Source organism: Citrobacter sp. Cb080, assembly GCF_030334745.1.
Classification (GTDB): Bacteria; Pseudomonadota; Gammaproteobacteria; order Enterobacterales; family Enterobacteriaceae; genus Citrobacter; species Citrobacter braakii.
Genome location: NZ_JAOWDG010000054.1, coordinates 1 through 57,671 on the forward strand (window position 1 = coordinate 1; position 57,671 = coordinate 57,671).

The 57,671-nt window shown below is 52.3% G+C and carries 52 protein-coding genes, 3 tRNA genes, 1 pseudogene and 1 other annotated feature; of the genes and pseudogenes, 17 read left to right on the top strand and 39 right to left on the bottom strand.

The window, feature by feature from the left end; translation table 11 throughout:
* Window positions 1–29: 29 nt before the first annotated feature.
* The 6 genes and pseudogenes from OGV38_RS09260 to dnaK form a co-directional block, all read right to left on the bottom strand.
* A protein-coding gene (locus OGV38_RS09260; protein WP_096147877.1) for an IS3-like element ISSen4 family transposase occupies window positions 30–1,150 on the bottom strand; the annotation gives its coding sequence in 2 pieces (ribosomal slippage) (window positions 30–892 and window positions 892–1,150; 1,122 coding nt in all).
* 67 nt (window positions 1,151–1,217) lie between these two features.
* Window positions 1,218–2,186 (bottom strand): annotated as a pseudogene (locus OGV38_RS09265) (aryl-sulfate sulfotransferase); the annotation flags it as partial.
* A gap of 902 nt (window positions 2,187–3,088) precedes the next feature.
* Window positions 3,089–3,412, bottom strand: coding sequence for a phage holin family protein (locus OGV38_RS09270; protein ID WP_046275510.1), 324 nt, complete (start codon window positions 3,410–3,412; stop codon window positions 3,089–3,091).
* Entirely contained in the window at window positions 3,403–4,257 is an 855-nt protein-coding gene (locus OGV38_RS09275; RefSeq protein WP_286473241.1) for a LysR family transcriptional regulator, read from the bottom strand. The genes OGV38_RS09270 and OGV38_RS09275 overlap by 10 nt, the downstream gene beginning before the upstream one ends.
* 289 nt (window positions 4,258–4,546) lie before the next feature.
* A complete protein-coding gene (gene dnaJ / locus OGV38_RS09280) occupies window positions 4,547–5,680 on the bottom strand; it encodes a molecular chaperone DnaJ (RefSeq protein ID WP_008786151.1) in 1,134 nt (377 codons plus the stop codon).
* 85 nt (window positions 5,681–5,765) lie between these two features.
* The gene (gene dnaK, locus OGV38_RS09285; RefSeq protein WP_016151634.1) at window positions 5,766–7,688 is read right to left on the bottom strand and encodes a molecular chaperone DnaK; all 1,923 of its coding nucleotides are present in this window, start codon (window positions 7,686–7,688) and stop codon (window positions 5,766–5,768) included.
* A gap of 611 nt (window positions 7,689–8,299) precedes the next feature.
* On the opposite strand from dnaK, the gene satP reads away from it, so the two are divergent.
* On the top strand, window positions 8,300–8,866 hold the full coding sequence (gene satP / locus OGV38_RS09290; protein WP_003018969.1) for an acetate uptake transporter: 567 nt from the start codon (window positions 8,300–8,302) through the stop codon (window positions 8,864–8,866).
* 34 nt (window positions 8,867–8,900) lie between these two features.
* Here satP and OGV38_RS09295 read toward each other — a convergent pair whose 3' ends face one another.
* The 3 genes from OGV38_RS09295 to tal form a co-directional block, all read right to left on the bottom strand.
* Window positions 8,901–10,208 carry an MFS transporter gene (locus OGV38_RS09295; protein WP_137366657.1) on the bottom strand — a complete coding sequence of 436 codons (1,308 nt, stop codon included), beginning with the start codon at window positions 10,206–10,208 and terminating at the stop codon, window positions 8,901–8,903.
* 124 nt (window positions 10,209–10,332) lie between these two features.
* Entirely contained in the window at window positions 10,333–10,920 is a 588-nt protein-coding gene (gene mog, locus OGV38_RS09300) for a molybdopterin adenylyltransferase (protein WP_016155649.1), read from the bottom strand.
* Window positions 10,921–11,030: 110 nt separating this feature from the next.
* Entirely contained in the window at window positions 11,031–11,984 is a 954-nt protein-coding gene (gene tal, locus OGV38_RS09305) for a transaldolase (RefSeq protein ID WP_016151631.1), read from the bottom strand.
* A 274-nt stretch (window positions 11,985–12,258) separates the two neighbouring features.
* On the opposite strand from tal, the gene OGV38_RS09310 reads away from it, so the two are divergent.
* Both OGV38_RS09310 and yaaA read left to right on the top strand, forming a co-directional pair.
* Entirely contained in the window at window positions 12,259–13,689 is a 1,431-nt protein-coding gene (locus OGV38_RS09310) for an alanine/glycine:cation symporter family protein (protein ID WP_016155648.1), read from the top strand.
* A gap of 77 nt (window positions 13,690–13,766) precedes the next feature.
* Window positions 13,767–14,540 (top strand): peroxide stress protein YaaA, encoded by a 774-nt coding sequence (gene yaaA / locus OGV38_RS09315; protein WP_016155647.1) that lies wholly within the window; start codon window positions 13,767–13,769, stop codon window positions 14,538–14,540.
* Window positions 14,541–14,624: 84 nt separating this feature from the next.
* Here the strand turns inward: yaaA and thrC are convergent, their stop codons facing one another.
* From thrC to yjjY, 6 genes are all read right to left on the bottom strand, one after another.
* Window positions 14,625–15,911, bottom strand: a complete 1,287-nt coding sequence (thrC, locus tag OGV38_RS09320) for a threonine synthase (RefSeq protein WP_016155646.1) — start codon at window positions 15,909–15,911, stop codon at window positions 14,625–14,627.
* Window positions 15,912–15,914: 3 nt separating this feature from the next.
* The gene (gene thrB, locus OGV38_RS09325) at window positions 15,915–16,844 is read right to left on the bottom strand and encodes a homoserine kinase (RefSeq protein ID WP_016155645.1); all 930 of its coding nucleotides are present in this window, start codon (window positions 16,842–16,844) and stop codon (window positions 15,915–15,917) included.
* Between the two features lies 1 nt (window position 16,845).
* Window positions 16,846–19,308 (bottom strand): bifunctional aspartate kinase/homoserine dehydrogenase I, encoded by a 2,463-nt coding sequence (gene thrA / locus OGV38_RS09330; RefSeq protein ID WP_047414492.1) that lies wholly within the window; start codon window positions 19,306–19,308, stop codon window positions 16,846–16,848.
* 23 nt (window positions 19,309–19,331) lie between these two features.
* Window positions 19,332–19,458 (bottom strand) — a sequence feature (Thr leader region).
* On the bottom strand, window positions 19,388–19,453 hold the full coding sequence (gene thrL / locus OGV38_RS09335) for a thr operon leader peptide (protein ID WP_032337689.1): 66 nt from the start codon (window positions 19,451–19,453) through the stop codon (window positions 19,388–19,390). Its footprint overlaps the feature before it by 66 nt.
* Window positions 19,459–19,664: 206 nt before the next feature.
* A complete protein-coding gene (locus OGV38_RS09340) occupies window positions 19,665–20,351 on the bottom strand; it encodes a tRNA/rRNA methyltransferase (protein ID WP_286473213.1) in 687 nt (228 codons plus the stop codon).
* A 399-nt stretch (window positions 20,352–20,750) separates the two neighbouring features.
* The gene (gene yjjY / locus OGV38_RS09345) at window positions 20,751–20,891 is read right to left on the bottom strand and encodes a YjjY family protein (protein ID WP_042998021.1); all 141 of its coding nucleotides are present in this window, start codon (window positions 20,889–20,891) and stop codon (window positions 20,751–20,753) included.
* Between the two features lie 95 nt (window positions 20,892–20,986).
* Here yjjY and arcA point away from each other — a divergent pair, with 95 nt between their 5' ends.
* Window positions 20,987–21,703, top strand: coding sequence for a two-component system response regulator ArcA (gene arcA, locus OGV38_RS09350; protein ID WP_001194359.1), 717 nt, complete (start codon window positions 20,987–20,989; stop codon window positions 21,701–21,703).
* Window positions 21,704–21,763: 60 nt separating this feature from the next.
* Here the strand turns inward: arcA and creD are convergent, their stop codons facing one another.
* From creD to creA, 4 genes are read right to left on the bottom strand one after another with little or no spacing between them, the layout of a single operon-like run.
* Window positions 21,764–23,131, bottom strand: a complete 1,368-nt coding sequence (gene creD / locus OGV38_RS09355) for a cell envelope integrity protein CreD (protein WP_286473215.1) — start codon at window positions 23,129–23,131, stop codon at window positions 21,764–21,766.
* A 57-nt stretch (window positions 23,132–23,188) separates the two neighbouring features.
* A complete protein-coding gene (gene creC, locus OGV38_RS09360) occupies window positions 23,189–24,613 on the bottom strand; it encodes a two-component system sensor histidine kinase CreC (protein WP_286473216.1) in 1,425 nt (474 codons plus the stop codon).
* Entirely contained in the window at window positions 24,613–25,302 is a 690-nt protein-coding gene (gene creB, locus OGV38_RS09365; protein ID WP_286473217.1) for a two-component system response regulator CreB, read from the bottom strand. Before creB ends, creC begins: the two co-directional genes overlap by 1 nt.
* A 12-nt stretch (window positions 25,303–25,314) precedes the next feature.
* On the bottom strand, window positions 25,315–25,788 hold the full coding sequence (creA, locus tag OGV38_RS09370; protein WP_016151621.1) for a protein CreA: 474 nt from the start codon (window positions 25,786–25,788) through the stop codon (window positions 25,315–25,317).
* A 211-nt stretch (window positions 25,789–25,999) separates the two neighbouring features.
* Here creA and robA point away from each other — a divergent pair, with 211 nt between their 5' ends.
* Window positions 26,000–26,869, top strand: coding sequence for an MDR efflux pump AcrAB transcriptional activator RobA (gene robA / locus OGV38_RS09375; protein ID WP_286473218.1), 870 nt, complete (start codon window positions 26,000–26,002; stop codon window positions 26,867–26,869).
* On the opposite strand, the gene gpmB is transcribed toward robA, so the two are convergent.
* Window positions 26,866–27,513: a 2,3-diphosphoglycerate-dependent phosphoglycerate mutase GpmB gene (gpmB, locus tag OGV38_RS09380; protein ID WP_016151619.1), complete on the bottom strand. Its 648-nt coding sequence runs from the start codon at window positions 27,511–27,513 to the stop codon at window positions 26,866–26,868. The two genes, robA and gpmB, sit on opposite strands and share 4 nt — an antisense overlap.
* A 52-nt stretch (window positions 27,514–27,565) precedes the next feature.
* Here gpmB and yjjX point away from each other — a divergent pair, with 52 nt between their 5' ends.
* Window positions 27,566–28,081: an inosine/xanthosine triphosphatase gene (gene yjjX / locus OGV38_RS09385; protein ID WP_269518504.1), complete on the top strand. Its 516-nt coding sequence runs from the start codon at window positions 27,566–27,568 to the stop codon at window positions 28,079–28,081.
* 75 nt (window positions 28,082–28,156) lie between these two features.
* On the opposite strand, the gene trpR is transcribed toward yjjX, so the two are convergent.
* Entirely contained in the window at window positions 28,157–28,483 is a 327-nt protein-coding gene (trpR, locus tag OGV38_RS09390; RefSeq protein WP_019078321.1) for a trp operon repressor, read from the bottom strand.
* An 89-nt stretch (window positions 28,484–28,572) separates the two neighbouring features.
* Window positions 28,573–30,510: a murein transglycosylase gene (sltY, locus tag OGV38_RS09395; RefSeq protein WP_047358370.1), complete on the bottom strand. Its 1,938-nt coding sequence runs from the start codon at window positions 30,508–30,510 to the stop codon at window positions 28,573–28,575.
* A 408-nt stretch (window positions 30,511–30,918) separates the two neighbouring features.
* Between sltY and ettA the strand changes: the two genes are divergently transcribed.
* On the top strand, window positions 30,919–32,586 hold the full coding sequence (ettA, locus tag OGV38_RS09400; RefSeq protein WP_286473219.1) for an energy-dependent translational throttle protein EttA: 1,668 nt from the start codon (window positions 30,919–30,921) through the stop codon (window positions 32,584–32,586).
* Between the two features lie 99 nt (window positions 32,587–32,685).
* Here ettA and nadR read toward each other — a convergent pair whose 3' ends face one another.
* From nadR to serB, 3 genes are all read right to left on the bottom strand, one after another.
* Window positions 32,686–33,915: a multifunctional transcriptional regulator/nicotinamide-nucleotide adenylyltransferase/ribosylnicotinamide kinase NadR gene (gene nadR, locus OGV38_RS09405; protein ID WP_016151614.1), complete on the bottom strand. Its 1,230-nt coding sequence runs from the start codon at window positions 33,913–33,915 to the stop codon at window positions 32,686–32,688.
* Window positions 33,916–33,980: 65 nt separating this feature from the next.
* Window positions 33,981–35,363 carry a DNA repair protein RadA gene (gene radA / locus OGV38_RS09410; protein WP_016151613.1) on the bottom strand — a complete coding sequence of 461 codons (1,383 nt, stop codon included), beginning with the start codon at window positions 35,361–35,363 and terminating at the stop codon, window positions 33,981–33,983.
* 83 nt (window positions 35,364–35,446) lie between these two features.
* Entirely contained in the window at window positions 35,447–36,415 is a 969-nt protein-coding gene (gene serB / locus OGV38_RS09415; protein ID WP_003829946.1) for a phosphoserine phosphatase, read from the bottom strand.
* Between the two features lie 115 nt (window positions 36,416–36,530).
* Between serB and OGV38_RS09420 the strand changes: the two genes are divergently transcribed.
* Together OGV38_RS09420 and lplA are read left to right on the top strand one after the other, a co-directional pair.
* The gene (locus OGV38_RS09420; protein WP_016155636.1) at window positions 36,531–37,172 is read left to right on the top strand and encodes a YtjB family periplasmic protein; all 642 of its coding nucleotides are present in this window, start codon (window positions 36,531–36,533) and stop codon (window positions 37,170–37,172) included.
* A 20-nt stretch (window positions 37,173–37,192) separates the two neighbouring features.
* On the top strand, window positions 37,193–38,209 hold the full coding sequence (lplA, locus tag OGV38_RS09425; RefSeq protein ID WP_016151611.1) for a lipoate--protein ligase: 1,017 nt from the start codon (window positions 37,193–37,195) through the stop codon (window positions 38,207–38,209).
* Window positions 38,210–38,293: 84 nt separating this feature from the next.
* Here lplA and deoD read toward each other — a convergent pair whose 3' ends face one another.
* From deoD to deoC, 4 genes are all read right to left on the bottom strand, one after another.
* The gene (gene deoD / locus OGV38_RS09430) at window positions 38,294–39,013 is read right to left on the bottom strand and encodes a purine-nucleoside phosphorylase (protein ID WP_000224864.1); all 720 of its coding nucleotides are present in this window, start codon (window positions 39,011–39,013) and stop codon (window positions 38,294–38,296) included.
* A gap of 199 nt (window positions 39,014–39,212) precedes the next feature.
* The gene (gene deoB, locus OGV38_RS09435; protein ID WP_016151610.1) at window positions 39,213–40,436 is read right to left on the bottom strand and encodes a phosphopentomutase; all 1,224 of its coding nucleotides are present in this window, start codon (window positions 40,434–40,436) and stop codon (window positions 39,213–39,215) included.
* A 50-nt stretch (window positions 40,437–40,486) separates the two neighbouring features.
* Window positions 40,487–41,809, bottom strand: coding sequence for a thymidine phosphorylase (gene deoA / locus OGV38_RS09440; protein WP_286473220.1), 1,323 nt, complete (start codon window positions 41,807–41,809; stop codon window positions 40,487–40,489).
* Between the two features lie 179 nt (window positions 41,810–41,988).
* Window positions 41,989–42,768 (bottom strand): deoxyribose-phosphate aldolase, encoded by a 780-nt coding sequence (deoC, locus tag OGV38_RS09445; RefSeq protein ID WP_016155634.1) that lies wholly within the window; start codon window positions 42,766–42,768, stop codon window positions 41,989–41,991.
* A gap of 261 nt (window positions 42,769–43,029) precedes the next feature.
* Between deoC and OGV38_RS09450 the strand changes: the two genes are divergently transcribed.
* On the top strand, window positions 43,030–44,580 hold the full coding sequence (locus tag OGV38_RS09450; protein WP_269518493.1) for a YjjI family glycine radical enzyme: 1,551 nt from the start codon (window positions 43,030–43,032) through the stop codon (window positions 44,578–44,580).
* On the top strand, window positions 44,552–45,415 hold the full coding sequence (locus OGV38_RS09455; RefSeq protein WP_286473223.1) for a YjjW family glycine radical enzyme activase: 864 nt from the start codon (window positions 44,552–44,554) through the stop codon (window positions 45,413–45,415). The genes OGV38_RS09450 and OGV38_RS09455 overlap by 29 nt, the downstream gene beginning before the upstream one ends.
* Window positions 45,416–45,447: 32 nt before the next feature.
* Here the strand turns inward: OGV38_RS09455 and OGV38_RS09460 are convergent, their stop codons facing one another.
* The 8 genes from OGV38_RS09460 to holD form a co-directional block, all read right to left on the bottom strand.
* Complete coding sequence (locus OGV38_RS09460; RefSeq protein WP_016155630.1) at window positions 45,448–46,224, bottom strand: metal-dependent hydrolase; 777 nt, start codon at window positions 46,222–46,224, stop codon at window positions 45,448–45,450.
* Window positions 46,221–47,294, bottom strand: a complete 1,074-nt coding sequence (locus OGV38_RS09465) for a patatin-like phospholipase family protein (protein WP_286473224.1) — start codon at window positions 47,292–47,294, stop codon at window positions 46,221–46,223. Before OGV38_RS09465 ends, OGV38_RS09460 begins: the two co-directional genes overlap by 4 nt.
* A 245-nt stretch (window positions 47,295–47,539) precedes the next feature.
* Window positions 47,540–47,701 (bottom strand): DUF1328 domain-containing protein, encoded by a 162-nt coding sequence (locus OGV38_RS09470; RefSeq protein WP_003019081.1) that lies wholly within the window; start codon window positions 47,699–47,701, stop codon window positions 47,540–47,542.
* 127 nt (window positions 47,702–47,828) lie between these two features.
* A complete protein-coding gene (gene osmY, locus OGV38_RS09475; protein ID WP_286473225.1) occupies window positions 47,829–48,446 on the bottom strand; it encodes a molecular chaperone OsmY in 618 nt (205 codons plus the stop codon).
* A gap of 305 nt (window positions 48,447–48,751) precedes the next feature.
* Window positions 48,752–50,341 carry a peptide chain release factor 3 gene (gene prfC / locus OGV38_RS09480; RefSeq protein WP_016151601.1) on the bottom strand — a complete coding sequence of 530 codons (1,590 nt, stop codon included), beginning with the start codon at window positions 50,339–50,341 and terminating at the stop codon, window positions 48,752–48,754.
* A gap of 92 nt (window positions 50,342–50,433) precedes the next feature.
* A complete protein-coding gene (gene yjjG, locus OGV38_RS09485; protein ID WP_286473226.1) occupies window positions 50,434–51,117 on the bottom strand; it encodes a pyrimidine 5'-nucleotidase in 684 nt (227 codons plus the stop codon).
* An 11-nt stretch (window positions 51,118–51,128) separates the two neighbouring features.
* Complete coding sequence (rimI, locus tag OGV38_RS09490) at window positions 51,129–51,575, bottom strand: ribosomal protein S18-alanine N-acetyltransferase (RefSeq protein ID WP_005123887.1); 447 nt, start codon at window positions 51,573–51,575, stop codon at window positions 51,129–51,131.
* Complete coding sequence (gene holD, locus OGV38_RS09495) at window positions 51,544–51,957, bottom strand: DNA polymerase III subunit psi (protein ID WP_003837254.1); 414 nt, start codon at window positions 51,955–51,957, stop codon at window positions 51,544–51,546. Before holD ends, rimI begins: the two co-directional genes overlap by 32 nt.
* A 103-nt stretch (window positions 51,958–52,060) precedes the next feature.
* Here holD and rsmC point away from each other — a divergent pair, with 103 nt between their 5' ends.
* The 4 genes from rsmC to OGV38_RS09515 all read left to right on the top strand — a co-directional run bounded on the left by rsmC (window position 52,061) and on the right by OGV38_RS09515 (window position 53,616).
* Window positions 52,061–53,089: a 16S rRNA (guanine(1207)-N(2))-methyltransferase RsmC gene (gene rsmC, locus OGV38_RS09500; RefSeq protein WP_047358379.1), complete on the top strand. Its 1,029-nt coding sequence runs from the start codon at window positions 52,061–52,063 to the stop codon at window positions 53,087–53,089.
* Between the two features lie 209 nt (window positions 53,090–53,298).
* A tRNA-Leu gene (locus OGV38_RS09505) sits at window positions 53,299–53,385 on the top strand.
* Window positions 53,386–53,413: 28 nt separating this feature from the next.
* Window positions 53,414–53,499: transfer RNA gene (locus OGV38_RS09510), tRNA-Leu, on the top strand.
* A 31-nt stretch (window positions 53,500–53,530) separates the two neighbouring features.
* Window positions 53,531–53,616 (top strand) — tRNA-Leu (locus OGV38_RS09515).
* A 39-nt stretch (window positions 53,617–53,655) separates the two neighbouring features.
* On the opposite strand, the gene OGV38_RS09520 is transcribed toward OGV38_RS09515, so the two are convergent.
* Entirely contained in the window at window positions 53,656–53,931 is a 276-nt protein-coding gene (locus tag OGV38_RS09520; RefSeq protein ID WP_047502323.1) for a DUF1435 domain-containing protein, read from the bottom strand.
* Window positions 53,932–54,147: 216 nt separating this feature from the next.
* Between OGV38_RS09520 and OGV38_RS09525 the strand changes: the two genes are divergently transcribed.
* Window positions 54,148–55,224, top strand: a complete 1,077-nt coding sequence (locus OGV38_RS09525) for a GGDEF domain-containing protein (protein ID WP_269518484.1) — start codon at window positions 54,148–54,150, stop codon at window positions 55,222–55,224.
* Between the two features lie 108 nt (window positions 55,225–55,332).
* Entirely contained in the window at window positions 55,333–56,121 is a 789-nt protein-coding gene (gene fhuF / locus OGV38_RS09530; protein ID WP_286473228.1) for a siderophore-iron reductase FhuF, read from the top strand.
* Window positions 56,122–56,150: 29 nt separating this feature from the next.
* On the opposite strand, the gene OGV38_RS09535 is transcribed toward fhuF, so the two are convergent.
* A complete protein-coding gene (locus OGV38_RS09535) occupies window positions 56,151–57,494 on the bottom strand; it encodes a PTS sugar transporter subunit IIC (protein ID WP_286473229.1) in 1,344 nt (447 codons plus the stop codon).
* Between the last annotated feature and the right edge of the window lie 177 nt (window positions 57,495–57,671).

The window sequence follows — 57,671 nt, forward strand, 5'->3', positions numbered from 1 at the left end:
TGACCTGCCCCCACGATTAGATACAACACTCAGTTAGTAACGTCGGAATCTTCATTCTCAGAATGACCCTTTCTCCAGCCCGCTGCAAATTCAGACGGTGTCTGATAATTCAGCGTGGAGTGCGGGCGGCATTCGTTATAATCCTGCCGCCAGTCATTAATAATTTTCCTGGCATGAACGATATCGCTGAACCAGTGCTCATTCAAACATTCATCGCGAAATCGTCCGTTAAAGCTCTCAATAAATCCGTTCTGCGTTGGCTTGCCCGGCTGGATTAAGCGCAACTCAACACCATGCTCAAAGGCCCATTGATCCAGTGCACGGCAAGTGAACTCCGGCCCCTGGTCAGTTCTTATCGTCGCCGGATAGCCTCGAAACAGTGCAATGCTGTCCAGAATACGCGTGACCTGAACGCCTGAAATCCCAAAGGCAACAGTGACCGTCAGGCATTCCTTTGTGAAATCATCGACGCAGGTAAGACACTTGATCCTGCGACCGGTGGAAAGTGCGTCCATGACGAAATCCATCGACCAGGTCAGATTGGGCGCCGCCGGACGGAGCAGCGGCAGACGTTCTGTTGCCAGCCCTTTACGACGTCTTCTGCGTTTTACGCCCAGGCCACTGAGGTGATAAAGCCGGTACACGCGCTTATGATTAACATGAAGCCCTTCACGGCGCAGCAACTGCCAAATACGACGGTAGCCAAAACGCCTGCGCTCCAGTGCCAGCTCAGTGATGCGCCCTGATAAATGCGCATCAGCAGCCGGACGGTGAGCCTCATAGCGGCAGGTCGACAGGGATAAACCTGTAAGCCTGCAGGCACGACGTTGCGACAGACCGGTCGCATCACACATCAACATCACGGCTTCCCGCTTCTGGTCTGTCGTCAGTACTTTCGCCCAAGAGCCACCTGAAGCGCCTCTTTATCCAGCATGGCTTCGGCAAGCAGCTTCTTGAGTCTGGCGTTCTCTTCCTCAAGCGACTTCAGGCGCTTAACTTCAGGCACCTCCATACCGCCATACTTCTTACGCCAGATGTAAAACGTGGCATCGGAAATGGCATGCTTGCGGCAGAGTTCACGGGCGGGTACCCCAGCTTCGGCTTCGCGGAGAATACTGATGATCTGTTCGTCGGAAAAACGCTTCTTCATGGGGATGTCCTCATGTGGCTTATGAAGACATTACTAACATCGGGGTGTACTAATCAACGGGGAGCAGGTCAATATAGCTCTGGTTGATATGCAGCCAGTCATCCATCGTAGCCGATTGACCCGGTGCACTTCCTGATGGACGTGGCGAACGAGAATAGTCCATCACTTTTAACATGTCATAATAAGCAACCTCAAGCCCTGAAGTGAGATCGATAATGGAAACACCATCTTTACCTGTTGAGTAATCATCTGGACGTCCATTAGTATATTCCGAGGGGGCAATAGCCAGATTGTTCTCTAATGGCAGAATGGAGTGATGAAACTCATTATCAAGGAGATAGACTGCATATACTCTGCCCATTACGTCAAATTCGTACATATCCAGGCAGTGATTAATTCCTTGTGACGTAGCCAGGAAATGCCCGCTGTCTGTTCGGACAAAATTATAGGAAGGAATTGCCTGAGAGACATACCAACGAACGATGCCATTTTGATCAAAGGCAAGATTATAGCGATCAAAATATGTTGAAAAATAAAGGCCATCTGCAACTAATGAGGAATCGTCAACTGACTTTGTCACAGTGATGACAGGGAAGCCAAGACTGATATCAGCAGAATCCGATGGCGGCAATGCTGATGGGGTAACCGTGTATTGCCCAACAATCTGCGCACCTGAGATTAAGGTAACGACATTATCCTCCCCGGCAACCAGACCCGAAACTGGAATCAGGTTTGCACCGGTCTGCATGCTGTAGGTCCAGGATACAGCTACCGTTATCCCCTTGCTATCCTGCACATTAATTTTGATATCTTCATTCAATTTCCCCCAAATACCCAGATATAGGCTTAAAGGTGCCGTACTATAAGGATCTAACGTAACTATGGCATTATCATAATCATTAGTTTCCACCACTGCAGAGAGGAGTGTTTGATAGATTGCATTATGCGAAAGCACCGTTGCGTTATCAACATCAATTTTCTGGTTAACTGGCATACGAGGTTCTGGTTGACTAATTTGTAATTTATTAATTTGCATATCTCTATCCTTTCACAAAAAGTTTTCATTTCCAATCGGCTATATAATCCCGATAGCTGGTAAGATAAACAGAACCGTAGTATTCGTACAAATAACTAGTAATAAAATAATCTAAAAAAACATCTTTATGAAGAAACAAAAAATTTATGTGACTATAAAACCATCTATTAATATGCTATGCCATATATCCCCAAATAAAAGTCTATAAATTGCCATTCAGCCTATGTCAAAAAACTCAATAATGCCTCCCTACCCCCCTAATGGCCAATTAAATAAATAACTCCTATTTAATTTAAAATTAATACAAACTAAAAATATCATAACTTATGTGACACGTATCGTTTTTACATGCAACAGGTATGCATATGTATTGAATAACAGAAAATTTGTATTTAATATTTCTGAACACATTAAACTAACCATGGTATATAAATGACCATTTACATTATTAAAAATAGTTGTATGTATGATAACGCCAGCCATGAATTAAAAAGTAAAGATGGGAAGCGAACTATAAAACTTACTCATATGCGTTCTAAATGTTTAAATTTCATCCTAACTCATGCGCAAGAACTGGTGATAAGGAAAAATCATATTGCGGAAGCATTATGGGAGGACAGGAGTACATTTATAAGTGATGCTAATCTGACTCAACTACTCTATCTGGTCAGAAAAGACCTGAGAATTTTTGGCATTGACAATTTGTTCATTACAATTCCACGTCAAGGAGTACAGATTAATGAAAACATAGAAATAAAATGCTTAAATAGCAAACATCATTTCCTGCAGAAACCGTTTCTGTATTATTATGCAATGATTTTATTTATTACAATAATTCTATATATCACACTAAGATTTTACTTGCTTTAAGTATGGTAATGCCCATGGACGGGCAATACAGCTCACTTAGCAAAAACCTGTGCCAGTTTATCTTTCAACATTTTCAGTACGGGCCCAGCAAAAACCCCTCCCAGCCCTGACAATATGAGTATCATATTTATACCAGCACCTTTATCAAGAGCAATGCCAGAGAGTAAAAAACCTGTAAAACATGAAATAATGACTTGTTTTAAACATCCTGCTATATTTTTTTTCTTTCGTCCCCGGGCTTCTCTCATGAGATAGCTAACGACTCCCCCCCAAGCACTCACGATAATAATCGCAAGAATAGTCTCTAGCTCTATAATATATTTTAAGGCAGGTTCTGAACTTATTATCACTGACATAAATTATCCCGATCATTTATAGATGAATATTTAGATTGCAGTATCACTATCCACTCTCTAAGCACAACATAATATTTGCTTTTTTTATATAAAGATGCATAAACAGGGATTGTTTTAAAAAATATTTCATCAGGCAGTGATAATATTTTAATATTATACCCTCTGGTATATTTAAAAAATGAAGCCAACTCAAGAGGTACAATGCAGATCATATTTGTTGTTTCTACTATATTGACTACCCCTAACATAGAATCGCTGCGATAACCTATTTTACGTTCTGTTCTATGATCAACGCTATTGGTATAAACCATTACTTCCGGAGAGAACATATCAGATTGATATACCGCATGTGAAAAAGTATAAAAATGGTGTAGCGTGATTTGTTCTAAGATTGATAGTGGATTGTCGTTGCCACAAATACAAACATATTGCCTAAAAACGTCAATAAGATGAACTTCAATATCAAAGTTTTTTGGTGGTGAAAGATTAATTAAAATATCACCCACTCCAGAAAGTAACATTTCAGCCAAAGTATCTTCGCTATTTTTATTTACTGCATAATGATTTATTTCATACTTTTCAATTAACTCATCATTCCTAATAAAATGATGGAGATAATAATTCTCTACAATATCACTCCCTAATAAAGTTATTGCTGGAGGATCGTAGTTAATCTTTGAAAGTGAATATGTAGCGTTGATTACATTCACAACATGGCTATAGGCCTTATGGAGTTCCAATCCTTTTTTCGTAGGCGTCAACCCTTTTCGGGTTCGTTCAAAGAGTTTAAATGAATAAATATTCTGTAATCGACTTAACGCCTGAGAAACTGCAGCTGGTGTTATGGATCATCTCTCGGAAGCTCGAGAAGCGTTTCCGGATTCCACAACGGCATTAAATATCTTAATTAAATTGAAGTCAAAATCATTTTCGCGCACAAGCATTTCACTCACCTTTTCTTCTATTAACTGAGCAAAAAATAGAAGAAAATCTTTATTTTAAAAAATCATTTCTCATCATTTTTCCTGAAGATTTATTCTTGATATCTAACTAATTATTTTTGTATTCGATACAAAAATAAAAAGCCCAGGATTCTTCAATCCAAGGCCTTTTAATTAATAAGACAGCTGTAAATTAGCGCGTCAAATCGTCAAAAAATTTCTTCACACCGTCGAAGAAGCTTTTAGAGCGCGGGCTGTTTTGCTCGCCGGTCGGGCCGCCAAAGCTGTCCTGCAGATCTTTCAGCAACTGCTTCTGCTTGTCGTTGAGGCCTACCGGGGTTTCAACCACCACACGGCACAGCAGATCGCCCTGTGCGCCGCCGCGTACTGACTTAACGCCTTTACCACGCATGCGGAACAGTTTGCCGGTCTGCGTTTCGCCCGGGATTTTTAACTTCACGCGACCATCCAGCGTCGGCACTTCAATCTCGCCGCCCAGCGCTGCCATCGCAAAGTTAATCGGCACTTCGCAGTACAGGTTATTGCCTTCACGTTCGAAAATTGGGTGCTGTTTTACCTGCACCTGAACGTACAAATCGCCTGCTGGCGCGCCATGTTCACCGGCTTCACCTTCACCCGCTAAACGAATACGGTCGCCAGTATCAACCCCAGCCGGGATCTTAACGGACAGCGTTTTGCTCTTCTCAACGCGGCCATGACCATGGCATTTGTTGCACGGGTCTTTAATCAACGTACCGCGGCCCTGACAGTGTGGACAGGTCTGCTGTACGGCAAAAAAGCCCTGACGCATCTGCACCTGACCAGAACCGTGACAGGTTGGACAGGTCTGGGGTTGCGTGCCCGCCTTCGCACCGCTGCCGTGGCAAACATCACACTCTTCCAGCGTCGGAATACGGATCTCTTTGGTGACGCCACGCACGGCTTCTTCCAGAGTGAGATCCATGTTGTAACGTAAATCAGCACCACGTGAGGCGCGCTGACGACCGCGACCGCCGCCAAAGATATCGCCAAACACGTCACCAAAGATATCGCTGAAGTCGGCCCCGCCGCCAAAACCGCCGCCGCCGCCCATACCGCCTTGCTCAAACGCTGCATGGCCGTACTGATCATAAGCCGCACGTTTTTGCGCATCGGTGAGGATCTCGTACGCTTCTTTGATCTCTTTAAACTTGGCTTCGGCCTCTTTATCACCCTGGTTGCGGTCCGGGTGATATTTCATGGCCAGGCGCTTGTAGGCCTTTTTGATTTCACGCTCTTCCGCTGATTTGGAAACGCCTAAAATCTCGTAATAGTCTTGCTTAGCCATCTCTTTTTATCTGCCCCTAACATGCGTGCACGGGCGGAGAGGAAACCTCTTCGCCCGTGCCAGTAATTACCCGTTCAAAGGGCGATTATTTTTTGTCTTTCACTTCTTCAAACTCAGCGTCGACAACGTCGTCATCTTTCGCGTTGTTTGCAGAAGCATCAGCACCTGCTGCGCCAGCCTGCTGCTGTGCGTGCTGCTGCTGAGCGATTTCCATCAGTTTCTGGGAAACCTGTGCCAGCGCCTGCATTTTCGCTTCGATATCCGCTTTGTCTTCGCCTTTCAGAGAAGTTTCCAGCGCGGTCAGTGCAGACTCGATGGCAGTTTTGTCATCAGCCGGCAGTTTGTCGCCTGCTTCTTCAACCTGCTTGCGAGTGCTGTGCAGCAGGTGGTCACCCTGGTTACGGGTCTGAACCAGCTCTTCAAACTTACGGTCAGATTCTGCGTTCGCTTCTGCTTCACGAACCATTTTCTGAATTTCTTCTTCGTTCAGACCAGAAGAAGCCTTGATGGTGATCTTCTGCTCTTTACCGCTATTTTTGTCTTTCGCGGAAACGTGCAGGATACCGTCGGCATCGATGTCAAAAGTAACTTCGATCTGCGGCATACCGCGCGGAGCCGGGCTGATGCCATCCAGGTTAAATTGACCCAGATCTTTGTTATCAGCGGCACGTTTACGTTCACCCTGCAGCACATGGATGGTTACCGCAGACTGGTTGTCTTCAGCAGTAGAGAACACCTGGCTGTGCTTGGTCGGGATAGTGGTGTTTTTCGCGATCAGTGCAGTCATCACGCCGCCCATGGTTTCGATACCCAGAGACAGCGGGGTAACGTCCAGCAGCAGCACGTCTTTCACATCACCGGTCAATACACCACCCTGAACGGCAGCACCGATTGCCACAGCTTCGTCCGGGTTAACGTCTTTACGCGGCTCTTTACCGAAGAACTCAGCTACTTTCTTCTGTACCATCGGCATACGAGTCTGACCACCGACCAGGATAACGTCCTGAACGTCGGAAACAGACAGACCAGCATCCTGCAGAGCAACTTTCAGCGGCTCGATAGAACGGTTAACCAGGTCTTCAACCAGGCTTTCCAGTTTCGCACGGGTCACCTTGATGTTCATGTGTTTCGGACCAGTCGCGTCTGCAGTGATGTACGGCAGGTTCACGTCGGTCTGCTGAGCGGAAGACAGTTCGATCTTCGCTTTCTCAGCGGCTTCTTTCAGACGCTGCATCGCCAGCGGGTCGTTACGCAGGTCGATACCCTGATCTTTCTTAAATTCGTCAACCAGGTAGTTGATCATACGGCTATCGAAGTCTTCACCACCCAGGTGGGTATCACCGTTGGTTGCCAGAACTTCGAAGGTTTTTTCACCGTCAACTTCGTCGATTTCGATAATAGAGATATCGAAAGTACCACCACCCAGGTCATAAACCGCGATAGTACGGTTGCCGACTTCTTTATCCAGACCGTAAGCCAGTGCAGCTGCGGTTGGTTCGTTGATGATACGTTTTACTTCCAGACCTGCGATACGGCCGGCGTCTTTGGTTGCCTGACGCTGAGCATCGTTAAAATATGCAGGTACGGTGATAACTGCTTCAGTTACCGGTTCACCCAGGTAATCTTCAGCCGTTTTCTTCATTTTTTTCAGCACTTCAGCAGAAATCTGCGGCGGTGCCATTTTCTGACCTTTTACGTCAATCCATGCATCACCGTTGTCAGCACCGATGATTTTGTACGGCATGATGGCTTCATCACGCTGCACTTCTTCGTCCTGGAAGCGGCGGCCAATCAGGCGTTTAATCGCAAACAGGGTGTTTTGCGGGTTTGTCACTGCCTGACGTTTAGCCGGCTGACCAACCAGAGTTTCACCATCCTGGGTATAAGCAATGATAGAAGGCGTAGTGCGATCGCCCTCGGCGTTCTCCAGCACACGTGCAGTAGTGCCATCCATAATCGCTACACAAGAGTTGGTAGTACCCAGGTCGATACCAATAATTTTACCCATCTAAACGTCTCCACTAAAAATTCGGTCATCATGTGGTTGTGAATCTGTAATAAGGGCGAAACGTGCGGTTTCAACTACCCTGAATCGTTTTTTTTCAGACTCACCACTGCGGTTGTCTACAAGATGGGGTCGTAACCCACGTCATCAAGGGGGGCATGAAAAATTTTTTTAGCCTTGTGGCAATAAATTCACAGAAAAAAGGCAAAAAGAGATAAAAATGAATAGTCGCCAACCAGAATTAATTCATACAACCAATTAAATCAGGAAAGCCATTCACATAAAAATTGTAATAAAAATAAAAGATTACGAGCATGAATCGTTTTTATGACGACGGTAATCTGGTCTGAATTCACACACTTTTGCAGCCGTCAAAGAGAAACTCCATGAAATCCGTGTTAACCCTTTCCGCCAGCCTGCTTATGGGCCTTCTGCTGAGCAGCACCGCCGTAACTGGCTAGCGTGATGCCCATCACAGGGAAAATAATTCATTTTCCCTTCGTTAGATCATAGACAGTGCCCTCTCCCCTGATTATCATGCCGCGCCCCGAAGACAGCGATCGTTATTCGGGGAAACTATTTCACCATTCAATCAATGATGATTTTGAGGAATTATGGGCAACACTAAGTTGGCTAATCCGGCACCGCTGGGCCTGATGGGCTTTGGCATGACCACCATTTTGCTTAACCTGCACAACGCGGGTTTCTTCGCTCTGGACGTTATTATTCTGGCGATGGGCATTTTCTACGGCGGTATCGCGCAAATTTTTGCCGGACTGCTGGAATATAAAAAAGGCAACACCTTCGGTTTAACCGCCTTTACCTCCTACGGTTCGTTCTGGCTGACGCTGGTTGCGATCCTGCTGATGCCGAAAATGGGCCTGGCGGATGCAACCAATGGTCAGTTCCTGGGCGCTTACCTCGGTCTGTGGGGCGTGTTCACTCTGTTCATGTTCTTCGGTACGCTGAAAGCCGCGCGCATGCTGCAGTTCGTGTTCCTGAGCCTGACAGTGCTGTTCGCCCTGCTGGCCGTTGGCAACATTGCGGGTAACGAAGCGATCATTCACGTTGCTGGCTGGGTAGGCTTAGTGTGTGGCGCAAGCGCCATTTACCTGGCGATGGGTGAAGTGCTGAACGAACAGTTTGGCCGTACCATCCTGCCGATTGGTGAAGCGCACTAATCTGATGCTATCCCCCCTGACGGGGGGATATTCCTTACAAGCGCCGTAACTCTGCCTGTACGCTCGAATCGCGATGATAAAGATCCTGTCGCAGCCAAATCCCCAAACCTAGCCCTACCAGCGATAACGCCAGCACATACCAGGCCGGAGCCATTGGCGACACGCTCATCAACATCGTGACGGCGATTGGCGTCAGACCACCAAAAATGGCGTACGACACGTTGTAAGAAAAGGATATTCCGGTAAAGCGGACTTCCGCCGGAAACGCGCGCACCATCACATAAGGCACAGCCCCCACCACGCCAACGCATAACCCCACCAGCCCGTATAACAGGAACAAATGCTGGGGATGGCTGCCGGTCAGGTGATAGAAAAACCAGCTTGAACAGGCCAGCAGCAGGCTGCCGACAATAAAGGTTTTGCTGGCGCCGACCCGATCGACAATAAACCCGGCCAGCAGACAACCGACGCACAGCATAATGGTAGCGACACTGTTGGCTTGCAACGTTAGCGCCGGCGCAAAGCCATACTGCTTCTGCAACCAGACTGGTGACATCAGGATCACCACCACAATCCCAGCCGATAGCAGCCAGGTCAGCAGCATTGAAATAACCACCGCTTTTTTATGTTTGCTCACCACTGACTTCACCGGTAGCTCTTGCGCCAACGCTTTACGCTGCTGCATTTCGAGAAATATGGGCGTCTCCTGCAGCCAGCGACGCAGGTACATCGCCACCAGCCCAAACACGCCCCCCAGCAGGAAAGGAATACGCCAGCCGTAATCATGCACCGCCTGCTGCGTCAGGCTGGTGTTCACCAGCGTCGCAACCACTGACCCCAGCAGAATTCCCACCGTCAGGCCGGCAGTCAGCGTTCCGCAGGCAATGCCGATGCGACGCTCCGGTACATGCTCCGCCACGAACACCCACGCGCCCGGAACTTCTCCGCCGATGGCAGCGCCTTGCAAAATACGCATCAGCAGTAACAGCAGCGGCGCGAGGATCCCCATTGAGGCGTAAGTAGGCAACAGGCCAATCGCCAGCGTCGGTATCGCCATCAGCAAAATGCTCAGGGTGAACATTTTCTTGCGCCCGACCAGATCGCCAAAGTGCGCCATGATGATGCCCCCCAGCGGACGCGCCAGATATCCAGCGGCAAAAATTCCGAAGGTTTGCACCTGACGTAGCCATTCAGGGATGTCTGCGGGGAAGAAGAGCTCGCCAACAACAGCGGCAAAGAAGACAAAGATAATGAAATCATAAAACTCAAGCGCACCACCAAGGGCAGCAAGCGTAAGGGTTTTATAATCCTGGCGATTCAGCGGTCGAGTGTGTTGTGACATAGCAAACCATGAGTCAGTGAAGTAATTGAATCTGTTTGTTGATATATGTAAAGCAAAAATTACTATATCGTAAACAATTCAATACTCCACTGTCATTGGCACTTATGTCACGATCGGGCTACTTTCAGGCTTTTGTATCGCGTATTGCGCTTTTAGGACGAAAAGATGCTACAACAGTCGGTGCGGTTTCCACATACGGCCCATCCAATAGCTGTATACAATACGGTACACTTGCAAAAATACCCGGCACGATAACCTTACCGTCGGCATCTTTCACACCTTCCAGCGTCTCTTTGATCGATTTTGGCTGCCCAGGCAGATTCAGGATCAACGCCTGCTTGCGAATCACGCCAACCTGACGGGAAAGAATCGCCGTTGGCACAAAGTGCAGGCTTATCTGGCGCATCTGCTCACCAAAGCCCGGCATCTGACGGTCGGCTACGGCAAGCGTCGCATCAGGCGTAACGTCACGACGGGCCGGACCCGTTCCGCCGGTAGTCAGCACCAGATGACAACTCATTTCGTCAACCAGCTCGCATAAGGTCTGTTCGATGATCGCCTGTTCATCCGGGATCAACCGCGTTTGCAGCTCAAAAGGGGTGGTAAGGGCAGACGCCAGCCACTCTTCAAGGGCCGGGATACCTTTATCCTGGTAAACGCCGCTGGAAGCACGGTCAGAAATGGAAACCAGGCCAATGCGTAAAGTATTCATGATTATTCCGTTTAAACAGTCTCGTTAAACAGAATGATACACTGCGAAGGGAAGGACAGACAGGTTTCAGAAGAGGTAGCGTGACCCATATCAGGGCCACGCACTAATGATTACAGCAGATCGCCGATCATTTTTTCCAGTTTACCCTGGTCTACAGCAAACTTACGGATACCGTCCGCCAGTTTGTCTACAGCCATCGGATCCTGGTTATGCTGCCACAGGAACTCAGCTTCGGTGATGCGTGCAGGGCGCGCTTTCACTTCGCCGGAGAAAGACAGTTTACGTTCGATAGCGCCTTCGCTTTCTGCCAGTTCTTTCAGCAGTGCCGGAGCAATCGTCAGACGATCGCAGCCTGCCAGCTCAATGATTTCGCCGATGTTACGGAAGCTCGCACCCATAACTACGGTTTCGTAACCGTGCTGTTTGTAGTACTCGTAAATTTCCGTTACGGAAACCACACCCGGATCTTCTGCCGGTGCATACTCTTTCTTGTCGGTATTGGCTTTGTACCAGTCAAGAATACGGCCAACGAACGGAGAAATCAGATATACGCCAGCTTCTGCACATGCACGCGCCTGCGCGAAGGAGAACAGCAGAGTCAGGTTACAGTTGATGCCTTCTTTTTCCAGCTGCTCAGCGGCACGGATGCCCTGCCAGGTTGAAGCCAGTTTAATCAGGATGCGATCGTTGCTGATGCCAGCATCGTTGTACATTTTGATCAGGCGTTTTGCTTTAGCGATGGACGCGTCGGTGTCGTAGGACAGACGAGCGTCAACTTCAGTGGAGATACGACCTGGGACCAGTTTCAGGATCTCCAGACCGATATTTACTGCCAGCTTGTCGGTCGCGTCGACGACCTGCTGCGCACGGTCGTTGCTCTGCTGCTTAGCCCAGGCTACAGCGTCATCAATCAGCTTGCGGTATTCCGGGATCTGCGCTGCGTTAAGAATGAGAGAAGGGTTAGTTGTGGCATCCTGAGGCTGATACAGCTTCATTGCCGCGATGTCTCCGGTGTCGGCCACTACTGTGGTGAACTGACGAAGGGAGGTCAATTTGTCCGTCATGATAGCGATTCTCTTTAAACAGCTTGTTAGGGGGATGTAACCGATCTTCCCTGATGATAGCACGACGCACTCTCAGCGCAACCGCCTGGATTGTCCGACCAGCCGCTCAGCCCTGATTACGCATCGCCAAGCCTGTGATGCGCAATTAAGGGATATAACGATTGTTATGATAAACTCCCGTAATCAATCACCTTATAAGGTATATACTGGTCGATTATTGGTAGCGCTTACATGGGAATATTCGCGCTTACCGGCATCAACAAGAGGGATGTTAATGCCTGATTTTTTCTCATTTATTAATGAAATACTCTGGGGATCGGTGATGATCTACCTCCTGCTTGGCGCAGGATGTTGGTTCACCTGGCGTACAGGGTTTATTCAGTTTCGCTATATTCGCCAGTTTGGCAAAAGTCTTAAAAACAGCATCAGCCCGCAGCCGGGCGGTTTAACTTCCTTTCAGGCTTTATGCACCAGTCTTGCCGCACGTATCGGTAGCGGAAATCTGGCGGGCGTGGCGTTGGCGATTGCCGCTGGCGGCGCGGGAGCCGTGTTCTGGATGTGGGTCTCGGCGATCATTGGTATGGCGACGTCATTTGCCGAGAGCTCTCTTGCCCAACTGTATAAAGAGCGCGACAGCAAGGGACAGTTTCGCGGCGGTCCTGCGTGGTATATGGAGCGTGGGCTGGGCATGCGCTGGATGGGCGTTCTTTTTGCCATCTTTTTACTCATTGCTTATGGTCTGATTTTTAACAGCGTTCAGGCAAATTCGGTCTCTCATGCGCTGACCTTTGCTTTTGATATCCCTCCCCTCTTTACCGGTATCGCACTGGCAATAGTGTCATTATTGGCAATCATTGGCGGCATTAAAGGCGTTGCCCGCCTGATGCAATGGTTCGTTCCGATGATGGCGCTGTTGTGGGTCGGTTGCAGCATCGTCATCTGTCTGTGGCATTTCGGACAGCTCCCAGGCATTATCATGACCATTATAAAAAGTGCCTTTGGCTGGCAGGAAGCCGCAGCCGGTGCCGCCGGGTATACACTAAGCCAGGCCATTGCCAGCGGCTTTCAACGCGGTATGTTTTCTAATGAGGCCGGAATGGGATCAACTCCGAACGCGGCCGCGTCAGCAGCATCCTGGCCTCCGCATCCTGCGGCACAAGGCATTGTGCAAATGATCGGAGTATTAGTTGATACGCTGATTCTCTGTACGGCCAGCGCGATGATTGTTCTGTTGGCGGGTAATGACGCCAGCTATGTACCGATGGAAGGCATCCAGTTACTCCAGAAAGCGATGGTTTCAGTGACGGGAGAATGGGGTGCCGGATTCGTGGCGTTAATTGTGATTCTGTTTGCCTTTAGCTCTATCGTGGCCAACTACATCTATGCGGAAAACAACCTCGTTTTCCTGAAGCTGGACAATATCCGCGTCATCTGGCTATTACGGATCGCCACCGTTAGCACCGTTATCGGCGGAACGTTAGTCAGCGTTCCGCTGATCTGGCAGTTGGCGGACATCATTATGGCGTGTATGGCCATCACTAACCTGACGGCGATTCTGCTGCTTTCACCGGTTGTGCAGACGATCGCCTGCGACTATCTACGCCAACGCAAACTCGGGGTGCGCCCAGAATTCGATCCGCGCCGTTATCCTGATATCAGACAACAACTTGCGCCCGAAAGCTGGGATGAGACGCCGCGCGGATAGCGCGGCAATCGCAACCATCGATCAATTCTGTCGTTTTTTTTGCTAAAGTCGCAGTAAATTTCCTGCAAGGACTGGATATGCTGATTCTGATTTCACCTGCAAAAACGCTCGACTACCAAAGTCCGCTGGCAACGACACGTCATACATTGCCCGAACTGCTGGATCACTCTCAGCAGCTTATTCACGTGGCGCGCCAACTCTCTGCTCCGCAAATTGGCAAGCTGATGGGAATTAGCGACAAGCTGGCGGATCTGAACGCCACGCGTTTCCATGACTGGCAGCCTGATTTCACGCCGGAAAACGCGCGCCAGGCCATTCTGGCATTTAAAGGCGACGTGTATACCGGACTGCAGGCTGAAACCTTCAGCGAAGCGGATTTCGACTTCGCTCAGCAACACTTACGGATGTTGTCCGGGCTGTACGGCGTTTTGCGTCCGCTGGATTTGATGCAGCCTTACCGTCTGGAGATGGGTATTCGTCTGGCCAATGCGAAAGGTAAAGATCTCTACCAGTTCTGGGGAGATACCATCACCGATAAACTTAACGAAGCGCTGGAAGCGCAAGGCGACAGCGTAGTGATTAACCTCGCCTCGGATGAGTATTTTAAATCCGTGAAGCCGAAAAAGCTCAATGCGGAGCTTATCAAACCGGTCTTCCTCGACGAGAAGAACGGCAAGTTCAAAGTCATCAGCTTCTATGCCAAAAAAGCGCGCGGCCTGATGAGTCGCTACATTATTGAGAACCGCTTAACGCAGCCAGAACAGCTGACCGCCTTTAACAGCGAAGGCTATTTCTTTGATGAAGAAGCGTCAGGAAATGGCGAACTGGTGTTTAAGCGCCAGGAGCAGTAGTAAAAAGGCCGGATGGCGGCGAACGCCCGATCCGGCCGACAGGTTTTGTAGGCCCGCTAAGCAAAGCGCCAGCGGGCACAACCGTTAACCGCGGGTCATCATCAGCTTGCGCAATTCAGCAAAATCAGCAGGCAGGTGATGAGAAAGCAGCGGCAGGTCCGCGCGTTCCGCCAGCGCTTTTGGCAGAGCCAGCGTCAGGTCAAGAATCTCTTCAACGCTTTCTTTAAACTTGGCCGGATGCGCAGTACCGAGGAACAGGCCGTACTCGCCAGGGTTCAGTTGGTCACGCAGCGCACGGTAAGCCACCGCCGCATGCGGTTCTGAGGTGTACCCCATCTCATGCAGCTCACGCATCGTGTCCTGAGTAGTGGCATCGTCAACAGCGGCATAACCCAGCTCATTCAGACGCCAGATTTTACGGCGGAACAGTTCTTCCACCCGCGGCCAGTTATTTGGCTGGCTGACATCCATCGCATTCGACAACGTCGCCTGAGTCGCTTTCGGCGCCCACTCACCTTGTGCAAGAAAGCGTGGAACCGTATCGTTGACATTGGTCGCCGCGATAAAACGCTTCACCGGCAAGCCCAGTGATTTTGCCAGCAGCCCGGCAGTCAGATCGCCAAAGTTGCCGCTGGGAACGGAAATAACCAGCTGATTACGCGCCTCTTGCGGCAGTTGAGCCACGGCCTCAAAGTAGTAACAGATTTGCGCCAGCAGACGGCTAATGTTGATTGAGTTAGCCGAATTCAGCCCCAAAGCTACCTTCAGCTCTTCGTCATCAAACGCCTGTTTCACCAGCGCCTGACAGGCATCAAAATCGCCATCAATCGCCACGGTTTCAATATTGCCACCCAGTGTACAGAACAGTTTTTCCTGTAATGGGCTAATCTTGCCGTTCGGATAAAGGATCACCACGCGCACATTTTTCAGGCCATAAAAGGCATGTGCGACTGCCGCACCAGTGTCTCCAGAGGTCGCCGTCAGAATGGTGACCGGTTTGTCGCCGCTGATATGCGTCAGCATCTGCGCCATAAAGCGCCCGCCAAAGTCTTTAAATGCAAGCGTTGGGCCGTGGAACAGCTCCAGACAGCCGATATCCGTGGCAACCTGAGCAACCGGCGCCGGGAAGGCAAACGCCGCACGCACGCGCTGTTCCAGAATCTCCTGTGGGATTTCATCACCGATAAATGCGGAAAGGATCTTCGCGCTGCGGCTAACGAAATCCTGGTTCAACATCTCATCGACTTCTGACAGATTGAATTCCGGCAAATCGTGCGGAAAAAACAATCCCTGATTCTTGCCAAGCCCTTGCGTGACGGCCTGTGCAAAGCTGACCTGTTCGTTATGATCTTTCAGATTATACAGTTTCATTGATTATCCCAGTACCCGTGCGCCCGCCGTGTCCAACCGGCAAATATGAACAAAGCCTTCCTGATTTTGCAGATAATTTTTACCCAGCCAGTCTGCTACACGCTGCGCCGTATCCGGCTTGTCGCACAAAGCGAACAGCGTCGGCCCCGAACCGGAGATGCCGCTGGCCAGCGCCCCGATTTCCGCTACCGCCTGACGCGCCTGGCTAAAGCCTGGCAGCAGGCGGGTACGGTATGGCTCAGCAATGACATCTTTCATCAGCTTCGCGGCAAGCCCTGGCTGACGGGAATAGCAGGCATGGATAAACCCAGCCAGATGCCGCCCGTGGGCGATACAGTCCTGACGGCGATACTGCGCAGGTAAAATCGCCCGCGCTTCTGCCGTCGACACTTTAATCCCCGGATACGCGAGGACCCACAGCCACTCATCAAAGCCTGGCACCTGCTGGCTGATAATGCCGTTTTCTTCGATCATTAACTGCATACCGCCTAAAAAGCACGGGGCGACGTTATCGTAATGAATACTGCCGGAGATACGCCCTTCCAGCTCACCCATTATCGCCAACAGGCGCGTATCGTTGAGCGGTTTACCGCAATGCTCGTTCATGGCGACCAGCGCCGCTACAACGGAACAAGCGCTGGAGCCTAACCCGGAGCCAATCGGCATATTTTTTTCCAGCGTCATCGCCACCGGAACGCTTTTACCCAGCTCCTGACAGAATCGCTCCCAGCACTGGTAGACAATATTTTCTCGCGGCTCAGGCGGCAGCTTATTGGCAAAGCGACCAAGGTTGTTAAGGCTGAAATGGTCAGCCGCCTCAACGGATACCACATCGCCTAACAGCGAACCGTCCACCGGAGTTACCGCTGCTCCGAGCACATCAAACCCGACGCTCATATTGGCGCTGGAAGCCGGGGCATAAACTCTCACCATGTCAGACTCCTAACTTCCATGAAAGGGTGCGTAGCAGGTCGGCAAATACGCCCGCCGCCGTCACGTCGTTACCCGCGCCGTATCCGCGCAGAACCAACGGTAGCGGCTGATAATAGTGGCTGTAAAACGCCAACGCGTTTTCACCGTTTTTCACTTTGAACAGCGGATCGTTGCCGTCTACTGCTTCTATTTTTACGCGACAGACGCCATCCTCTTCAATATTGCCAACATAGCGTAATACTTTCCCCTCATCACGGGCTTTCGCCACACGCGCGGCAAAGGCGTCATCCAGCTGCGACAATTTAGCCATAAACGCGGAAACATCACCGGAATCATCAAACTCTTTTGGCAGGACCGGCTCAATAACAATGTCAGAAAGCTCCAGCTCACGACCGGTTTCACGGGCCAGGATCAACAGCTTACGCGCCACGTCCGTACCGGATAGATCGTCACGCGGATCGGGTTCGGTATAGCCCAGCTCACGCGCCATGGTGGTGGCCTCGGAGAAGCTCATGCCTTCATCCAGCTTGCCGAAAATAAACGACAGCGAACCAGAAAGAATGCCGGAGAAACGTTGCAGTTCATCGCCCGCGCTGAGCAGATTTTGCAGGTTCTCAATTACCGGCAAGCCCGCGCCTACGTTGGTGTCGTACAGGAATTTACGACGAGACTTCGCCGCAGCAAAACGCAGTTGATGGTAGTAATCCATCGACGACGTGTTGGCCTTTTTGTTCGGCGTAACCACATGGAAGCCTTCGCGCAGGAAATCCGCATACTGATCCGCAACCGCCTGACTTGACGTACAGTCGACAATCACCGGATTGAGCAGATGATATTCTTTCACCAGACGAATTAAGCGCCCCAGGTTGAAAGGCTCTTTCGCGCTTTCCAACTCCGACTGCCAGTTTTCCAGATTCAGACCATGGACGTTGGTCAGCAGGGCCTTCGAGTTCGCCACACCGCACACGCGCAGATCGATATGCTTCTTTTTAAGCCAGGTTTGCTGACGTTTAAGCTGCTCCAGCAGCGCACCGCCCACGCCGCCAACACCAATGACAAATACTTCAATCACCTGATCGGTGTTGAACAGCATCTGATGGGTCACACGCACGCCAGTGGTCGCGTCGTCGTTATTCACCACTACCGAAATGGAACGCTCAGACGAGCCCTGGGCGATTGCCACGATATTAATGTTCGCACGAGCCAGCGCGGCAAAAAATTTCGCCGAGATGCCACGCAACGTGCGCATACCATCGCCAACAACCGAGATGATCGCCAGACGTTCAGTCACCGCCAGCGGCTCCAGCAAGCCTTCTTTCAGTTCGAGATAGAATTCATCCTGCATGGCGCGTTGCGCACGCGCGCAGTCGCCCTGCGGGACGCAGAAGCTGATGCTGTATTCAGAAGAGGATTGGGTGATCAGCACCACCGAGATGCCTGCGCGCGACATCACGGCAAAAACACGCGCCGCCATCCCCACCATGCCTTTCATCCCAGGGCCGGAGACGCTAAACATCGCCATGTTATTGAGGTTAGAAATCCCTTTTACCGGCAAATCGTCATCATCACTGCTGGCACCGATAAGCGTGCCGGGCGCTTGTGGATTGCCGGTATTTTTAATCAGGCACGGGATCTGGAACTGGGCAATAGGGGTAATGGTGCGCGGGTGCAGCACTTTAGCGCCGAAGTAAGAAAGCTCCATCGCTTCCTGATAAGACATCGACTTCAGCAGTCGGGCGTCGGGTACCTGGCGCGGATCGCAGGTATATACGCCATCGACATCGGTCCAGATCTCACAACAATCGGCGCGCAAACAGGCGGCCAGTACGGCGGCAGAGTAGTCAGAGCCATTACGCCCCAGCACCACTAACTCTCCTTTCTCATTCCCGGCGGTAAATCCTGCCATCAGAATCATATGGTCCGCAGGAATACGGCTGGCGGCTATGCGGCGCGTAGATTCGGCGATATCAACGGTAGATTCGAGGTAATGACCTACCGCCAGCAATTTCTCTACCGGGTCGATGACCGTCACGTTGTGCCCGCGCGCTTCCAGCAGGCCAGCCATGATGGCGATCGACATTTTTTCACCACGGCAAATAAGCGCAGCATTGATGCTGTCCGGGCACTGACCCAGCAGGCTGATACCGTGCAGGACGTGCTTAATCTGTGCAAACTCTTGTTCAACAAAGGCTTTGAGCGGAGCCTGCGGGAAACCCGGTTGCGCGGCGGCAAGACCCACCAACAGCTCAGAGAAAATGCGTTCGGCGTCGCTGATATTGGCTAAAGCATCCTGACCACCGATGGTCTTCTCAATCATCGCCACCAGATGGTTGGTAATTTTTGCGGGGGCAGAGAGAACGGTCGCGACCTGCCCCTGTCTGGCATTGCTTTCCAGAATATCGGCAACCCGCAGAAAGCGCTCTGCATTTGCCACTGATGTACCGCCGAACTTCAACACTCGCATGGTTTACCTCATTGCCTTTGGTCGAAAAAAAAGCCCGCACTGTTTAGGTGCGGGCTTTTTCTTGTGTTTCCTGTACGCGTCAGCCCGCACCGTTACCTGTGGTAATGGTGATGGTTGTGGTAATAGTGATGCTGATGCGTTTCATGATGTTGTGTGCTCTGTAATTATTTATTATCTGTCCTGTATTCTTTTAGGGTTAAAGTATCTGCTGACCTAAGTCAATAAATTTTTAAATTGGTCACATTCCGAAACTTGTTCACGAGCGACTGCTTGCCCTTTTAGTTTCGACCAATACAGTATGTCACCCCTACTTGAATCCAGAGCAAAACACCACGCAACAAATGTAGGTCGATATTTTATTTCGTGATGCTTTTTTCTATATCATGCAAAAAACGGTGCAACATTGCCGTATCTCGCTGCCCTAACAGACCCATTCGCTGTTGCAGCCAGTCCGTCAACTTGATGTCGTCAGAAACGTTCAGCGTGGCTAATAAACGCAAAACGCGCGCGCGCAATGCCTGTAGCTGAAGCTCATCCGTCACCTCAATGTTTTTGACGGGTTGTTGTATTAAACCTGCTAATTGATAGCAATACACCATCACCGCCTGCCCCAAATTGAGTGAAGGATAGTCAGCCACCATAGGTACACCGGTGAGTACATCCGCCAGGGCCAATTCTTCGTTGGTCAGCCCTGAATCTTCACGACCAAAAACCAGCGCGGCGTGATCCATCCACGTTGATTTTTCCTGCAGCAGAGGAACCAGTTCGACCGGCGTAGCGTAGTAATGGAACTTCGCCCGACTACGCGCAGTGGTCGCGACGGTAAAATCTACGTCATGCAGCGCCTCCGCCAACGTTGAAAAAACGCTAATATTATCAATAACATCGCCAGAACCATGCGCGACCCATCGCGTGGCGGGTTCCAGGTGGGCTTCGCTGTCAACGATGCGTAATTGGGTGAACCCCATGGTCTTCATAGCGCGGGCAGCCGCACCAATATTTTCCACTCTGGCGGGGGCAACCAGAATAATTGTTAAACGCATTTCGATACTCTTTTTGGCCAGTCTGCAAGGAAAAATGTGACGTGCTTCAACATATTACGCAGTGCGAATTTACATATTTTTAACAGAAATCACTGAAAAAGCATTTCGCATCCATTAAAAAATGCTAAACTATTTCCCGGGTGTACTATTGCTTTTTATGTTAACAAAAGTTGCATATCCCTCTGTTTATCCATGATAATTTAATTTAAAATGGATCGCACTGGTTGGATTCATTACATTTATTAATTTGCTCGTGCAACTAGTTGTAATATTGCAATTTTGTGATGAAAGCAAACATTTGGATACGTTGATTTCATCAAACTGTTAACGTGCTACAATTGAACTTGATATATGTCAACGAAGCGTAGTTTTATTGGGTGTCCGGCATGTCTTAGCCTGTTATGTTGCTGTTAAAATGGTTAGGATGACAGCCGTTTTTGACACTGTCGGGTCCAGAGGGAAACTACCCACGACCAAGCTAATGATGTTGTTGACGTTGATGGAAAGTGCATCAAGAACGCAATTACGTACTTTAGTCATGTTACGCCGATCATGTTAATTTACGGCATGCATCAGGCAGGTCAGGGACTTTTGTACTTCCTGTTTCGATTTAGTTGGCAATTTAGGTAGCAAACATGCAGACCCCGCACATTCTTATCGTTGAAGACGAGTTAGTAACACGCAACACGTTGAAAAGCATTTTCGAAGCAGAAGGCTATGATGTATTCGAAGCGACAGATGGCGCGGAAATGCATCAGATTCTCTCTGAATATGATATCAACCTTGTGATTATGGATATCAATCTGCCTGGGAAAAATGGCCTGCTGTTAGCGCGCGAACTTCGCGAACAAGCTAACGTTGCGCTGATGTTCCTGACGGGCCGTGATAACGAAGTCGATAAAATTCTCGGCCTCGAAATCGGCGCAGACGATTACATCACCAAGCCGTTTAACCCGCGCGAACTGACTATCCGTGCTCGTAACCTGCTGTCCCGTACCATGAACCTGGGTACTGTCAGCGAAGAACGCCGTAGCGTCGAAAGCTATAAGTTCAATGGCTGGGAGCTGGACATCAACAGCCGCTCTCTGATTGGTCCTGACGGTGAGCAGTATAAACTGCCACGCAGCGAATTCCGCGCCATGCTTCACTTCTGTGAGAATCCGGGCAAAATCCAGTCTCGCGCAGAACTGTTGAAAAAAATGACCGGTCGCGAACTGAAGCCGCATGACCGTACCGTTGACGTGACGATCCGCCGCATTCGTAAGCATTTCGAATCAACGCCGGATACGCCAGAAATCATCGCCACCATTCACGGTGAAGGCTACCGTTTCTGCGGCGACCTGCAGGATTGATTCAATCCTCACTGGTATAAAAACGGCGCTTTATGCGCCGTTTTTCATTTCCCTACTCCCCTATTTCCACAAGCGAAATTCGTCGCTCTGCGCAGGCTGAAGTTCTGGAAGTTCTGTAGATTTTGGCTTTGTTTTTGGCTGTGCCAGCGAGTGCCAGTCAAGATGACGCGTCAGGAACATGACCCCACAAAGCGCGAACAACAGCACGCCGGTTCCCAGCAGTAAAGAGCTATCCTGTGAACGTAGCAGCACCCACATCACACCATCCAGCCCCAGCAGCGCCACGGTGAACAAAATACTGTTCCGCCAGCCCTGCAATATCGCCTGCAGATACACACCGTTCATCAACGCCCCCACCAGACTTGCCGTTATCCACGCAGCCGTAAAACCAATGTGTTCCGACAGTGCCAGCAGCAGCAGATAAAACATTACCAGCGATAGCCCCACCAGCAAATACTGCATCGGGTGCAGGCGCAGATTGGTCATACTTTCAAGGACGAAGAAAGACATAAAGGTCAGCACAATCAGCAGGATGGCATACTTTGTTGCCCTGTCCGTTAACTGATACTGATCTGCAGGCGTGGTGACGGCGACGCTAAACGCTGGCATGCCCTGCCAACCAATCTTTTCGTCGTTAAAGCGCTCGCCGAGGTTGTTCGCAAACCAGCTGCTTTGCCACTGAGCCTTGAATCCTGATTCGCTAATTTCGCGCTTAGCCGGGAGAAAGTCCCCAAGAAAGTTGGGATGTGGCCAGTTGCTGGTTAAGGTCATTTCACTGTTACGCCCAACCGGAACGACGGAGAAATCGCCGGTTGCGCTCAAATTAAGCGACAACGCCATGCTCAGATTTTGCTCAGCCCAGCTCGCATCGGGTAGCGGAATATGGATCCCCTGCGCACGTCCATCCAGCCCCGTCCCAGGCTCAACGGCCAGCGACGCTCCATTGACCTGCGGCGCTTTTACCACCCCAATCCCGCGCGCGTCCCCCACGCCAACCACAATAAACGGTTTGCCAATGCTGATATTAGGATGATTTAAATCACTCAAGCGTTCGGCGTTAAACTCAGCCTTCACCGAAACATCATTGTGCCAGACCTGGCCCTCATAAATACCGATTTTACGTGCTTCAACGTTCTGATTCCCCTCAACTACCAACGACTCCGGCAGCCAGAAATGGATATAGCTACGCTTACGCTGGATTTCTTTACCATCCTCCAGTGAGGTGTAAAGTTCCGTTAGCGGAATGGCTATCAGCGGTCCTACCATCTTTTGCGGCCCGCTGGTGCTCTGTCGGATAGCATCTTCGACTTCATCGCGGTAATCCGATCGCTCCACGATGATCTGCCTGACCATCGTCAGCGGGATTAACAGCAGCAGTATTGCGCCACCTAAGGTGACTATTTTCCAAAACAGGGGTGATTTAAACATAGCGTTCTCCTTTGCAATATCAGCAAGGTAGAACAGCTATGTGCGGAGAATTTGAAGTTATGTGAAGTGAGCGTGAAGCGTAAACGAGGCCTGTGCGCCGCCTTGTGGTCGGTTGCACAATGTCACCGTCCCCTCGTACAGTCGCGCAACCTCACTGACAAACGCCAGCCCTAAACCGCTGCTCTTATGCCCATTTTCACGGGGCAGCGAATAGAAACGCTCAAAAATACGCGGCAACGCGAAGTCGGGGATCCCGCTGCCGCTGTCGATTATCTGCAACGTGACCAGTTCATCCTGCTGATGCGCGCTCAGCGTAATCGTCCCGTCCTGTGGCGTGAAGTCGATAGCGTTGTCGAGCAAATTCCCCAATGCCTGCTCCAGTAACGCAGGATCGGCGGCGACGCTAAGCGATGAAGGCATAATGGTAAGCGTGATGTTTTTTGCCGCCAGTTGCACGCTACGCGCCTCTTTGAGCTGAGCAAACAGCGCATCTACCGCCACTGGCGTCAACGTAATGTCCTGTCGATTCTCCAGCCGCGCCTGGCGTAACAGGGTTTCGACCAGCGCCTGCATGCGCGCATTTTGCGTCAGAATATTATCGGTAAAGCACGCAACCACGTTCGGCGGCGGACCTTCGCGCAAAATCTCAGCCGCGCCGCGAATGGCCGCCAGCGGACTTTTCAGTTCATGCGTTAACGCATAAACATACTGCTCAATGTAGTTTTTGCCCTCCAGCTTCAGTCGCATACTTTCCAGCGCCTGCGCCAGTTTACGTAGCTCGCTGCTGCCTAAATCAGGCAGTGGGACGGGGCGATTCTCGGTAACGGAGTCAGCATAGCGCGCCAGCCGGGCGATGGAGCGGTTTATCCACCATACCATCCCGATGCCAATCACTAAGGCAATGCCCAGCAATACGGCGCTGGCCCACAGCATCCGCCGTTCACTGCGTTTAATCACCGGCGCCATCGCCGCATTCGGTTTACCGACGCTAAGCACTCCGATAATACGTCCGCCGTCTACGATCGGCGCGGCCACGTACATCACTGAACTTTCCGGATCGTTCGGGTTTTGCGGCGTACTGCGGGCGCCATATTGCCCACGCAGGGTTAACCACACGTCGTTCCAGCGAGAATAGTCCTGACCGACAGCCTGGTTTGCGGAATCAAACAACACCTTACCCTGCGCGTCCGTCATGTAGACATGGTATTCATTACGGACTTTGTTAATGCCGCTGATATTAGCGCTGAATGGGCGGTTATGCAGTTGCGAAAATGCCTGCGCCAGCTTGCCGTTGGCGGGAGAGTCAGAGAGCAAGTCATCGCGCGCCAGCGCGGCCAGCAGCGTGGCGGTATCAATCAAAGTGCCTTCGGTTGCCCGGCGGACGCCTGGTTTAATTTCCTGTACAAAGATCGACAAAACGAACCAGGCGGCGACGGCAACAATCAGAAAATAGCCGAGCAACAAACGCATGCCAATGCGCATCAGACGCTCCTCAGGCTATATCCCATACCGCGATGCGTATTGATGGGGGAAAGCTCAGGGTTGATAGCCCGCAGCTTAGTGCGCAGCGTTTTAATGTGGGTATCGACCGTTCTGTCAAAGGTGTCCTGTGCATCGGCCCAGACTAAATCCATCAACTGCTGGCGTGAGTAAATGCGCCCCGGCGACAACAGCAGCGTTTTCAGCAACAGAAATTCATAGCGCGTCAGGTTTAACGGCTTGCCGAACCAGGTAATCTGCGCGGCCAGCTCATTAAGTTCAAAATCGCCGCAACGCGTCGTCGATGAAGGAGCAGAGAATTTCTGCACCCGCCGCAGCAGCGTACGCACGCGGGCGCACACCTCGCGCGGTGAGAAAGGCTTGGCAACATAGTCATCCGCGCCAATTTCCAGCCCCAGCAGGCGATCCACCTCATCGCTACGCGCGGTCAGAAACAGGATCGGCAACGCTGGATGCCGCTCCAGCAGGCGTCGACACAGTTCAAAACCGCTGATATCTGGTAGTCCGACATCCAGAATGATTGCATCAGGACAACGCTGGCGAGATTTCTCCAGCGCAGGTAACCCGCGCTCAAACGCTTCCACGCTAAAACCTTCCTGCTGCAGCATGTAGATGAGCGTATCGGCGATGCCCTGCTCATCCTCAACCAACCAGATCAACGGTTGTTGCATTTTGCTTCCTTGTTATTCCCGCCACGGCATGATGGGCACCGCGCTGATGGCATTTTTGGGCGATCCATCGACCACTTTATCTGAATAGGCCAGATAGGCCAGGGCATTACGTTTCGCGTCGTAAAAACGCACGACCTGTAAGGATTTAAACACCAGCGAGGTACGTTTTTTAAATACCACTTCGCCCTGCGCTTTGCCGTTCTTGATTCTGTCGCTCAGTTCTACCGGCCCCACCTGCTGACAGGAAATGGCGGCATCGGAGGTATCTTCCGCCAGCCCCAGCCCACCTTTGATGCCGCCGGTCTTCGCCCGGCTCACGTAGCAGGTCACGTTGGTAACATCTGGATCGTCAAACGCTTCGACCACAATTTTATGATCCGGCCCAAACATTTTGAACACCGTATCGACAGATCCAATCTGCTCCGCATGGGCGACCTGCGCTAACATCAGCAGAATTGAGGAAATGATTAAGCTCTTATATTTCATATTGTTACCATTTTTAAAAGTTACTCTGTGTAATTATTCGACATTCTAAGATAAAACGTATACAGATCACAGGATTACAATAATCACGCTTTCGAATGATCGAAAAAAGCATTTATGAGCAAAAAAAACACTGAATGCTAAAACAGCAAAAAATGCTATTATCCTCATACCTGACGTCAGGTACTCGTTGTTGAAAGGATGAGGATATTTTATGGATCAGGCTGGCATTATTCGCGACCTATTAATCTGGCTGGAAGGTCATCTGGATCAGCCTTTGTCGCTTGACAATGTGGCGGCAAAAGCAGGCTATTCCAAGTGGCACCTGCAGAGAATGTTTAAGGACGTGACGGGCCATGCTATTGGCGCCTATATCCGCGCCCGTCGTTTATCGAAATCCGCAGTGGCGCTGCGCCTGACTGCACGCCCAATTCTGGATATTGCGCTGCAATATCGCTTTGACTCTCAACAAACCTTTACCCGCGCGTTCAAGAAACAGTTTTCCCAGACGCCTGCGCTGTATCGCCGTTCGCCGGAATGGAGCGCGTTTGGTATTCGCCCGCCTATGCGACTGGGTGAATTTGCCATGCCTGCGCACGAGTTTGTCACGCTGGAAGATACGCAACTGCTTGGCACCACGCAAAGCTATTCCTGCTCGCTGGAGCAGATTTCAGATTTCCGTCATGAAATGCGAATTCAGTTCTGGCGCGACTTCCTTAGCCAGGCTCCTGCGATCCCACCGGTGCTGTACGGGCTGAACGAAACGCGTCCGAGCATTGAAAAAGATGACGAGCAGGAAGTGTTTTACACCACAGCACTGACGCCGGAACAGGCCAATGGTTATGTGCCGTCGGCACAGCCTATCCTGCTACAGGGCGGCGAGTATGTGATGTTTACCTATGAAGGACTGGGGACCGGCATACAGGAGTTTATCCTGACGGTTTACGGCACATGCATGCCAATGCTGAACCTGACGCGCCGTAAAGGGCAGGATATCGAGCGATACTACCCGGCAGAAGATGCCAAAGCGGGAGATCGCCCGATCAACCTGCGCTGCGAATTCCTGATTCCTATTCGCCGCTAGCGCTGCAGTTCGTCTAACGCAGGGGCGTCCAGATGTGAGATGTCCCCTGCCGTTTCAACTACCCATCCCGGCGCAAGCCACAAACTTTCCTGGTAATCGACGCGAGAAATAGAACAGTTGCGCAGACGCAGGCGACGTTCAGCCCATGCCGGTAATCCCAGAATCGTACTCACCAGGCAACCCAGTGCAATACCGTGACTGACCAGCAGCGGACGACTCCCCGGCGGCAGTTCCAGACAGGATGCCAGCGCCGCGTGGACGCGATCGCTCAGTTCCTGCATCGATTCCCCTTCAGGAATACGCCCCTCCACCGTACCGTTCACCAACTGGCGACGCCAGCCCTCTTCTTCCGACGTCAGCGTATCGATATGGCGTTGCTCCAGCACGCCCATATTCAGCTCGCGCAAACGTGAGTCATAGGTGATATCACAGCCACAGGCCTGGGCGATGATTTCTGCGGTGCGTCGTGTACGACCTAAATCGCTGCTGATGACATGCGTAATACCAAACGTGCGGGCGCGTTCGCCCACCTGCATGGCTTGCTGTTCACCTTTAGCGGTCAGTGGGCTGTCTGACTGGCCTTGAATACGTCGCTCGGCGTTCCACTGCGTTTCGCCATGGCGAACAAGGTATACCTGTAACATGCTTTTTTTCCGTTATACTGCGATGCGATGAATTTTCAAACTGAGCTTAATTATGCACAAGGTTATCTCTGCGACCACCAATCCTGCCAAAATTCAGGCAATTCTGCGGGCATTTGAAGAGATTTTCGGGGAAGGATCCTGCCATATTGAACCCGTCGCCGTCGAGAGTGGCGTGCCGGAACAACCTTTCGGAAACCAGGAAACGCGCACTGGCGCACGAAATCGCGTTGATAATGCGCGCCGTCTGCACCCGCAGGCTGATTTCTGGGTCGCTATTGAAGCGGGAATTGACGACGATGCGACCTTCAGTTGGGTAGTGATTGATAATGGCGTCCAGCGCGGCGAAGCCCGTTCAGCCACGCTGCCATTGCCAACTGTCATTCTCGACAGAGTCCGTCAGGGCGAAGCGCTCGGTCCGGTGATGTCGGACTACACGGGTATTGATGAGATTGGCCGTAAAGAGGGCGCTATCGGCGTCTTTACCGCGGGCAAGCTGACGCGCTCAAGCGTATACCACCAGGCGGTGATTCTGGCGCTCAGCCCGTTTCATAACGCAGTGTATTTATAGCGTTGTGCCGGATGGCGGCTTCGCCTTATCCGGCCACAACCGCGCCACATACTTAGGCCTGAAAGCGAAGCGCCATCAGGCATTTTTTAGCAGCACCTGCTCCAGCCAATGACGCAGATCCACCGGTGCGGATTTGAGGCTGTTCGACCCCCGTGTAATGGTGGCGATCCCCGCCCCGAGCTCGTTTTTAAGCTCGCGCTGACTCATCTCGCCGCGCAGCAGCTCTTCAATGATACGCACGCGCGTGCCCAGCGCTTCGCGCTCATCCGGCGTTAACATCAAATTGAGCAGGGGCAGGTGTAAGTCTTGTTCATAGGCGTGTTTAAGCAGATCGACAAAACGTAACCACTCCTGGTGACGCTGTTCTGCCATCTCTGCCGAATAGGGTGATTGCTGAGTCATAAGTTATCGCCATCGTTGCGGGGGAAGCGTGCTTGCCTCCCCCTTTTGTACTCTTTAACGAGTACGATAGCATAACACAACCGACACGATCAGTAACGACGTTGCCATTCTGCGTCGCTCATCAACTCCGGTTTGTCACCGAGGAAATAGCGATAGTACGCATCGTAAGCCAGCACGTTCTTCACGTAGCCACGCGTCTCAGAGAATGGAATGCTTTCGACAAACGCGACAGCATCGATACGACCCGCGCTATTGCCAAGCCAGGTGCGAACGCGCCCCGGTCCGGCGTTATAGGCCGCCGACGCGAAAATGCGGTTATTACCGAATTGCTGATAGACATACTGTAAATAGCTGGTACCAATGTTGATGTTGGTATCAGGATCCAGTAGTTGGCTCGGGCTGCTGTAACCTGGAATCGAGAACATTTTCACCGTATGCGTCGCCGTGCCCGGCATAATCTGCATCAGCCCGCTGGCACCAACCGGCGATTTTACTTTCGGGTTCCAGGCGCTTTCCTGACGCGCTATCGCCATCGCATAGCTTGGCGGAATATCCTTACCGCTGGTGTAGCGTGTAAACAGATCCTTGTAGGCCAGTGGGAAACGCTCTTCCAGATGATCCCACAGCTTACCGGCGATCGTCGCTTGTACGCTCAGATCCCACCAGTGATTGTTGAACGCATAACGCGCCAGCTGAGCCTGCTCAGACTTCGTGCGACTGGTGACCAGATTCGCCCATTCACTGCGCGCGGTATTGTCCAGGTTCCAGTACATTAGCTCGCGCACACGTGCCATTTCCGGTCCCTGAGTCAGCGCAGAGTCAACGTTTGCCGGGGCTTTATCCACTTTCAACTCGTACTCTTCACCCAGACGCTGTGCCGCCACCATCGGATAGAAACCGCGCTGCTGCATGAGCTGGTGCAGGATCTCTTTGGCTTCCGCCTCGCGCCCGCGCTCAAGCAGCAGATCCGCCTGCCAGTAACGCCACTCATCTTTCTCTTTTGCTTCCATTGGCAGACGCGCCAGCCAGGTATTCAGACCACGACGATCGCCGGTTCCCAGCGCCATGCGCACACGGCGCTCCACAAGCGAGGTGGAATTCGAGCGCATAATGGCGTCATCGCGCCATTTGGCCTGCTCATCGGTAACGTCATTACCCATCAGACGCCAGGCGACGATGTCGCGCAGCTCCTGGGTTTGCTCGTCATTCAGCTGTTGCGCCTGCGCCAGAGACGGGATCATCAGGCGGGCGTTTTCCGCATCCTGACGCGCCACGCTGGAAAAAGCCACCGCCGCCATCTGTCGGGTGAAATCCGTCGCGCCAGTGGTGCGTGCAAAGGTCATCACCGAATTCGGATCGTTGGCCAGCGCGATGATCGCCGAAGCGATAGTTTGGTATTGCGCGGGCATTTGCCCAGCTAACGCCGTGACCAGACCGGTATTCCCTGCTTTCATCGCCAGACGAATACGCTCCAGATACGCCAGCGGATCCTGAGTTCCTGAGGCGCGCCATACGCCGAATAATTTGTCACAGGCGTTCGGCTGGCTTTTCCCGCTCAACCACAGTTCTTTCGCGCCCTGCCAGGCCTCTTCGGTTTGCCCGGTGCTCCATTTCGCAAAGTAATAGTTGCATTGCGCTTCCGTGGTACCCGGTTTTTCTGGGCTGAACGCCAGTAGTCCACGCCAGTCCTCCCGTCGCGCCAGTTCATTCACGAAACGTGATTGCAGAGTACGCGCGGGGGGCAGCGTCGGGTTGGCGCGCACAAAATTGGTAACGGTAATGGTAGGCTGATTCATCAGATCGTCAGTAATCTGACGATATTCCAGATAAGGATACAGAGGATAATTCTTCAGGCCGGGCATCATCTGCTCTACGACATCCATCTGTCGGTTATCCCAGGCCTGTTTAATTTGCGCATAGCGACTGCGCTGCTCATCCAGGGAATCGGCTCGCGCCACTTGACTGACCGTCAGCAGACATACGCTGGCCGCCAGCAGGCGCCAGGTAAATTGATTGGCTTTGTCCACAAGCTCTTCCTCTTCTCATGTTACGTCTGTGCAGCATCATGCCGCTTAATTAGTTCATGCTAACCAGACATTGCAGAATGCGCCACGTCACGGACACTTTTTTACTTTTGTTGCGAGTGAGATCTGCTGGCTGGGATTGGGCAATGAAAAAGGCTACACTTCGCCTTTGATAACTATTTACCAATAATTAGCCCTAAATAATTCAAGTTGCAGCAAGGCGGCGAGGGAGTAAATCCCCTGAGCGTACAAAGTGCGTGACTGGGGGGAACGACAAATCTGTCAGGAACAGATTTGAACGCTGCGGAGCAGCGGCCCGCAAGGGCGAGGCTCATGGATGAGCCGAGTAACTCACAGCCAACGCATCTGCAGCTTGAAGTATGACGGGATAAATAAAGAGGCGAGTCCAACGTGGCCCAATTTGTTTATACCATGCATCGTGTCGGCAAAGTCGTTCCGCCGAAACGTCATATTCTTAAAAACATCTCACTGAGCTTCTTCCCTGGCGCCAAAATCGGTGTACTTGGTCTGAACGGCGCGGGTAAATCGACCCTGCTGCGCATTATGGCCGGCATTGATACCGATATCGAAGGTGAAGCTCGCCCACAGCCTGGCATTAAAATCGGTTACCTGCCGCAGGAACCGAAACTAAACCCGGAACATACCGTTCGTGAATCCGTGGAAGAAGCGGTTGCCGAAGTGGTTAACGCGCTGAAAGGTCTGGATGAAGTGTACGCAAAGTACGCCGAGCCGGACGCCGACTTCGATAAACTCGCTGCGCAACAGGGCAAGTTTGAAGAGATCATTCAGGCGCACGACGGTCATAACCTGAATGTGCAGCTTGAGCGTGCCGCTGACGCCCTGCGTCTGCCGGACTGGGACGCTAAAATTGAGAACCTCTCCGGTGGTGAACGCCGCCGCGTCGCGCTGTGCCGCCTGCTGCTGGAAAAACCAGACATGCTGCTGCTCGACGAACCGACTAACCACCTGGACGCCGAATCCGTTGCGTGGCTGGAACGCTTCCTGCACGACTTCGAAGGCACCGTGGTGGCGATTACCCACGACCGTTACTTCCTCGACAACGTTGCGGGCTGGATTCTGGAGCTTGACCGCGGCGAAGGTATTCCATGGGAAGGCAACTACTCCTCCTGGCTGGAGCAGAAAGATCAGCGTCTGGCGCAGGAAGCATCTCAGGAAGCGGCTCGCCGTAAATCCATTGAGAAAGAGCTGGAGTGGGTGCGTCAGGGCGCTAAAGGCCGTCAGTCTAAGGGTAAAGCCCGTCTGGCACGCTTTGAAGAGCTGAACAACACCGAATACCAGAAGCGTAACGAAACCAACGAACTGTTTATCCCACCAGGAGCACGTCTGGGTGATAAAGTCGTTGAAGTCACCAATCTGCGTAAATCCTACGGCGATCGCGTTCTGATTGACGACCTGAGCTTCTCCGTACCGAAAGGCGCTATCGTCGGCATCATCGGTCCGAACGGCGCGGGTAAATCTACCCTGTTCCGTATGATGCCCGGTCAGGAACAGCCAGACAGCGGCACCATCACGCTGGGTGAAACCGTCAAGCTGGCTTCCGTTGACCAGTTCCGTGACGCCATGGACAACAGCAAAACCGTGTGGGAAGAAGTTTCCGGCGGGCTGGATATCATGAAGATCGGCAACACCGAGATGCCAAGCCGCGCCTACGTAGGCCGCTTCAACTTTAAAGGTGTTGATCAGGGTAAACGCGTAGGCGAACTCTCCGGCGGTGAGCGCGGTCGTCTGCACCTGGCGAAGCTGCTGCAGGTTGGCGGCAACATGCTGCTGCTTGATGAACCAACCAACGACCTGGATATCGAAACCCTGCGCGCGCTGGAAAACGCCCTGCTGGAGTTCCCGGGCTGCGCGATGGTCATCTCGCACGACCGTTGGTTCCTCGACCGTATCGCGACCCACATTCTGGATTACCAGGATGAAGGTAAGGTTGAGTTCTTCGAAGGTAACTTTACCGAATACGAAGAGTACAAGAAACGCACGCTGGGCGCAGATGCGCTGGAGCCGAAGCGTATTAAGTACAAGCGTATTTCGAAGTAATTACCGTTAAGCGCCGGATGGCGGCGTTACGCCTCATCCGGCCTACGAGGTTAGTGCGACTTGTAGGCCGGATAAGCGCAACGCCATCCGGCATTTACGCTATCTCTGCTCGCCCATCAACTCTTTCACCAACTCCACGCAGCGCAGAAATCGACCGTCATAGTCGGGCTCCTGAACGTGCACAAAATTGATATTGTTTTCCTGCAGCATCTCGACCAGCAGCGACTGAAACGCTTTTCTGTCAACCGAACTGCCGAGACTGCGTAAGCCATCCGCCACCCATGGAGTATTGTTCTCCAGCAGGATCACCAGGTCAAAGCGATACTCGTCAATCAGGGCCTGCACAAACGGGTGTTCACGCCCTTCATACTTTTTGCAGAAGGCCTGAGTGGTAACGAAATCGGTGTCGATAAACGCCACTTTATTGGCATACTTGACAGCAAAATCAATGTATTGGGCTTGTCCCAGGGCGATTTTATCGTAGTCGGAATACTGCAACGCCATCTCATCACCGCCCAAATGGGAGAAGACGTAATCACGCCCATATTCCCACGCACTGGTAGTGTTAAAGATATTGGCGAGCTTGTTCACCAGCGTCGATTTTCCGCTCGACTCTCCGCCGAGGATCGCCACAGTGCGCACGAAAAACGGCTTCACTTCTGTAGGAATATACTCCCAGTAGCGAAACGGGTTCTCACGGATTTGCCCGCCGCTGATGTTCATAAACGTTCGTTTGGGATCCACCAGCACGGTTTCGATCCCCAGATGTTCCAGATACTGCGGGGCATCTGACTCTTCAGAGGTGTAAATCCAGTTAGGCTGGATCCCTTTCTCCTGCATAAACGTTTTGATCCCGTTGCTCCACACATCCCAACCGTGTGGATACGGCTCCATACCCTCTTCGTTGAAGGCATGAATACGGATATTTTTCTGATACTTAAAGGTTTGCAGCAGCCAGCGTAGACGATCGGGCACCGTGGGCTGTTGCGACATAGCACTGTCTTCAAACAGGCTGCGATCGCGCGTGTCGTCATACCCCATGATGATATGCAGTTCATCGACCTGACTACACGCGCGCTGGATAAGATAGATATGGCCGGTATGCAGCGGATAAAACTTACCGAATACCACACCGATATTCTTCTGCTGGCGCGGAAACTCCAGCCCGAGAAACCGGTGCAACGCCTCCAGCTTTTGCGCGCTGGGGCTTTTAATTTTGGCATTCAGCAGTTGACTTAAATATCCCTTGGTCATGCCACTGGCATCTGCCACCTGTTGCAGGGTACAGCCCTTTTGCTTAATGGCAGTTTTCAGATAATCAAATGACACAAGAGCCTCCTGCTGTAAAAATAAACGTAATACCCAATACCGCCGGAAAGACGGCGGGTATTTTATTATAGGTCGTCAAACACGCTTAAAGCATCCGTAAGCTTCTTAACGCCAAAGACCTGCATCCCTTCCGGCACTTTTTTCGGCACGTTGGCGGCAGGAACAATCGCCCGACGAAAGCCGTGCTTCGCCGCTTCCGAAATACGCTCCTGGCCGCTGGGTACCGGACGGATTTCGCCCGCCAGTCCCACTTCGCCAAAGACCACTAAGTCCTGCGGCAGCGGTCGGTCGCGCAGGCTGGAAACCATTGCCAGTAGCAGTGCCAGATCGGCGCTGGTTTCGGTAACCTTCACGCCGCCAACCACGTTGACGAACACGTCCTGATCCGCCATCTGCAAGCCGCCGTGACGATGCAGCACGGCCAGCAGAATCGCCAGACGGTTCTGCTCCAGACCAACCGCCACACGACGCGGATTCGCCATCATCGAATGGTCGACCAGCGCCTGAATCTCCACCAGTAACGGGCGCGTGCCTTCCCAGACCACCATCACCGAACTGCCGGAGGTGACTTCATCGCCACGGCTTAAGAAGATAGCGGAAGGGTTGCTAACTTCACGCAGCCCCTGTTCGGTCATGGCAAAGACGCCCAGTTCATTCACCGCGCCAAAGCGATTTTTATGGCTACGCAGAGTACGAAAACGAGAATCGGCGTCGCCGTCGAGCAGCACCGAGCAGTCAATACAGTGCTCCAGCACCTTTGGACCGGCCAGCGAGCCGTCTTTGGTGACGTGGCCGACCATGACAATCGCCACGCCGCGCGTTTTGGCAAAGCGGGTCAGGTAAGCCGCGGTTTCGCGTACCTGTGCCACGCTGCCCGGCGAAGACTGAATGTCCGCCATGTGCATCACCTGAATGGAGTCGATAACCATCAGCCTCGGCTGTTCTTCTTCGGCAATCAGGCAAATTTGTTCGATACTGGTTTCCGACAGCATGTTCAGATTCGCCGTCGGCAGACCGAGTCGATGCGCGCGCATCGCCACCTGTTGCAAAGACTCTTCGCCGGTGACGTACAGGGTTTTCATCTGCTCAGCGAGCTTGCACAGCGTTTGCAGCAGCAGCGTTGATTTCCCTGCGCCGGGGTTACCGCCAATCAGGATGGCGCTGCCTGGCACCACACCGCCGCCCAGCACGCGGTCAAACTCTTTAAATCCGGTGGAAAAACGCGGCAACTCTTCAAGGCTGATATCAGACAGCTTCTGCACTTTTGCGATGCCCGCATTCCCGGCATAGCCACTGAGCCGCTCGTTACGCGCCACCGTTGGTGACGCAGCAAGGCGTACCTCGGTAATGGTGTTCCAGGCCTGACAGGCGCTGCATTGCCCTTGCCAGCGCGGGTAATCGGCCCCGCATTCGTTACAAACAAAGGCGCGTTTTGGAGCTTTGGCCACGTTTTACCTCTTTCGTTAGCGCGTTTACCGGACAGCGTGGGCGCTTATCCGGCCTACGGTCACTTTGCCATCAGGCAATTAAATCATTTCTGGTTCATGCTGCCAGAGAGAATGCAGAACACGCCCATCAGGTCAGCGTGACGGATCGTAATCTCCGTCTTTTCATTCACTTTGGGTTTGGCATGATACGCTATACCCAGTCCAGCCGTTTTGATCATCGGCAGATCGTTGGCGCCATCGCCGATCGCCACCGTCTGCGCCATCGGGATCTCATACTCCTGCGCCAGGCGGGTCAGGGTGTTGGCTTTGTACTGCGCATCGACGATATCGCCGATCACGTTGCCGGTGAATTTACCGTCCATGATCTCCAGCTCGTTTGCCACAGCCGCCGTCAGACGTAGTTTGTTACGCAGATAATCGGCAAAGAAGGTAAAACCGCCGGAGGCAATTGCCACTTTCCAGCCGAGCGTTTCCAGTTTTAACACCAGCTGAGTCAGGCCAGGCATCAGTGGTAGCGTTTCGCGCACCTGGTGCAAAATATTGGCATCAGCGCCCTTCAACGTCGCCACGCGGCTGCGCAAGCTGGCGGTAAAGTCCAGCTCGCCGCGCATCGCGCGTTCGGTAACTTCGGCTACCATTTCGCCGGTTCCCGCCAGTTTGGCAATTTCATCGATACACTCGATCTGGATAGCCGTTGAATCCATGTCCATCACCAGCAAACCCGGCGTGCGCAAATGCGGAATTTTACCCAGTGGCGCAACATCCAGTTTGGCATCATGCGCCAGTTTTGCCGCACGCGGCGTTAACGAGCCCGCCAGACGAATCACCTGATAATCCTCAACGCACCACGCCGCCACGATCACCATCGCTGCACCCAGTTTGCTCTGGTATTGCGTTAACCGTTGTTTATCCAGCCCACGACCGTACAGCAGCCAGCCACTGCGGCCCGCGTGGTAATCCAGCGGCATGACTTCATCACCGCTTAAAGAGAGAGGCAGACCTGGCCACAGAGAAACATCTTCAGGTAGATCGCACCAGGTAATGTTAGGCATTAAAGCTCCTGTAAAATCGTTCGGGTCGGAATCATCAGGGGAAAATAACGCATGAGGCTACCCTGTAACCAGCGCTTCTGGCAACATTAAGTCTCAAATTTTCAGCAGGTGGAATATGGCTCGCACAAAACTGAAATTCCGACTTCATCGTGCAGTGATTGTATTGTCCTGCCTTGCGCTGCTCGTTGCTCTGATGCAGGGCGCGTCCTGGTTTAGTCAAAGCCACCAACAGCAGCGTAATCCGCAGCTCGAAGAGCTGGCGCGCACGCTGGCTCGCCAGGTCTCCTTGAACGTCGCCCCGCTGATGCGTACCGAAACGCCGGATGAAAAGCGCATTAAAGCGGTACTCTCGCAGCTCACGGAAAGTAGCCGTATTCTGGATGCGGGCGTCTACGATGAAAAGGGAGACCTGATTACACGCACCGGTGAGAGCGTCAACGTTCGAGACCGACTGGCGTTGGACGGCAAAAAAGCCGGGGGCTATTTTAACCAGCAGATTGTCGAGCCCATTCAGGGAAGAAATGGTCCACTGGGCTATCTACGCCTGACGCTGGATACCCACACGCTCGCCACCGAAGCCAAGCAGGTGGATAACACCACCAACATCTTACGCCTAATGCTGCTTCTGTCACTGGCAATTGGCGTGGTGCTCACCCGTACCTTATTGCAAGGCAAGCGCACCCGCTGGCAGCAATCCCCTTTCCTGCTGACCGCCAACAAACCGGTACAGGAAGAAGATAACGAGAAGAAAGAGTAATAACAGAAAGGAAATCGACCATGACGACACTACGCCTGCTTATCTCAGACTCTTACGATCCGTGGTTTAACCTCGCGGTCGAAGAGTGCATTTTTCGCCAGATGCCCGCCACGCAGCGCGTCCTGTTCTTGTGGCGTAACGCCGATACGGTGGTGATTGGCCGGGCGCAAAACCCGTGGAAAGAGTGTAATACCCGCCGTATGGAAGAAGACAACGTGCGGCTCGCCCGTCGCAGCAGCGGCGGCGGCGCGGTGTTCCATGACTTAGGCAATACCTGCTTTACCTTTATGGCCGGTAAACCGGAGTACGACAAAACCATCTCTACCGCTATTGTCCTCCATGCCCTGAACGCGCTGGGCGTAGACGCCGACGCCTCCGGGCGTAACGATCTGGTCGTGAAAACGCCAGACGGCGATCGCAAAGTTTCCGGCTCTGCTTATCGGGAAACGAAAGACCGCGGATTCCACCACGGCACGCTGTTGTTGAACGCCGATCTCAGCCGCCTGGCAAACTATCTCAATCCGGATAAAAAGAAACTCGCCGCCAAAGGCATTACCTCGGTTCGCTCACGCGTAGCGAATCTAACGGAGCTGTTGCCGGGCATCACCCATCAACAGGTCTGTCAGGCTATCACGGAAGCCTTTTTTGCCCACTACGGCGAACGTGTCGAAGCGGAAATTATCTCGCCGGACAAAACCCCGGATCTGCCGAACTTTGCCGAAACCTTTGCCCGTCAGAGCAGTTGGGAGTGGAATTTTGGTCAGGCGCCTGCGTTCTCGCACCTTCTGGACGAGCGTTTCACCTGGGGCGGCGTTGAGCTGCATTTCGACGTGGAAAAAGGTCATATCACCCGTACGCAGGTCTTTACCGACAGCCTCAATCCCGCGCCGTTAGAAGCGCTGGCGGGTCGTCTGCAGGGGTGTTTGTACCGTGCGGATATGCTGCAACAGGAGTGCGAAGCGCTGCTGGTTGATTTCCCACAGCAGGAGAAAGAGTTACGCGAGCTGTCAGCGTGGATTGCCAGTGCAGTGAGCTAAACGCTGGCCTGAAAATGCCGGATGGCGGTCCGGCATACATCGATTGTAGCCCGGTAAGCGCAGCGCTACCGGGCATCACAACACTTACTCTTTATCGCCCAGCAGAACGGATTCCAGTGCGATTTTGATCATGTCGTTGAAGGTCGTCTGACGTTCAGCGGCAGTGGTCTGCTCGTGAGTACGGATATGGTCGGACACGGTGCAGATGGTCAGCGCTTTCGCACCAAACTCAGCCGCAACGCCGTAGATACCCGCCGCTTCCATTTCCACGCCCAGCACGCCGTATTTTTCCATTACGTCGAACATTTCGCCGTCCGGAGAGTAGAACAGGTCAGCGGAGAACAGGTTGCCCACGCGCGCGTCTACGCCCAGCGCTTTTGCCGCATCAACTGCATTACGCACCATGTCGAAGTCAGCGATAGCTGCGAAGTCATGATCTTTAAAACGGATACGGTTTACTTTGGAGTCGGTGCAGGCGCCCATACCGATAACCACGTCACGCAGTTTAACGTCCATACGCACAGCGCCGCAGGAGCCTACGCGAATGATTTTCTTCACGCCAAAATCGGTGATCAGCTCTTTGGTGTAGATAGAGCAGGACGGGATACCCATCCCGTGACCCATAACGGAGATCTTACGGCCTTTGTAAGTACCGGTGAAACCTAACATGCCGCGAACGTTGTTCACTTCACGAACATCTTCGAGGAAAGTTTCAGCAATATGCTTTGCGCGCAGCGGGTCGCCCGGCATCAATACGACGTCAGCGAAATCACCCATTTCTGCATTAATATGTGGAGTTGCCATCTTCAGTTCCCTTTTGATTTATTGTTTTTGTCGGGGGGGTAGCACTGCCTTACCCAACCGACAAAACGAATTCAAATACCCTAAGGATTTCGCGTTGTAGGAAGGCGACGAATTCGGAACCCCCGGGAGCATAGATTACCTATGTGACCGGGGTGAGCGAATGAAGTCAACGCATCTACAGCGCGAAAGACAACGGGTATCACAGCATGTTTTTACCGTAGTCCATCGGCGATGTACCAAAGTAGCTCGCCAGCGTCTGGCCAATATCCGCGAAAGTTTCACGGTGGCCTAAAGAACCTGGTTTCACTTTCGGGCCGTAAACCAGCACCGGAATGTGCTCACGGGTGTGGTCAGTGCCGGTCCAGCTCGGGTCACAGCCGTGGTCAGCGGTCAGGATCAGAATGTCATCTTCACCCACCAGTTCCATCAGTTCAGGTAAACGGCGGTCGAACAGTTCCAGACCTGCAGCGTAACCAGCGATATCGCGACGATGTCCCCAGGAAGAGTCGAAATCAACGAAGTTAGTGAAGACGATGGTCTTATCACCCGCTTCTTTCATCTCTTTGATGGTGGCGTCGAACAGCGCGTCCAGGCCGGTAGCTTTCACTTTTTTGGTGATGCCACAGTTAGCGTAGATATCCGCGATTTTACCGACGGAAACCACGTGACCGTCTTTCTCGTCGACCAGTTTCTGCAGCACGGTCGGTGCTGGCGGCTCAACGGCCAGATCGTGACGGTTACCGGTACGCTGGAAATTACCCGCTTTATCACCGATAAACGGACGCGCGATAACACGACCGATGTTGTAACCACCTTCGGTCAGTTCTTCACGAGCGATTTCACACAGTTCGTAGAGTTTATCCAGGCCAAAAGTCTCTTCGTGACAGGCAATCTGGAACACGGAGTCTGCGGAAGTATAGAAAATCGGCTTGCCGGTTTTCATATGCTCTTCACCCAGTTGATCCAGGATCACGGTACCGGAAGAGTGACAGTTGCCGAGGTAGCCCGGCAGGTTGGCACGTTTGACCAGTTTATCCAGCAGTTCCTGCGGGAAGCTGTTGTCATGATCGGAGAAATAACCCCAGTCAAACAGAACCGGAACACCCGCGATTTCCCAGTGGCCAGACGGCGTGTCTTTCCCGGAAGAGAGTTCATGCGCCCAGGCGTAGGCACCAATCACTTCCGCGTTACCGTCCATACCAGCAGCAATTTTACCGGTAGAACCTTCGTGAGCTTTCACCAGGCCCAGACGGGTCAGGTTAGGCAGATTCAGTGGACCTTTGCGACCCTTGTCAGCTTCGCCTTTCGCACAGGCTTCCGCAATGTGTCCCATAGTGTCTGAGCCTACGTCGCCAAAGCGATCCGCATCTTCAGTCGCACCAATACCAAAGGAGTCCAGCACCATAATAAATGCACGTTTCATCTTGTTCTCCAACATCTGCGCCGCAAAAAAGCGATCAGATCAGTATACAGTTATTCGGTAATACGACGATAGACTGTCGGTGTAATTTCTGGCGCTTTATCGTCAAGGCTAATTGCCGCTTTGACCGCTTTCGCCGCTTCCTGCCAGCTGGCTTCGTCTTTGGCGTGGATCACCGCCAGCGGACGCTGTCCGTCTACGCTGTCGCCCAGACGCGCCATGTCGCTAAAGCCAACGCTGTAATCAATGGTGTCCGAAGCCTGACGACGACCGCCGCCCATGGAAACAACCGCCATTCCCAGCGCCCGGGTATCCATAGCGCTGACAAAACCTTCGGTATCAGCATATACCGCTTTGCTGAGCATTGCCGTCGGCAGGTACTTCGCATGATTTTCGACGAAATCGGTCGGGCCTTTCTGCGCCGCAACCATGCGACCAAAAATCTCTGCCGCTTTGCCGTTATCCAGCACCGCCTGCAATTTCGCACGGGCTTCGGCATCGTCTTTCGCCAGATTGCCGGAGATCAGCATTTCCACGCACAGCGCCATCGTGACGTCTAACAGACGTGGATTGCGGTATTCACCTGTCAGGAACTGCACCGCTTCGCGGACTTCAACCGCGTTACCTGCGCTGAATGCCAGTACCTGGTTCATATCGGTTAACAGCGCGGTGGTACGTACACCCGCTCCGTTCGCCACGCCGACAATCGCTTCGGCAAGCGCTTCAGAAAGCTCATAGGTCGGCATAAAAGCGCCGCTGCCTACTTTCACGTCCATCACCAGCGCATCCAGCCCTTCCGCCAGCTTTTTCGCCAGGATAGAGCCGGTAATCAGCGGGATGGAATCCACCGTCGCGGTAATATCGCGGGTGGCATAAAAACGTTTGTCCGCCGGTGCGAGCGAGCTGGTTTGCCCAATAATCGCCACACCCACGTCTTTAATAATTTCACGGAAACGCGCATCGTCCGGGAAGATGTCAAACCCTGGGATGGCTTCCAGTTTATCGAGCGTACCGCCGGTATGCCCCAGACCACGTCCGGAGATCATCGGAATATAACCGCCGCATGCAGCGACCATTGGGCCTAACATCAGTGACGTTACGTCACCCACGCCGCCGGTAGAGTGTTTATCCACAATCGGGCCGTTCAGCTGCAGGCTTTTCCAGTCCAGCACGGTTCCTGAATCACGCATTGCCATGGTCAGCGAAACACGCTCAGGCATTGTCATATCGTGGAAGAAAATGGTCATCGCCAGGGCGGCGATTTGCCCTTCAGAGATGGTGTTGTCGCGAATCCCATTGATAAAGAAACGAATCTCTTCATCGCTCAGCGCATGACCATCACGTTTTTTACGAATAATTTCTTGTGCGAGAAACATGGTAACCCCCGATAAATCAGGTTAAATGCAGCGGAAAACCCACTGCAATGAATGATTACTCTAAACAATTCGAGTCGCAGGAAGCGGCAAGGAAGCTCATCCCCAGGCGCTTACTACAGTAAGTGACTGGGGTGAGGGAGTGCAGCTAACGCACCTGCGGCTTGAAGTATGACGAGTAATTAGTAGCTGCTTGCGCTCTTACCATCGCCGTGCCCCAGCGCTTTCAGCAGGCTCGCCAGCAGGCTGGATGCGCCAAAACGATAGTGACGGGAATCGGCCCAGTCAGCGCCAAACAGTTCGTCGGCAATCGCCAGGAACTGCTGTGCATCTTCTGCGGTACGCACGCCGCCTGCCGGTTTGAAACCTACAGTTTTAGAAACGCCCATGTCGCGGATCACTTCCATCATGATGCGTGCGCTTTCCGGCGTCGCATTTACCGGCACTTTACCGGTAGAGGTTTTGATGAAATCAGCACCCGCTTTGATGGAGATTTCAGACGCTTTACGGATAAGACTCTCTTCTTTCAGCTCACCGGTTTCGATGATCACTTTCAGCAGCACGTTTGCCGCCGCACACGCATCTTTACATGCTTTAACCAGATCAAAACCAACCTGCTCGTTCCCGGCGATCAGGGCACGGTAAGGGAACACCACGTCAACTTCATCCGCGCCGTAGGCAATCGCCGCGCGGGTTTCAGCCAGCGCAATCTCGATGTCGTCGTTGCCGTGCGGGAAGTTGGTCACGGTTGCAATACGGATGTCCGGAGTGCCTTGCTCTTTCAGCGTCTTACGCGCGATAGGGATGAAACGCGGATAGATGCAAATAGCGGCAGTGTTGCCTACCGGGGTCTTCGCCTGATGACACAGCGCGATCACTTTTTCATTGGTGTCGTCGTCATTCAGGGTGGTCAGGTCCATCAGTTTCAGTGCACGCAGGCTGCTTGCTGTTAAATCGGTCATAACATTCTCCAACGGCATCGCCGTATAAAATTTCACCTTGCGAGTTTGTTAGTATTCTAACATCCGCTCGCTATTACACTTCGATATACATCACAGTTAATGAAAACCACATACAGATTTGCATTACTCTAATGAGATCTACTTCAAATAAATCACCTTTCAGGAAGGGATGCGGTGGCATCAGGCGCATCCGGATCAAAGGTTGTGGCGGCGTTGCTTTCTACAATGGCGTTACACCTTCGGGATAAAAAGGAATCAACGATGCCCACTTCAAGCGAACTCGCGCTGCAACAGCGTTGCCAACAAATCGTGACCAGTCCGGTGCTCAGCCCTGAGCAGAAACGCCACTTCCTGGCGCTGGAGGCTGAAAACGCGCTGCCTTACCCGCAACTACCTGCTGAGGCTCGCCAGGCGCTGGATGACGGGGTGATCTGCGATATGTATGAAGGTCATGCCCCGTTCAAACCGCGCTATGTTTTACCCGACTACGCGCGTTTTCTGGCCAACGGTTCCTCATGGCTGGAACTGGAAGGAGCCAGGGATCTTGATGACGCGTTATCCTTACTCACCATCCTGTATCACCACGTTCCGTCAGTCACCTCGATGCCGGTCTATCTCGGCCAGCTCGACGTTCTGTTGCAACCGTATGTTAGAATTCTAACACAAGATGAGATCGATATTCGAATAAAACGTTTCTGGCGTTATCTCGACAGAACCCTGCCAGACGCATTTATGCATGCCAATATCGGCCCCGCAGATACGCCTGTCACCCGTGCAATTTTACGCGCAGACGCAGAGTTAAAGCAGGTTTCGCCTAATCTAACGTTCATTTATGATCCGCAAATTACACCTGACGACCTGCTGCTCAACGTGGCGCATAATATCTGCGAGTGCAGTAAGCCGCACATTTCCAACGGCCCCGAAAATGATAAAATTTTCACAAAAGGTCAGTATGGCGTCGTCAGCTGTTACAACTCGTTGCCGCTCGCCGGGGGTGGAAGCACGCTGGTCAGGCTCAATCTGAAAGCCATCGCAGAGCGCAGCACCTCTGTCGATGACTTCTTTACGCGCACCCTACCGCACTATTGCCAGCAGCAAATCGCCATCATTGATTCACGATGTGAATTCCTCTATGAAAAATCACATTTCTTTGAGAATAGCTTCCTGGTGCAGGAAGGGTTGATTGATCCCGAACGTTTTGTCCCTATGTTCGGCATGTATGGCCTGGCGGAGGCGGTGAACCTGCTGTGCGATAAGGCGGGGCAGAATGCTCGCTACGGAAAAGACGAGGTCGCCAATCAGCTCGGGTATCGTATCAGCGCCCAACTGGCGGAGTTTGTAGAAAGTACCCCGGTGAAATTTGGCTGGAAGCAGCGCGCAATGCTGCACGCACAGTCAGGGATCAGTTCTGACATCGGCACCACGCCGGGCGCGCGTCTGCCCTACGGCGATGAGCCGGATCCGATCACTCACCTGCAAACCGTCGCGCCGCATCATGCGTATTATCACGCTGGGATCAGCGACATTCTCACGCTGGATGAAACCATCAAGCGCAATCCTCAGGCGCTGGTGCAATTGTGCCTCGGGGCGTTTAAAGCTGGGATGCGTGAGTTTACCGCCAACGTGAGTGGTAACGATTTGGTCCGCGTCACCGGCTATATGGTACGCCTGTCGGATCTGGAAAAATATCGCGCCGAAGGTTCACGCACCAACACCACCTGGCTGGGCGAAGAAGCCGCGCGCAATACGCGCATTCTGGAACGACAACCTCGCGTGATTAGCCATGAACAGCAGATGCGCTTCAGTAAGTAAGATCATTCCTTTCTCCTGCGTCGACGGGCCGGGCAGTCGCCTGGCTCTGTTTCTGCAAGGATGTAACCTGCGCTGTAAAAATTGCCACAATCCGTGGACGATGGGACGCTGCAACGACTGCGGGGAATGTGTCCGGCATTGCCCGCATGAAGCGCTGAGCTTGAGTGCGGGGAAAGTGAGATGGCAATCCGACGTATGTCAGCAGTGCGATACCTGCCTGCACATGTGCCCACAGCAGGCCACGCCGATGGCGCAAACCCTGAGCGTTGATGAAGTGCTGCGGCATATTCGCAAGGCGGTGCTGTTTATTGAAGGAATTACGGTCAGCGGCGGCGAAGCGACCACCCAGTTGCCGTTTATCGTGGCGCTGTTTAACGCGATCAAAACCGATCCGCAACTGCAACACCTGACCTGCATGGTAGACAGCAACGGCATGCTGAGCGAAACCGGCTGGCAAAAACTGCTGCCGGTATGCGACGGCGTAATGCTCGATTTAAAAGCCTGGGATAGCGCGTGTCATCGACAGTTGACTGGCCGCGATAACACGCTGATTAAACAAAGCATTACCTTTTTGTCCGGGCAGGGAAAACTTGCGGAACTGCGCCTGCTGGTTATTCCTGGCCACGTGGATTATCTACAGCATATCGATGCACTGGCGGCGTTTATCAAACGTTCAGGTGATGTACCAGTGCGGCTAAATGCCTTTCATGCGCACGGGGTTTACGGCGAAGCGAAAGACTGGCCGAGCGCCACGCCTGAGGATGTGGAGCAACTGGCGCAAAGATTGCGCGAGCGCGGGGTGGATAATTTGATCTTCCCGGCGCTGTACCTGTGATTGCCGGATGCGACGTATCCGTCGTCCGGCAATTAAAAATCAAATAACGCCGTCGTATTGCGATACAGCGCATCAGCGATAACATCCGCAGGTTCCGGGCGCAGCTCGCAGAGGACATCAAAGACTCTGACCACCTGCTCCGGGCGATTCGGCTGTCCCTGAAAGCCGTTGAGCGGCATATCCGGCGCGTCAGTTTCCAGCAGCAGTGAGTCCAGCGGCAGTTGCGCCATTACCTCGCGGGTTTTACTGGCGCGCGGATAGGTAATGGTGCCGCCCACGCCAATTTTGTAGCCCAGTTGCACAAAACGTTCGGCCTGCTGCACGCTCCCGGAAAACCCATGCACCACACCGGTTCGCGGTAAAGCATGGCGTTTCAGGTGCATCGCCAGCTTGTCATGAGTGCGCCGCGAATGCAGGATCACCGGCAGCTCGTAACGCTTCGCCAGCTTAAGCTGCGCTTCCAGCAGCCGCTCTTGCTTGTCGAATTGCGGATCGTCCCGATAAAGATCCAGCCCAATCTCACCTACCGCCACCAGCTTTTGCGGACGCTTATCCAGCGCCTGCTGCAACTGCTCCAGGCAGTCATCGCTATGTTGCTCAATAACAATGGGATGCAGCCCCAGGGCGGCAAACAATGGAGGGTAATTTTCCGCTAACGCCAGTACACGGGAAAAATTTGCCGCCTGGGTGGCCGGAACGATAATGCTTTGCACGCCGACGTCAGCCGCGCCCTGAATACTGGCAGATTCATCGCCCGTAAACGGCGGAAAATCAAAGTGACAATGCGTATCAATAAAACGATAACTCACGCCAAATCCTCATTATTAAACGTCGTGTCGTTAGCCTGAGGCGCATTGGTCACCACCGGCGCGTGAGCATCGTTAGCCACCGGCGCGGGAGGAACCACGACCGGTCCCGGCACCACAATCTTCGGCGTCTGACGAGGCAACGGCGCATTTTTCGCCAGCAGCTTGCCGACGGTTGCCAGGAAGTAACGACCACACAGGCGTCCGGTCTTGTAATCTTCCCGCAGCGCCGGAATACGGCTTCCTAATGCCATGCTATGGAGCGGTTTGGGCGGGTAGATCTCAAAGATACGCAGCTTGCCCGGCGGTTTCTCAATAAAACTCTGAATCGCGCGATAGCTGGCTTCATGGTGCTGGACCAGATTCAGCAGCGGTTGCAGGCTGCTTTCGCCCAGCCAGCGTTCCATACGCTTGAACCACTGCGGGGTGTAATACATTTGCGAAGGCACGGTGCGGATAACCACCAGCGTTTTTGCCCCCTGCTTCGCCGCTTCCTGCACGGGAATGGCGTCGCTGACTCCCCCATCGAGATAATTCACACCATCCAGCGCAACCCCGGCGCGGTAGAACCCTGGAATCGCGCTGGAGGCACGAATAAGATCGAGCCAGTTTTGCCGGTTCGGCGAAAAATAGCCTGGCGTGTAGTCATCGCCCCGACAGGCGCACATATAAAACGATTTCCCTGCGGCAAACAGGCGCTCGGCGATATCCATCGCCAGTGGCATCTGAGACGCGGTCGAATCCACTAGCCAATCGAGATCGATTAAGTTTCCCCCGCGCACAAAGCGCACCGGGTCAAAAAATTCACGTCGGGTAGTGTAACGCATGATGACTTTACGGCCGTAACCCGGCTGGTTACAAAGATAGGCTGAAAGGTTTTGCGCACCAGCGGAGGTCCCGTAGAAGAGATCAAAAGGATTGAACTGCGCGCGCATGAATTCATCCAGTACGCCAGCGGTGAAGATGCCTCTTTGTCCGCCGCCCTCACACACCAGCGCCATACTGCCTGGTTGAAACGGACGTAACGATAACGGCGCAATATTACCGAGCGTGACGGGTATTCTCTGCCCCACCTCTGCCTTCCTGTTGTTTTTGTAATAGAACAACAAAGTAACGCAAATTGCCTGATGCTAAAACCGTAAAAGCCAGTCCGGTGGACTGGCTTAGTAGCAAGTTATCTTTACGGTTAATCCCCAAAATAATTCAAGTCACAAGAAGGCGGCAAGGGCGTGAATCCCGACCAGCTTACTCTGGTAAGTGATACGGGCGAGCACGCGTAGCCAACGCACCTTTAACTTGAAGAATAAAGGGGATGTCGCTAGGGCCGTTTACGACCTGTAAACAGGCTGACCAGAAACAGAATGATCCCCACCACAAAAACAATTTTCGCTGCGCCAGCAGCGGTACCCGCCAGTCCACCAAAACCCAGTGCAGCGGCAATTAACGCGATAACCAGAAATATGATGCCCCATCGAAACATGCGCTTCTCCTTTACCATAGTTAATGTCACCGCTTGATATGAGCACTCAGGCTGCCCATCGGCGATATTTTCAGTGTGGTGCACAACACGCCTCCCGACAAACGTCGGGAGGACGAATTAAGTCTAATTAGTGAGTTTTAAGATCGTTTTTGACGCTTTTCACGCCATCAATCGCTTTGGCGATACTCTCAGCGCGATCGCTTTGAGCCTGTGATTCAACGGTTCCTGAAAGCTGTACCACGCCATCGGTGGTTTCAACTTTCACTTTGCGGGAAGGGACAATATCATCGGCCAGCAGCTTGGCTTTTACCTCACTGGTGATTGCCGTATCGCCCGCATAGCCTTTTACAGAAGTGTCTTTGCTATCACGTACGTGCAGTTCGTCGCTAACGGAGGTCACACCCTCAACTCCTTTGGCGACTTTAACTGCCTCTTCGGCCTGTGCCTGGCTTTCAACAAACCCGCTTAGCGTCACCACCTTCTGGTCGGTTTTAACGGAAATGTCGGTGCTCTTAATGCTATCGTGATCCACCAGCGCGGCTTTTACTTTCGCAGTGATGGTGCTGTCATCCATGAAATTACCGACTTTGTTCATGGAGCTATCGACTTTCTGCCCCGCACTTTCGACGCCGGATTGCGTTTTATCCGTCGTGGAGTTTTCTGCATAAGCAGAACCCGTTGCAACAGCGGAGGTCAGCATCACGGCCAGCAGCGTTTTAGAAATCTTAAGTCCTGTCATTGTCATCGATGTATTCCTGTATGTTTGCTAAAAGCTGCGCTCTGCCGTAAACGGCTTGAGCCAGCAACTAATCTTGTAAGTGGAATAAATATCAGCAATAGAAGCTGCAACAGGCAGCCTAAAAAGCATTTAACGCCGACATTTATGTCATCACATTGTTAAATATAGTTCAGGATTTCGTGATCGCAGTCCAGATTGACTAAAAAACGTGCAAACAAAAGAAAAACGAGAGGTTTTAAGAACATTCCGCAAGGGATTTAAAAGACAGGAAAAGTTGTAGGGCACGGCGGATACCGTGCCCTGAAGGTCGATTAGTGTTCGCGCGTTTTGCGGAACTGAACGTCAGGGTAACGTTCCTGGGTGAGATTCAGGTTAACCATGGTCGGCGCGATATAAGTGAGGTTATCGCCGCCATCCAGCGCCAGCTGAATTTCGTTTTTACGCTTGAATTCTTCGAATTTCTTCACGTCAGAACACTCTACCCAGCGTGCTGTCGCTACGTTGACCGACTCATAAATCGCTTCAACGTTGTATTCGCTCTTCAGGCGTGAAACCACCACGTCGAACTGCAGCACACCAACAGCGCCCACGATCAGATCGTTATTAGCGATCGGACGGAAAACCTGCACTGCGCCCTCTTCGGACAGCTGAACCAGCCCTTTCAGCAGCTGTTTCTGCTTCAACGGATCCTTCAGACGAATACGACGGAACAGCTCCGGCGCGAAGTTCGGAATACCGGTGAACTTCATCATTTCGCCTTGGGTAAAGGTATCGCCAATCTGGATAGTGCCGTGGTTGTGCAGACCCAGAATATCGCCCGGATACGCTTCTTCCACGTGAGAACGGTCACCGGCCATAAAAGTCAGCGCATCGGAGATAACCACGTCTTTACCAATGCGCACCTGGCGCATTTTCATACCTTTCTCGTACTTGCCGGACACCACGCGCATAAACGCCACGCGGTCACGGTGTTTCGGGTCCATGTTGGCCTGAATTTTAAACACAAAGCCGGTGAACTTCTCTTCTGATGCTTCAACGACACGGGTGTCGGTTTTACGCGGCATCGGCGCAGGCGCCCACTCCACTAAGCCATCCAGCATATGATCAACGCCGAAGTTACCGAGCGCGGTACCGAAGAATACCGGGGTGATTTCGCCCGCGAGGAACAGCTCATGGTCGAACTCGTTAGACGCGCCCTGCACCAGCTCCAGCTCGTCGCGCAGCTGCTGTGCCAGGTCTTCCCCCACGGCGGCATCGAGTTCCGGGTTGTTCAGACCTTTAACAATGCGCACTTCCTGAATGGTGTGGCCTTTACCCGTCTGGTACAGGTAAGTTTCGTCTTTATATAGGTGATAGACGCCTTTGAACAACTTACCGCAGCCAATCGGCCAGGTGATCGGCGCACAGCCGATTTTCAGTTCATTCTCGACTTCATCCAGCAGCTCCATCGGATCGCGGATGTCACGGTCGAGTTTGTTCATAAAGGTCAGGATCGGGGTATCACGCAGACGGGTAACTTCCATCAGCTTACGGGTCCGGTCTTCAACACCTTTTGCGGCGTCAATGACCATCAGGCAGCAGTCCACCGCCGTCAGAGTACGGTATGTATCTTCAGAGAAGTCTTCGTGCCCTGGGGTGTCCAGCAGGTTTACCAGGCAGTCATGATATGGAAACTGCATCACAGAGGTGGTAATTGAGATACCACGCTGTTTTTCCATTTCCATCCAGTCAGATTTCGCATGCTGGCTGGAGCCACGGCCTTTTACCGTACCGGCGGTCTGAATCGCCTGTCCGAATAACAGTACCTTTTCAGTAATTGTCGTTTTACCGGCATCCGGGTGAGAAATAATGGCAAAAGTGCGGCGTTTGGCCACCTCTTGCAAATAAGGAGACAACGTCATAGTCAAATCTTCTTAGGTAAGCACGGCAACAGGCCGTGCAAGTTGAATACGAAAAATTGCGGCTATTTTACCCATCAACGGGGGGGAGGCAATCAGTGTTTACACAGGAGCCGCTCCAGTTCACTTAATGACGCCACGGTCCAGGTCGGCTGAATGCCCGCTGGCTGCTCGCGGTGGTGCGTATTTAACCAGCAAGTGGATAGCCCGGCGTTAATGCCGCCAAGAATATCGGACTCTGCGGTGTCGCCCACCATCAGTACGCGGGAACGCTCAGGATTGCCCGCCTGCTCCAGCGCATGGTCAAAAATACGGGGATCGGGTTTTGCCACGCCAACCTGCTCAGAAATCACCAGCAGGTCGAAATAGTCGCGCAGCCCCGTCCGCTCAAGGCGGATTTGCTGCAACGCCGTAAAGCCGTTAGTAATAATACCGATTTTTGTTTTATCACGAATCGCATTGAGCAGAGAAACCGCCCCTGGCAACGGCGAGCAAATCTCCGCCATCGCATTGATAAAGGCGTCATTAAGCTGGCCTGGCTCAACCTTCAGGCGTTCAGCCCAGCTCTGAAAACGAGAGTGCTGGAGTTGTAATGAGGTTATCGCACCGTTTTGATAATCCACCCACAGCGGTTTATTTACGGCCTGGTAGTCCTGAAAATCTTCAGCGGTAAAGGTAATGCTATAGTCGAGAAACATCCGCTGTAAGCCGGTAAACGAGTCAAACGTAAACAGCGTTTCGTCGGCATCAAAGAAAATCCAGTCCCACTTCTTCACCATTACACCTTGTCTTACATGCTGATTGGCAATGCCATTATAATGGCGTCTTCATGACCATCGGCCGTCGGATAGTAATTGCGCCGGATCGTCGCCTCGTTAAAGCCCAGGCTTTCGTACAGCGCAATAGCGGCAGCATTTGAGGCGCGTACTTCAAGCCACAGTGTCAAAATGCCACGCTTTTCCAGCTCATCGATCAGGTATTCCAGTAGCTCACGCCCCAGGCCCCGGCGCTGAAAGTCAGGATCGACGGCAATATTGAACAGCGTAGCTTCATCCAGCACGACCTGTGTAATCGCAAAGGCGGCCATTACGTCGTCAACCCTCAACTGAAAATTGAGGTAGCGATCGCCCTGGTTGCTGGCAAATGTTTTTTCACTCCACGGAAAAGCGTGAGCGCGTTTTTCAATCTGAAATGCTGCAGGTAAATCAGTCGGTTCGAGGGAAGAAATCGTGTTCATATGCGCAGATTTGTTGCCATAACGCGGCGCGGGCCGCGGGGTTTTCCCGTAATTCATTAAACGCAGGACTCTCGACCTGAGCGCCCTCCAGTAGCAGCGGCTCTTCGGTTCCCAGCCGCCAGCTATTACAGCGACTGCCCTGCGGCAGCATGGCGACACGGTCAGGCGTCAGTTGTAAAACCTGATCCGGGCTGACGGTTAATGCGCGTAAAATATCGCTCATCAACGGTTCGGTTAGTGCGGGTAATTGTGCAGCAACCATCACCAAACGGACGTGCGCAGGAATTGAAATCGCGATCTCGCCCTGCAGTGCGCCGGGACGACGCAATGACCACTGCGTAATGCCCAGTTGCTGTAACTGCCAGTCTCGTCGGGATGTCATAGCGAAACACTCCTGTCTATCAGGGGCGCAAATATAGCAAATTTGTCGAATCCGTGCCATCAAACAACTATAATCCCCCGCTGTACAATTTAAGGAGCACTCCATGTCTGCTTTTACCCCGGCAAGTGAAGTCTTGCTGCGCCACAGTGATGATTTCGAACAAAGCCGTATTCTGTTTGCCGGTGATTTGCAGGATGACCTGCCTGCCCATTTTGAATGCGCCGCCAGCCGTGCGCACACTCAGCAGCTTCACCACTGGCAGGTGCTTAACCGCCAGATGGGCGACAACGTTCGCTTTAGCCTCGTCGCCCAGACCGATGACGTTGCCGATAGCGATACGCTGATCTACTACTGGCCGAAGAATAAGCCGGAAGCCCAGTTCCAGTTGATGAACATTCTGTCGCTGTTACCGGTGGGCACCGATATTTTTGTTGTTGGTGAGAACCGCAGCGGCGTTCGTAGCGCAGAGCAGATGCTGGCCGAATACGCGCCGCTGAACAAAGTCGACAGCGCGCGTCGCTGTGGCCTGTACCATGGTCGTCTGGAAAAACAGCCGGTCTTTGATGCAGAAAAATACTGGGATGAATACCAGACCGAAAATCTGACCATCAAAACGCTGCCGGGCGTATTCAGCCGTGACGGCCTGGATGTTGGCAGCCAACTGCTGCTCTCCACGCTGACGCCGCACACCAAAGGCAAAGTTTTGGATGTCGGCTGCGGTGCAGGTGTACTCTCCGTCGCCTTAGCCAGCCACTCGCCAAAAGTGCGCTTAACCCTGTGCGATGTTAGTGCCGCCGCCGTTGAAGCCAGCCGCGCAACGCTTGCTGCCAACGGTATTGAAGGAGACGTAATCGCCAGTAACGTCTTTTCTGACGTGACGGGTCGCTTTGATATGATCATCTCCAACCCACCGTTCCACGACGGGATGCAGACCAGCCTCGATGCCGCGCAAACGCTGATTCGCGGCGCAGTGCGCCACCTCAACAGCGGCGGTGAACTGCGTATCGTGGCGAACGCCTTCCTGCCTTATCCGAAGGTACTGGATGAAGTGTTTGGCTTCCACGAAGTTATCGCGCAGACCGGTCGCTTCAAGGTCTATCGCACCATCATGACGCGTCAGGCGAAGAAGTAGAACGGCCATCCCATGCCGGATAAGGTGCCTGCACCGCCATCCGGCAGGGTTTGCTAAATGCGGGGTGGCACTTCGTTTACACGGCCTGCGTTTAGCGCCCATTTTTACATCAATTAAGCGCGTCCTGGGCAATTAACTATTGACGAAAAGTTGAAAACCACTAGAATGCGCCTCCGTGGTAACGATACTTTTTTGAGTGTCGATGGTATGCGAAGGTGGCGGAATTGGTAGACGCGCTAGCTTCAGGTGTTAGTGTCCTTTCGGACGTGGGGGTTCAAGTCCCCCCCCTCGCACCATAATCCACGTTGATATTGCTCGCACTGGGCGAAGGTGGCGGAATTGGTAGACGCGCTAGCTTCAGGTGTTAGTGTCCTTAGGATGTGGGGGTTCGAGTCCCCCCCCTCGCACCAACGAGGCGATATCAAAAAATAAGATGACTGTGCGAAGGTGGCGGAATTGGTAGACGCGCTAGCTTCAGGTGTTAGTGTCCTTAGGATGTGGGGGTTCGAGTCCCCCCCCTCGCACCAATTATCTTATTTCCCTCTCGATTTTCTTCCCTGTTTTGTTCATCCCTGATTCCCGTTCATCATCACCAGAACAATGCCGCCGATCAGCGCCGCACATGAAGGCAACAGGACAAAATGCCGCAAACGCTTGTGGTACAGCATGAGTGAAGTCAACAGTAATCCTAATACAATCATCGCCTTCCATACGTAGACCGACAGGTCGCTAAATGCCATCCCGGCAATCAGTATTCCCGGCAGCAGAACACCCCATCCACTGCCCAGCGTACGTTGCAACATGGTACCACCCATGACATTGATAATGATAACCAATATCATATGATAAATTTTCTCATTTGTCAGCTGGGAGGCACTATCAATTATATGAGTTTTACTTAACGATTGATGACATGAATAATTTAAGGTGATAAATTGCTCGCCGGTTAGCTTTTCAATTAAAAACAATAAAAACCTCTGCGAATGATACCCCGTTCGTTATTTGTTTTATTTACCAACACACCTTCGTACATTGCAGATAACTAACAATATTTACCTATGACAGTACAATCCTGGCGAGCTCTGCGCACCAAAAAATACCAACTCTCTTTACGATTGTTTCTGCTACTCAACGCAGTCTCCGCGTTGTTTACGCTTTTTTTTCCCCTGTTTGCCGTCAAAGCGTTGTCAGTACCGGCATTGCTGATTCTCGTGATGAGTACATTGTTGCTGGCATGGCATAGGAAATATGTGGATAAAAGAATTAATCTTCCTTTTATTTCAATCGTTTTTGGTTTGCTATGGGCATTACATATTTTCCTGAAATATAACGCTCTGGGTCATAATGATTATTATTTTCTATTAATCGCGCTTCTCAGCGTGCTGTTTATTGGTTCTATCGCTTTTGCCAATAATATCATCGCGTTTACGCTTCACTCATTGCCTTCCGTCGCCATCTGTTTGTGGCTGAATGGCAGCGAGCATGGTTTGCGAATTATCTATTTTATGGCGCTGCCCATGGCCGGGATCGCCATCCAGCATGTGATACAAAAGCGCTACGATGGCTTCGCCCAGCAGCTGATGTATAAACTGCTGGAAGAACGGGAAACCCTGAACGGGCTCAGCATGCTCGACCCGCTAACCGGTTTGTACAATCGTCGGGGGCTGCAACACCGACTCGATACGCTGTTGGCCTTGAGCAACGCGAAGCACTACGTCTTGCTACTGGATATCGACCATTTCAAAGCCTATAACGATCACTACGGTCATATGATGGGAGATCAGGCGCTGATCCGCGTCTCTGCCGCAATTCGTGACTCCGTGCGCTCCCGGGACGTGGTGGCGCGCTTTGGTGGGGAAGAGTTTATGGTTTTGCTGACCGCGGTCGATCCCCAGCAGGCCCAGGCTGCCGCCGAACGTATTCGCCAGAAGGTGTACGACCTTAAAATTCCTCACATGTTTAACGAGAGCGTGGCAACCAACGTAACCGTGAGTATTGGTATTGCGCCTCTGGTCGAGCAGGATATTGATGCCGCTGTTGCCCGAGCGGATAAAGCCCTTTATGAGGCCAAGAGCCTTGGGCGCAACAGTACGCTGGTTAGCGATGACCTGCGGGTAAACTGCCCTTCTGCCTGAGCTATCTGTGCGGTGTCTCCCGGGATGGCGACAAAGATCTTGCCATCGCTCAATGTCAATTATAGGATTAGCAATCATTATCATTAAGATTAACATCCTTATATCGACATGGCTTATCGTTCCGCACCGATCGTTGAAGATGTCATCTGGCGTAGCCCTCTGCCTGCAAAGATGCCCTCGCTGGCTGCTGCCGTACGCGCAACGATAGCCAACACCCGTGAGCACCTGCTGGACTTCATTCGTCTTGACGAAACGCCCGTGCCAGGTGCGATGACGCTACATGAATGGACGCAATCAACGACGCTAAGTTCATTGCTGGCTGTCTATTCAGACCATATTTATCGCAATCAGCCCACGCTGCCACGCGAAAATAAGCCGCTGATTTCTCTCTGGGCGCAGTGGTATATCGGCCTGATGATGCCTCCGCTCATGGTGGCCCTGCTGACGCAAAAAGAGGCCATCGACGTCTCTCCTGAACACATGCACGTAGAATTCCACGAAACAGGCCGTGCTGCCTGCTTCTGGATCGACGTGCATCAGGAGCACCAGGTCACGGCCCAGTCTCCTCAGCAACGCATGGAAACGCTGATTCTCTCGGCGCTGACGCCGGTTATGCAGGCGCTGGAAGCGACAGGCGAGATCAATGCGAAGCTTATCTGGAGCAACACCGGATATTTAATTCACTGGTATTTAACGGAAATGAAGCCGTTATTAGGTGAAGAACTGCTGACCACACTGCGCCAAACCTGTTTTTTTGAGAAGCAACTCTCCTGCGGTCAGGATAACCCCCTGTGGCGTACCGTTGTTCCGCGCGAGGGACTGTTAGTGCGCAGAACCTGCTGCCAGCGCTATCGCCTGCCCGATGTCCAGCAATGCGGTGACTGCACGCTGAAGTAAGCGAGGAGCCGTAGCCCCTCGCCCGTCAGTTATGCAACCTGCTGATTTTCCTCTTCTATACGCTGTGCTTCTTCTTTTTCCTGCGCTAATAGCTGTTTTTCGTAAACCTTAAAGAATGGGAAGTAGATGACGGCAGACACCAGTGCCAGCAGGACAACCAGAATGGCCGCACGATAATCCCAGCCTAACGCCCATGCCGCGCCAACCGGGGCCGGGGCCGTCCAGGGAACCACTGAAATCACCCGCCCAATTAAATCCAGCTTCATCGCCGCCCAGGCCAGCACTGCGTTCACCATCGGGGCCAGCAGGAAGGGAATAAAGAACACTGGGTTCATGACAATCGGCGTACCGAAAATCACCGGTTCGTTAATATTAAAAATGCTCGGGACAACGCTCAAACGCCCGATCGATCGCAGATGGGCCGAGCGGCTACGCAGATAGCAAATCACCAGCCCCATCGTCGCGCCGGAACCTCCAACCACAATAAAAAACGTCCAGAACGCTTCCATAAAGATATGCGGTAAAAGCGCGCCCTGCGCCAGCGCCGACTGGTTCATCCCGAGATTGGTGAGCCAGAACATTTGCAGCATTCCCGACACAATTGCCGCGCCATGAATACCCGCAAACCACAGCAGATGGCCGATCAGCACCGCCAGCAGTATCGCTGGCAGAGAATCCGCTGCAGACACCAGTGGTTTAAAGATGGCCATGATGGCCTGCGGGATCAGCATGTCAAACTGCGACTGAATCACCAGACTCAGCGGGTACAGCGTCAGTACCACCACCAGCACAGGGATCAGCAGATCGAAGGAGTTTTTGATCATCGGCGGCACCTGATCGGGTAAACGAATGCCGATGTTGTGCGCCTTCAGGAAGCGCATCATTTCAACGCAGTAAATAGCCACCAGGATGGCAGTGAAAATCCCCGTACCGCCCAGGCTATCAACCGGCATCGTGCCTTTGGTTTTCGGTGCAGCAATCAGCAAAAAAGCCATGATCGATAGCATCGCGCACATGAAGGGATCTAGCTGATGCGACTTCACATAGTGCTTGCCCAGGTTATAAGCGATAGCCGCACATATGTAGACTGACATGATCCCCATCGTCATATCAAACGGTGTGAGGATTTGGCCTTCAAACTGTTTCGCCATATCCAGCCACGCACGTGCAAACCCCCAAGTGGTATCCGGAGAAAAAGGTGGATAGGCGAAAACCAGCAGAAACGAGCCTACGATCATAAAGGGCATCGCCGAAATAAACCCATCACGGATAGCCATCACATGACGTTGTGAAGAGATGCGCCCGGCAACAGGGCTGACGTAATTTTCAACGAAGCGGAAAATCACATTAAACACAGCATGATTAGTAGACATAGCCGTTCTCCCGTTGTGCAAAAACCTGCAACCGTGCTGGTATCAACACCACCACGTAAAGCCCATTACTACTTTTCGCAACCGTGCCGGGAGGAACGCCAGCGCTACTGCATTTTGAGTTCAGTTTCATAGATGGCTCTTGTTATGTAATACAGAGGAAGTGACAACTTCAGTATT

Coding starts and splice junctions, on each gene's coding strand:
- OGV38_RS09270 (WP_046275510.1), bottom strand. CDS start 3,412: ATGTCAGTGATAATAAGTTCAGAACCTGCCTTAAAATATATTATAGAG.
- dnaJ (WP_008786151.1), bottom strand. CDS start 5,680: ATGGCTAAGCAAGACTATTACGAGATTTTAGGCGTTTCCAAATCAGCG.
- dnaK (WP_016151634.1), bottom strand. CDS start 7,688: ATGGGTAAAATTATTGGTATCGACCTGGGTACTACCAACTCTTGTGTA.
- satP (WP_003018969.1), top strand. CDS start 8,300: ATGGGCAACACTAAGTTGGCTAATCCGGCACCGCTGGGCCTGATGGGC.
- OGV38_RS09295 (WP_137366657.1), bottom strand. CDS start 10,208: ATGTCACAACACACTCGACCGCTGAATCGCCAGGATTATAAAACCCTT.
- mog (WP_016155649.1), bottom strand. CDS start 10,920: ATGAATACTTTACGCATTGGCCTGGTTTCCATTTCTGACCGTGCTTCC.
- tal (WP_016151631.1), bottom strand. CDS start 11,984: ATGACGGACAAATTGACCTCCCTTCGTCAGTTCACCACAGTAGTGGCC.
- OGV38_RS09310 (WP_016155648.1), top strand. CDS start 12,259: ATGCCTGATTTTTTCTCATTTATTAATGAAATACTCTGGGGATCGGTG.
- yaaA (WP_016155647.1), top strand. CDS start 13,767: ATGCTGATTCTGATTTCACCTGCAAAAACGCTCGACTACCAAAGTCCG.
- thrC (WP_016155646.1), bottom strand. CDS start 15,911: ATGAAACTGTATAATCTGAAAGATCATAACGAACAGGTCAGCTTTGCA.
- thrB (WP_016155645.1), bottom strand. CDS start 16,844: ATGGTGAGAGTTTATGCCCCGGCTTCCAGCGCCAATATGAGCGTCGGG.
- thrA (WP_047414492.1), bottom strand. CDS start 19,308: ATGCGAGTGTTGAAGTTCGGCGGTACATCAGTGGCAAATGCAGAGCGC.
- OGV38_RS09340 (WP_286473213.1), bottom strand. CDS start 20,351: ATGCGTTTAACAATTATTCTGGTTGCCCCCGCCAGAGTGGAAAATATT.
- yjjY (WP_042998021.1), bottom strand. CDS start 20,891: ATGACTAAAGTACGTAATTGCGTTCTTGATGCACTTTCCATCAACGTC.
- arcA (WP_001194359.1), top strand. CDS start 20,987: ATGCAGACCCCGCACATTCTTATCGTTGAAGACGAGTTAGTAACACGC.
- creD (WP_286473215.1), bottom strand. CDS start 23,131: ATGTTTAAATCACCCCTGTTTTGGAAAATAGTCACCTTAGGTGGCGCA.
- creC (WP_286473216.1), bottom strand. CDS start 24,613: ATGCGCATTGGCATGCGTTTGTTGCTCGGCTATTTTCTGATTGTTGCC.
- creB (WP_286473217.1), bottom strand. CDS start 25,302: ATGCAACAACCGTTGATCTGGTTGGTTGAGGATGAGCAGGGCATCGCC.
- creA (WP_016151621.1), bottom strand. CDS start 25,788: ATGAAATATAAGAGCTTAATCATTTCCTCAATTCTGCTGATGTTAGCG.
- robA (WP_286473218.1), top strand. CDS start 26,000: ATGGATCAGGCTGGCATTATTCGCGACCTATTAATCTGGCTGGAAGGT.
- gpmB (WP_016151619.1), bottom strand. CDS start 27,513: ATGTTACAGGTATACCTTGTTCGCCATGGCGAAACGCAGTGGAACGCC.
- yjjX (WP_269518504.1), top strand. CDS start 27,566: ATGCACAAGGTTATCTCTGCGACCACCAATCCTGCCAAAATTCAGGCA.
- trpR (WP_019078321.1), bottom strand. CDS start 28,483: ATGACTCAGCAATCACCCTATTCGGCAGAGATGGCAGAACAGCGTCAC.
- serB (WP_003829946.1), bottom strand. CDS start 36,415: ATGCCTAACATTACCTGGTGCGATCTACCTGAAGATGTTTCTCTGTGG.
- OGV38_RS09420 (WP_016155636.1), top strand. CDS start 36,531: ATGGCTCGCACAAAACTGAAATTCCGACTTCATCGTGCAGTGATTGTA.
- lplA (WP_016151611.1), top strand. CDS start 37,193: ATGACGACACTACGCCTGCTTATCTCAGACTCTTACGATCCGTGGTTT.
- deoD (WP_000224864.1), bottom strand. CDS start 39,013: ATGGCAACTCCACATATTAATGCAGAAATGGGTGATTTCGCTGACGTC.
- deoB (WP_016151610.1), bottom strand. CDS start 40,436: ATGAAACGTGCATTTATTATGGTGCTGGACTCCTTTGGTATTGGTGCG.
- deoA (WP_286473220.1), bottom strand. CDS start 41,809: ATGTTTCTCGCACAAGAAATTATTCGTAAAAAACGTGATGGTCATGCG.
- deoC (WP_016155634.1), bottom strand. CDS start 42,768: ATGACCGATTTAACAGCAAGCAGCCTGCGTGCACTGAAACTGATGGAC.
- OGV38_RS09450 (WP_269518493.1), top strand. CDS start 43,030: ATGCCCACTTCAAGCGAACTCGCGCTGCAACAGCGTTGCCAACAAATC.
- OGV38_RS09455 (WP_286473223.1), top strand. CDS start 44,552: ATGAACAGCAGATGCGCTTCAGTAAGTAAGATCATTCCTTTCTCCTGC.
- OGV38_RS09470 (WP_003019081.1), bottom strand. CDS start 47,701: ATGTTTCGATGGGGCATCATATTTCTGGTTATCGCGTTAATTGCCGCT.
- osmY (WP_286473225.1), bottom strand. CDS start 48,446: ATGACAATGACAGGACTTAAGATTTCTAAAACGCTGCTGGCCGTGATG.
- prfC (WP_016151601.1), bottom strand. CDS start 50,341: ATGACGTTGTCTCCTTATTTGCAAGAGGTGGCCAAACGCCGCACTTTT.
- yjjG (WP_286473226.1), bottom strand. CDS start 51,117: ATGGTGAAGAAGTGGGACTGGATTTTCTTTGATGCCGACGAAACGCTG.
- rimI (WP_005123887.1), bottom strand. CDS start 51,575: ATGAACACGATTTCTTCCCTCGAACCGACTGATTTACCTGCAGCATTT.
- holD (WP_003837254.1), bottom strand. CDS start 51,957: ATGACATCCCGACGAGACTGGCAGTTACAGCAACTGGGCATTACGCAG.
- rsmC (WP_047358379.1), top strand. CDS start 52,061: ATGTCTGCTTTTACCCCGGCAAGTGAAGTCTTGCTGCGCCACAGTGAT.
- OGV38_RS09520 (WP_047502323.1), bottom strand. CDS start 53,931: ATGATATTGGTTATCATTATCAATGTCATGGGTGGTACCATGTTGCAA.
- OGV38_RS09525 (WP_269518484.1), top strand. CDS start 54,148: ATGACAGTACAATCCTGGCGAGCTCTGCGCACCAAAAAATACCAACTC.
- fhuF (WP_286473228.1), top strand. CDS start 55,333: ATGGCTTATCGTTCCGCACCGATCGTTGAAGATGTCATCTGGCGTAGC.
- OGV38_RS09535 (WP_286473229.1), bottom strand. CDS start 57,494: ATGTCTACTAATCATGCTGTGTTTAATGTGATTTTCCGCTTCGTTGAA.